General features: G+C 69.3%; 29 protein-coding genes and 2 pseudogenes. 24 read left to right on the top strand and 7 right to left on the bottom strand.

The annotated features are described in order from the left end of the window. The first annotated feature begins 97 nt into the window (after positions 1 to 97). Both AC099J_RS30295 and AC099J_RS30290 read left to right on the top strand, forming a co-directional pair. A complete protein-coding gene (locus AC099J_RS30295) occupies positions 98 to 478 on the top strand; it encodes a DUF1428 domain-containing protein (RefSeq protein WP_479619037.1) in 381 nt (126 codons plus the stop codon). 11 nt (positions 479 to 489) lie between these two features. Beyond that, a complete protein-coding gene (locus AC099J_RS30290; RefSeq protein WP_479619036.1) occupies positions 490 to 1,347 on the top strand; it encodes a phosphotransferase-like protein in 858 nt (285 codons plus the stop codon). Between the two features lie 584 nt (positions 1,348 to 1,931). On the opposite strand, the gene AC099J_RS30285 is transcribed toward AC099J_RS30290, so the two are convergent. Next, positions 1,932 to 2,891: an IS5 family transposase gene (locus AC099J_RS30285; protein WP_479619034.1), complete on the bottom strand. Its 960-nt coding sequence runs from the start codon at positions 2,889 to 2,891 to the stop codon at positions 1,932 to 1,934. 77 nt (positions 2,892 to 2,968) lie between these two features. Between AC099J_RS30285 and AC099J_RS30280 the strand changes: the two genes are divergently transcribed. After that, the gene (locus AC099J_RS30280; protein WP_479619033.1) at positions 2,969 to 4,516 is read left to right on the top strand and encodes a hypothetical protein; all 1,548 of its coding nucleotides are present in this window, start codon (positions 2,969 to 2,971) and stop codon (positions 4,514 to 4,516) included. Positions 4,517 to 4,883: 367 nt separating this feature from the next. Here AC099J_RS30280 and AC099J_RS30275 read toward each other — a convergent pair whose 3' ends face one another. Beyond that, complete coding sequence (locus tag AC099J_RS30275) at positions 4,884 to 10,730, bottom strand: toxin TcdB middle/N-terminal domain-containing protein (RefSeq protein WP_479619032.1); 5,847 nt, start codon at positions 10,728 to 10,730, stop codon at positions 4,884 to 4,886. 1 nt (position 10,731) lies between these two features. After that, on the bottom strand, positions 10,732 to 14,325 hold the full coding sequence (locus AC099J_RS30270) for a Tc toxin subunit A-related protein (RefSeq protein WP_479619031.1): 3,594 nt from the start codon (positions 14,323 to 14,325) through the stop codon (positions 10,732 to 10,734). Positions 14,326 to 14,461: 136 nt separating this feature from the next. On the opposite strand from AC099J_RS30270, the pseudogene AC099J_RS30265 reads away from it, so the two are divergent. Next, positions 14,462 to 14,812: pseudogene (locus AC099J_RS30265) on the top strand (hypothetical protein); the annotation flags it as partial. A 282-nt stretch (positions 14,813 to 15,094) separates the two neighbouring features. Here AC099J_RS30265 and AC099J_RS30260 read toward each other — a convergent pair. From AC099J_RS30260 to AC099J_RS30250, 3 genes are all read right to left on the bottom strand, one after another. Next, positions 15,095 to 16,039, bottom strand: coding sequence for a M14 family metallopeptidase (locus AC099J_RS30260; protein WP_479619030.1), 945 nt, complete (start codon positions 16,037 to 16,039; stop codon positions 15,095 to 15,097). A 70-nt stretch (positions 16,040 to 16,109) separates the two neighbouring features. Next, positions 16,110 to 22,289 (bottom strand): YDG domain-containing protein, encoded by a 6,180-nt coding sequence (locus AC099J_RS30255; protein ID WP_479619029.1) that lies wholly within the window; start codon positions 22,287 to 22,289, stop codon positions 16,110 to 16,112. Positions 22,290 to 22,350: 61 nt separating this feature from the next. Then, positions 22,351 to 24,174, bottom strand: a complete 1,824-nt coding sequence (locus AC099J_RS30250) for a ShlB/FhaC/HecB family hemolysin secretion/activation protein (RefSeq protein WP_479619028.1) — start codon at positions 24,172 to 24,174, stop codon at positions 22,351 to 22,353. Positions 24,175 to 24,475: 301 nt separating this feature from the next. Here AC099J_RS30250 and recC point away from each other — a divergent pair, with 301 nt between their 5' ends. The 3 genes from recC to recD are packed head-to-tail and all read left to right on the top strand — an operon-like array spanning position 24,476 to position 33,779. Beyond that, complete coding sequence (recC, locus tag AC099J_RS30245) at positions 24,476 to 27,994, top strand: exodeoxyribonuclease V subunit gamma (RefSeq protein WP_479619027.1); 3,519 nt, start codon at positions 24,476 to 24,478, stop codon at positions 27,992 to 27,994. Continuing rightward, entirely contained in the window at positions 27,991 to 31,701 is a 3,711-nt protein-coding gene (recB, locus tag AC099J_RS30240) for an exodeoxyribonuclease V subunit beta (protein ID WP_479619026.1), read from the top strand. Before recC ends, recB begins: the two co-directional genes overlap by 4 nt. Then, entirely contained in the window at positions 31,698 to 33,779 is a 2,082-nt protein-coding gene (gene recD, locus AC099J_RS30235) for an exodeoxyribonuclease V subunit alpha (protein ID WP_479619025.1), read from the top strand. The genes recB and recD overlap by 4 nt, the downstream gene beginning before the upstream one ends. A gap of 37 nt (positions 33,780 to 33,816) precedes the next feature. On the opposite strand, the gene AC099J_RS30230 is transcribed toward recD, so the two are convergent. Continuing rightward, a complete protein-coding gene (locus tag AC099J_RS30230) occupies positions 33,817 to 33,993 on the bottom strand; it encodes a hypothetical protein (RefSeq protein WP_479619024.1) in 177 nt (58 codons plus the stop codon). 157 nt (positions 33,994 to 34,150) lie between these two features. Here AC099J_RS30230 and AC099J_RS30225 point away from each other — a divergent pair, with 157 nt between their 5' ends. From AC099J_RS30225 to AC099J_RS30145, 17 genes and pseudogenes are all read left to right on the top strand, one after another. Beyond that, positions 34,151 to 35,650 (top strand): acetyl-CoA acetyltransferase, encoded by a 1,500-nt coding sequence (locus tag AC099J_RS30225; RefSeq protein WP_479619023.1) that lies wholly within the window; start codon positions 34,151 to 34,153, stop codon positions 35,648 to 35,650. A gap of 168 nt (positions 35,651 to 35,818) precedes the next feature. After that, positions 35,819 to 36,916 (top strand): CaiB/BaiF CoA transferase family protein, encoded by a 1,098-nt coding sequence (locus AC099J_RS30220; protein ID WP_479619022.1) that lies wholly within the window; start codon positions 35,819 to 35,821, stop codon positions 36,914 to 36,916. A gap of 40 nt (positions 36,917 to 36,956) precedes the next feature. After that, the gene (locus AC099J_RS30215) at positions 36,957 to 38,105 is read left to right on the top strand and encodes an acyl-CoA dehydrogenase family protein (protein WP_479619021.1); all 1,149 of its coding nucleotides are present in this window, start codon (positions 36,957 to 36,959) and stop codon (positions 38,103 to 38,105) included. Between the two features lie 51 nt (positions 38,106 to 38,156). Continuing rightward, on the top strand, positions 38,157 to 38,984 hold the full coding sequence (locus AC099J_RS30210) for a crotonase/enoyl-CoA hydratase family protein (RefSeq protein WP_479619020.1): 828 nt from the start codon (positions 38,157 to 38,159) through the stop codon (positions 38,982 to 38,984). Positions 38,985 to 39,516: 532 nt separating this feature from the next. Further along, complete coding sequence (locus AC099J_RS30205) at positions 39,517 to 40,845, top strand: glycosyltransferase family 2 protein (protein WP_479619019.1); 1,329 nt, start codon at positions 39,517 to 39,519, stop codon at positions 40,843 to 40,845. Then, positions 40,842 to 41,939, top strand: a complete 1,098-nt coding sequence (locus AC099J_RS30200; RefSeq protein WP_479619018.1) for a bactofilin family protein — start codon at positions 40,842 to 40,844, stop codon at positions 41,937 to 41,939. The genes AC099J_RS30205 and AC099J_RS30200 overlap by 4 nt, the downstream gene beginning before the upstream one ends. Beyond that, positions 41,936 to 43,867: a polysaccharide deacetylase family protein gene (locus AC099J_RS30195; protein ID WP_479619017.1), complete on the top strand. Its 1,932-nt coding sequence runs from the start codon at positions 41,936 to 41,938 to the stop codon at positions 43,865 to 43,867. Before AC099J_RS30200 ends, AC099J_RS30195 begins: the two co-directional genes overlap by 4 nt. Then, positions 43,864 to 45,036, top strand: coding sequence for a non-hydrolyzing UDP-N-acetylglucosamine 2-epimerase (wecB, locus tag AC099J_RS30190; protein WP_479619016.1), 1,173 nt, complete (start codon positions 43,864 to 43,866; stop codon positions 45,034 to 45,036). The genes AC099J_RS30195 and wecB overlap by 4 nt, the downstream gene beginning before the upstream one ends. Positions 45,037 to 45,038: 2 nt before the next feature. Beyond that, complete coding sequence (locus AC099J_RS30185; RefSeq protein ID WP_479619035.1) at positions 45,039 to 45,902, top strand: YaiO family outer membrane beta-barrel protein; 864 nt, start codon at positions 45,039 to 45,041, stop codon at positions 45,900 to 45,902. Beyond that, positions 45,903 to 46,721, top strand: coding sequence for a hypothetical protein (locus AC099J_RS30180; protein ID WP_479619015.1), 819 nt, complete (start codon positions 45,903 to 45,905; stop codon positions 46,719 to 46,721). It begins immediately after the preceding gene. Positions 46,722 to 46,908: 187 nt separating this feature from the next. Beyond that, positions 46,909 to 48,000, top strand: coding sequence for a hypothetical protein (locus AC099J_RS30175; RefSeq protein WP_479619014.1), 1,092 nt, complete (start codon positions 46,909 to 46,911; stop codon positions 47,998 to 48,000). Between the two features lie 53 nt (positions 48,001 to 48,053). Continuing rightward, positions 48,054 to 50,264, top strand: a complete 2,211-nt coding sequence (locus AC099J_RS30170; RefSeq protein WP_479619013.1) for a hypothetical protein — start codon at positions 48,054 to 48,056, stop codon at positions 50,262 to 50,264. Positions 50,265 to 50,447: 183 nt separating this feature from the next. Next, positions 50,448 to 52,100, top strand: a complete 1,653-nt coding sequence (locus tag AC099J_RS30165; protein WP_479619012.1) for an acyl-CoA synthetase — start codon at positions 50,448 to 50,450, stop codon at positions 52,098 to 52,100. A 16-nt stretch (positions 52,101 to 52,116) separates the two neighbouring features. Then, positions 52,117 to 53,493, top strand: coding sequence for an MFS transporter (locus tag AC099J_RS30160; protein ID WP_479619011.1), 1,377 nt, complete (start codon positions 52,117 to 52,119; stop codon positions 53,491 to 53,493). Positions 53,494 to 53,518: 25 nt separating this feature from the next. Continuing rightward, positions 53,519 to 55,300 carry an acyl-CoA dehydrogenase gene (locus AC099J_RS30155; protein ID WP_479619010.1) on the top strand — a complete coding sequence of 594 codons (1,782 nt, stop codon included), beginning with the start codon at positions 53,519 to 53,521 and terminating at the stop codon, positions 55,298 to 55,300. A gap of 66 nt (positions 55,301 to 55,366) precedes the next feature. Then, positions 55,367 to 56,125: an electron transfer flavoprotein subunit beta/FixA family protein gene (locus tag AC099J_RS30150; RefSeq protein WP_479619009.1), complete on the top strand. Its 759-nt coding sequence runs from the start codon at positions 55,367 to 55,369 to the stop codon at positions 56,123 to 56,125. A gap of 139 nt (positions 56,126 to 56,264) precedes the next feature. Next, positions 56,265 to 56,627 (top strand): annotated as a pseudogene (locus AC099J_RS30145) (electron transfer flavoprotein subunit alpha/FixB family protein); the annotation flags it as partial.

The following is a 56,627-nucleotide window of genomic DNA, read 5'->3' as shown; positions in this document are numbered from 1 at the left end:
GCTATTCGTGCAGCGCTACAACGCGGATGCCTCGCCTTTCCAGTGGGTGGCTACGGCGGACTCGATCTTGAAGAAGGTCGAGAAAATCGCGAAGCGTATTTCTGCGACAGGACACTACATCGATGGTTTCGTGATCGCCGTCCCCACCGCCAACAAGCAGAAGTTCATCGAGCACGCCCGTGCGCTCGACCCGATCTTCCTCGAGCTGGGCGCCACCCGTGTGATCGAGGGCTGGGGCGACGACGTCCCCGACGGCAAGCTCACCGATTTCCGCCGCGCCGTCCAGGCGACAGCCGAGGAGACGGTGGCGTTTTCGTGGGTCGAGTGGCCGGACAAGGCCACGCGCGACGCCGGCATGAAGAAGATGATGGAAGACCCGCGCATGGACCCGTCCACACCCGGCAACCCGCCCATGCCCTTCGACGGGAAGCGCATGATTTTTGGCGGGTTCGAGCAGGTGGTGGAAGTGAAGGCTTGAGCGACGGGGCGATGCCGGCCCCTGGACGTCCCACGCCTCGGGGCGCGCATCTGGCGCAAAGTGTCGGGCAGCAGGTAGGTCGCCCCGGCACGTTGCGCGGTGTGATCGTGGGGCAGGCAAACGCCGCGCAACTCACTGCAGCAGTTGGGCGTGTACCGGCTCTTTTGGTCCTGAATGGGTTCAAGCGCGCGGCCAGTTCCTGTTTTCCAGCTTGTCTCGGCGACCGGCAGGCCTGGACTCACTGTCGCCGAGTGGTGCTGGCTATCCGTGTTGGCGCTTGCGGCCAGAAGCAGTCATCCAGTCGCCAAGCAGAATTTCCTCATGACCAGTCGTTCAAGCACTCCATGAAACCGTTCGCCATCGTCCTGCACGGCCCGACCAGCGCAGGAAAATCGACCACTGCGACCGCGCTTCAGGATTGCGCTCCGGCTCCCGCATTTCATGTGACCTTGGACGCGTTTGTGACGATGTCTAGGCGGCGTGATATGCGAAGTGCAGAAGAGCAACGCTTGGCCTATCGCATCCACTGCGAGAACCTTCGCTCCACACTTCGCCGGCTTGTCGACACGGACTTTGAAATCATCCTCGACACGGTGCTTCGTGATCAAGAGGAACTACAGGCCTGCATTGACGTTCTGTCAGACCGTCAGCTTTGCTTGGTCGGTATCACGGCTCCGCTCGAAACCCTCGAGCGTCGGGAAAGTCTCCGTGAGGACCGAGCGACCGGCATGGCGCGGGAGCAACTCGGACATTCAGCGTTCGCTCGACCATATGACGTGGTGATTGACACGTCGACATGCACCGCCAAGGAAGCAGCCAACGTGATTCGGCGCTACTTGGACGCCATTGTCGGAGCGCCATGCCGTTGAACGGCAACCTCCGGCCAGGTGTTGTCGTTCGGTCCTCCGCGGCGAACGACAGGTCACGACGGAAGCGGCCATCGACGTTGCGCGAGCGTTGCACCGTTGCACCTCGAGTCTTCGGGATGGCAACGTGCAGCCCCATGTGGACAGAACTTCGAGCCGGAGATGCAGAGGCTGCGCAAAGCTAAGGACCTGCTGACGGTTGCGGCGACCCTTGTGCTTCGGCACGGCCTGGCCACAAATAGCAGCGACCGCTAACCGCCTCTGTGGCCGCCGGCGTCTTGCAAGAACTCGCCGCTTTCAGCCCGTGTCACTGTTCGCGCCGTAGAAGCGAACTCGGCGGGTGGCTCTCCACGCTGACGCGGCCGTTAATCAGGCGGCCGACGAGCGTGCGCCCCCGCACGCCTGCTCTACACTCGAGCGTGTAACTTAGGGATGGTCTGCACAAAGCACTTGCAGATGTGCTGATGCGGCGCAGTCGAGCCCATTTCGCATTTGGGCCCTTCTCGAGCGCGATTCAGCCCGTCGCCAAGCCCATCGCGTGCCGTTTTCGGCCTGCTTTGCGGCCATTTGGCCGTTTGCAGGCGCACTCATGCCTGCGCTCCCATCAGCGTTCGCCGCACCATCCACAGGTTGGACAGCGCAAACAGCGTGTGCAACTGCGCGGTGTTCTTCGCCAACCCGCGGTAGCGCACCTTGACGTGGCCGAACTGGCGCTTGATCACCCGGAACGGGTGCTCGACCTTGGCCCGGATGCTGGCCTTGATGCGTTCGATCTGATCCGTCAGGTCGTCGACCAGCTTGGTCTTGTCCAGCAGCTTGCGCTTGCCCGGGCGCATGGCGATGTTCCAGCGCACGCCTTCCTTGGCGTCGGGGCGCTTGCCGGCGCCCTGGTAGCCGGCGTCTCCCCATGCTTGGGCTTCTTCGCCGTGCAGCAAGGTGTTGGCCTCAACCACGTCGTTGACGTTGCCCGCTGTACCGCGCACCGTGTGCACCAAGCCCGAGTCGGCGTCCACGCCAATGTGCGCTTTCATGCCAAAGTACCACTGGTTGCCCTTCTTGCTCTGCTTCATCTGCGGGTCGCGCTCGCCCGAGGCGTTCTTGGTCGAACTGGGTGCGGCGATCAGCGTGGCGTCCACCACGGTGCCGGCGCGCAGCAGCAGGCCCTTGGCGCCCAGCAGCTCGTTGACCAGCGCCAGGATCTGCGGGGCTAGCTTGTGTTCTTCCAGCAGCCGGCGGAACCGAAGGATCGTCGTCTCGTCGGGCACGGCCGTACTCCAGTTCAGGCCAGCGAATTCGCGGAACAGCGGCACGTCGTGCAATGCCTCTTCCATCGCCGGGTCGCTCAGCGTGAACCACTGCTGCATGAAGTGCACGCGCAGCATGGTCTCCACCGCGAAGGGCGGGCGACCGCGCTTGCCTTCGGGTGCGTACGGTGTGATCAGGTCGACCAGTGCCGCCCACGGCACCACGCGTTCCATCTCTGCCAGGAACTCGCGCTTGCGCGTGCGCTTGGTCGTCAAGTTCAGGCCCAGTTCGACTTGTTTCATGGCTCAGATTTTCTCAGCGCGACGGTCTGCCGAGCACATCGGGAGCGGATTTATGCAGACCTTCCTTAGGTCTATTTATGAGCGATTGGTATCCCGATGCGGAAGCGTCAATCAATTTGTGCCGAAATTGGGCAATTGAATCCTCTAAGAATGCACGTTTGGTTTCCTGCCGCTTCTATCTATTTGGGAGCGCTATTTACTTGGATGGTGAGCAATTCGATGCGCTTCACAGCGACCTCGACATTGTGTGCGTCCTGCCCGATGACCTCTCTGCAGTCGAGCGTGTCAAAAAACTTCAAGCTTTAAATGTTTGCAAGAAGAAGCTCGAACTTGAAATGATCCCAGCGTTACATCGCGCGGTCTGTGACGAGCCTGGCGTTAGTATTGTTGCCATTACCCCATTTGAAGTTTCCGCGAATATCCACAAAAGTGGTGCGCGCAGCTTCTTTGACAAGAACTTTTTCTTCGATTTAGTCGCCGATCACAGTCGTCTTGGCCTGCCGGGTGCAGGCGATCGTGAGGTCCCGGATGCTCGGCGGCAGGCGCTCGAGTATTGCCAGAAGCAGCGCAACGAATATTTGGCCGTCAGCGCTAACAACACTGGAGGCCTCGCTGAGTATCATGGGGTCGACCCGATGCCAAAGGCGCTAATGCGCTGCGCCGCGCAAATTGCGCCGAACCTTCCCGAAGGGGCGTGGTATGACACTCGCCATGGCCTTGAGTACATGTTTCGGATGCTCAACGAACGCCGGGACGAGGGCGCAGAACTGCGCTCGCTCTACAAGACGATCTCAATTCGGCGCGGTGGAAAGGGGCGGAGGGAAGTTCTATCCGCCGAGCAGCAGCTATTGCTATCCGAACTGCTTTTCGATCAAGCCTGCAGCGGTGGTACTGAAGAAGTCGTGTTGTGGGAAGTGCGGGTCGGCAGCCATGGCGCGACGGTGGACGAGGCTCAGCGTGTCTTTGAGGCGATTCGGCGAATCGTGCCAGACGCTCGCCTTCGAGGAGTGCGAGCAGGCAGTATCGTCTTGACACTCCTTAGCTCTCTGAGGGCGTTTGAACTGTTCAAGTATTTGTTTGACCGTGGAGTGCTCAATGAAGCCTTGGGACTTGAACTGCTGCAGGTCAGACGCATTGAATATGGATCGCCAGATATAACTTCCACTACGGACAGTCGTTTGGGACACGTCCTTAAATTCTTGGAGGGATGGCAACCACAGCAGCTTCTTGCGCGACGCCCAATGGAGAGGGCCTTGGTCGAAGCCTTGGAAGTCGACTTGACTGAACGCTTAGCTAGCGAACCCGCTCTGTCGGGAGGCGCGTTGCTAGGCCGGACGCGATCACTTCAGGTCGAGGAACGTAGACAATTTCGCCTCGACATTGTTCTTACTTGGGGTTCAGATGCTAGATATGGGGAGCACATAGGCATCGAGGTCTCGCTTGCCAGGTCAAGGGATCGACTTCTCAAGGATCTTTCTTTCTTGATGGAGATTCCCTTTCCCGCAGTTCTTGTGGTGTTCGCAACGGATGCCGTCGCAGCCGCGTCTCAGGACGCCATCCAACACATGCGCAGGGTAAATGCGAACGCCCACGTTGTCGTGCACACGGTTCCGTCTTTGGGGTGACTCCGGCGTGAGCTCTCCTCTAGGTCAGTATCGAGCTGCTCCCGCTGGGCCAACCCACGGATCAGCACTTGCGGTAATGTTGAGGGGCTAAGTTGTTGTGGGAGCGTGTCCGCCCTGTTGCTTTCGATGCAGTTCGGGCTTTTAGGTGGCAACTGCGTTAGCTAATTAGTCGTCGCAGCAGGTCAACCAGAGCAGCGACGCACCGCTCACGTATTTCTGCTTGTTGCTTGATTCCAGTCCAACTGAAGCCCTGCCCTGGAGCATCGCTTCCGCTGCACTGCTGACGTTCAGGTCGATGAGGCGGATGACGGCAGAGGGCGCATTGCAGCCACCCAGGCCCAACGTTCCCAGTGCCGCCCGGCTCCCCTCAACACGTCCCCCCACCCGCATGCTCCTCCCCCGACCCCGACGTGCCCGTCCAGGGGCTGTAATGCGTGTACGCATGCTTCTCGAACGGGTTCCCGCACCCCCGGCTGTCCAGCGCATTCCATGGCCCGCCCTGCGCCCAGGCGAACAGTGATCCGAAGGTGACGTAGGTCACGTAGAACCCGAACTCGCCCAGCACCGCCACCGTGCGCGTGTGGTACGCCTCGTGCAGCGCGTACTCGTCGTTCACCTTGCCATCGGCCCCGAAATGGTCGCTCTGCGTGTAGACGATGCCGCCCAGCGTCAGCCCGCCACCACCGGCACCCACTTCCACGAACAGCGCGCCCCGCCGAAAGTCCACGCGCTTGCCCGCGATGGCAAAGCCGGCCACCACGAACAAACCGAGGATGGTCAGGATCGGGGACTTGATGAGCTTGATGGCCCAACTGAAGCCCCAGGCCACGCCGCTGTCGCTCTCGTCCATGAGCGGCGTGAACAGGCCCAGCACCGAGGCGCCCAGCGTGATCGCCGTGGCCGCAATGGCGGCCGCCACGGCCGAGACGCCCAGCCACACCAAAATGCCGTACCAGGCCAGCACCGAGAGCACGCCGCCAATGGCGCCGCCCACGATCCACAGCAGCCATTCGTCCCAGGTCTTCGCACCGTTCACGCCGGCGCCGATGGCCCCGATCACCGCGCCCACGATGGCCGCCACGATCAACGCCACCAGCAGCGGCGCGATCTCGCCCGTGGGGTCGGTGAAATTGACGGGGCTGCAATACGCGTAGACGACCAGATTCAGCGCGGCCCCCAGCGGCGCGATGCGGTCCTGGTCGACCACGAGCGTGGGGTCGCAGGTGAGGAAGCGGCCCAGCGCCGGCCGGTACCAGCGGGCGCCCAGCAGCGTCAGCTCCAGCCCGTCGGTGAAGCGCGCGCCCTGGAACGTGAACGCCGGCTGGATCACCATCGACGCGAACAGCCGGCCATACGGCGTGTATTCGTCGCTGCCGGCATAGGCGCCCGTGGCGCCGTTGCTGATCACGTTCACGTTGCCCAGGCGGTCGAAGTGGTGGATGAGCGTGTCGCCCACGGCCGGCACCACGGCCAGGCGGCGGCCTTCGTCGAACACGACGCGGCTGGCGCCGTCTTCCTCGATCAGGTACAGGCCCTCCACGTCCCAGCGCGTGCGCGGTGCCTCGCCGGGGCGTTCGATGCGCGTCGTGACGCGTCGGTCGTTGTGGTCGTAGGCGTGGTGGATGCTGCTGCCGTCGGGCCGGTCGATGCGCACCAGCCGGTGGCGCCCGTCGTAGTGCAGCTGGCCGATCTCCGGGTCCTGCGTCAGGCTGCCGCAGGCGTCGTAGGCGTATTCGTCGGCGGCCGCGTCGTTGCGGTGCGTCAGCCGGTTCGGCGTCAACGTGGCGCCGGCCTCGTGCGCGTAGTGCAGCGTGGTGCCGGTCTCGCCGTTGAAGGTGAGGTTGCCCAGGTCGTCGTAGCGGTAGACGAAGTCGAAGCCGTCCTGGCTGCCGGTGGCGCGCACCAGGCGGTTGCGGTCGTCGTAGTCGAAGGCCTGGTTCAGCCGCAGCTTGCCGGCCACGCCGGAGAGGTCATCGATGCGGCGCACCTGGCCCACAGCGTCCAGTTCGTAGACCAGGTGCTGGTACGCCGGGCCGCCGGCCAGCGGGGCGGTGCGCAGCTCGCGGACGAGGTAGTCGCCCGGCGTGTAGCCGCGCCGGCCTTCCAGCCCGTTGGCGTAGACGATGCGCTCGCGCAGGCCGGTGGGGCCGTGTTCCACCTGGTCGATGAAACCGGGGATGCTCTCCAGCATGCCCTGCGCGTCGTATTCGTAGCCCACGCTCGCGCCGTCGGGCGTGGTCACGCGGCGCACCTTGCGCTGGGCGTTGTAGGTGAAGCGGGTCACCAGTGCATCAGGCCGGCTGGGGAAGGTGCGGGTGATCTCGGCGGCTTCGCCCTCGGCCGTGTAGCTGTAGGCCGCGGTGCCGAAGCTGCCTTCCACGCGCGCCAGCCGGCCTGCGAGGTTCTCGCCGGGGCCGGCGTCGTAGGTGTAGCGCTCGATGACGGTGCCGGCGTCTTCGCCGTTCGCTTCACGCAGTGTGGTGACGCGGCCGCGCGCGTCGCGCTCGCTGATGAGGCGCTGGCCGTCGGCGTCGATGCGTTCGACCTCGCGGCATTCGGCGTCGAACACGAAGCGCATGTCGCCACCATCGGCTGCGCGCACGCGGATGCGGTTGCCCCACAGGTCGTAGACATTGGCCAGCGCCTCGTGGCCCAGCGGGTCGGTCATCGTCAGCAGACGCTGCAGGCCATCGACCTCGCGCCGCACCTCGCACCAGCGCGCACCATCGCGCTCGAACACCGAGCGCACGATGCCGCCCGCATCCAGCAGGCTGCGCCGGGTCGGCTGCGTGGTCGGGTCACCCGCCAGCGCGTCGGCGGCGTCGGGGCCGTAGAACGCCACCTCGTTGCGCTGGTAGCGGTGCAGCGTCTCGCGGCCGTTGAACAGGCGCTCGCGCAGCACGCGGCCCAGGTGGTCGTAGGTCAATCGCCGCTCGGCCGTGCCAGCAGGCACAGCGGAGAAATCGGGCCCATCGTCGAACCATGCATCGGTCTCGCCCAGCAGCTTGCCGGGCACCGACATGCGCTGCTGCTTGCCCACGGCCCAGCGCCCACCGGCCGCCAGCATGCGCACCTGGGCGATGCGCGCGCACCCGTCCAGGTAGTCGATCTTGCAGTAGCCGGGCTCGGCATCGTCATGCTCCATGCGCACGCGCTGGATGCGTGCGTGCGGCAGCGCGCCGCGCCGGTACTCAAAGCTTTCGGTCGGCTTCTCCCCCGCCGCGCCGCGCTTGAACAGCGCCACCACGTTGCCCAGCGGGTCGAACACGCTGCGCACGGCGTGGCCGTTCAGGTCGGTGTAGAGCGCCACCTGCTGCGCGATCAGGTCGAACGCGATGTCGCGCCAGGGGCCGCCGTCTTCGCGCACGGCCTGTGGATGCAGCAGGTCGGCGTCGAAGCGGAACTCGCGCGTGAGGCCGGAGGCACCGATCACCTCGACCTCGTTGCCGCAGGCGTCCACCCGCGCCCGCGCGATGTCGCGCACCTGCAGCGTGCCGTGCTCGGCATCGGCCTCATTGCGCATGAACGTGGCCACCACGGCCGGCGCATTGCCGTCGTAGGCCAGCGTGATCTCGCGCGCGGTCAGCGCCACCTCGGTCTGGCGCACGCGAAAGCCCTGGTCCACCTCGCCCAGCGGCAGGCCGTCGAAGGGCGCACCGTCGTAGTGCTTGCGCACGTCTTTCAGCAGCGCGCCATCGCCGTCCTGCTTGCGCATGCGGGCCTCGATGCTGGTGATGCCGTGCACCGCGTGGCGCGCGAAGTCGGTGCGGATGCGCAGGGTCTCGCTGCGGGCCGTGCCGTCGCTGTCGCTCCACGTCGTGCGCCGGGTCTCGTCCACCACGTTGCCCACAGCGTCGATCTCGAACTGCACTTCTTCGCGCTCGTATTCGGCGCCGTCCTGCAGGCGCCGGCTGTCACGGCCGGCCTGGTAGGCCAGGTAGGCGGGGTTCGCGTCCGGCGTGCCGGCCACGCGGCGCAGGGCCCAGTCCGATTCCTCCAGCACGCAGACGGCGCTGGTCGCAGGGTCCAGCGTCTCGGTGCGGCGCGGCTGGCCCCGCCCGGCGATGAAGGCCGGGTCGCGCGCCGTGGCATGGCGCGTGTGGAAGGTCGTGCGCTGCACCAGCGGTTGCTCTTCGGGGCCGGTGGTGCGCACGGATTCGACCTCGGCAAAGCCCAGGTACTCGCGCTCGGTGCCGTCGAAATGGCCGTCGTGGTAGCGCATGCGGCTGGTGGACTGCTGCTGCGTCACGCTGTCGGCCAGCGTCATGCGCGTGACGACGGGCACCGAGAACGGCAGGTAGCCGCTCCAGCGCCGGCCGGCCGCCAGGTCGCGCGTGCGCTCGTCGGCCGAGCTGCCGTATTCGATGGTCGTCACCAGGCCGCTGTGGTTGTCGATGCGGTTCAGCAACCCGGCCTTGGCGCTGCCCAGCAGGTCCAGGTAGCGGTACTCGCCACTATCCCTGGGCGTGAACAGCAACCCGGCCGCGCCGCTGCCCTTCATGTCGGCCAGCAGCACGCGGCCGGCCGACAGGCGCGGCGTGCGCGCCAGCACGATGGGCGGCGCGAAGCCCTCGCCGACGCGGTTGAGGTACAGCCGGATCTCGCTGGCGCCGATCAGCACCAGGTCGGCCGCGCCGTCGCCGTTCAGGTCGGCCAGCAGCACGTCGCTGTCGGGGTCGGGCACGTCGAAGTCCGGCGTGCCGGCCATCGTGCATTCCTCGCCCCAGCGGCCGTGGCCCAGGTAGGGCCAGTAGACGATGCGGCGCGCGTGCAGCAGCACCAGGTCACCCAGGCCGTCGCCGTTCATGTCGGCCATGCGCAGCCGGCGCTCCAGCCCCACGAAGCGCGGCAGGCCGCTGCCGGTCAGCGCGACGGGGCCGGCCCAGGTCGCGTCGCCCCGGTTGAAGAAGGCCATGGGCCAGCCGTTGCGAAAGCTCAAGAGGTCGGCCACGCGGTCGCCGTCCAGGTCCAGCAGATAGCTGCCTTCTTCCGTCAGGTCGAAGCTGGGCGCCACGCGCACGGTGCGCTTGCGTTCCAGCCCCTGGCCGGCCCGGTTGGGGTAGTAGCCCGCGCCATGCTCCAGGCCGACGACCAGGTCGGCATTGCCACGGCCTTCCATGTCGGCAAAGCGCACGCCGGCGTCCATCAGCGATACGCCCGAGGGCAGGTCGCGCAACGCACGCGGCGGCCCCCAGGTCAAGTTGCCACGGTTCTCCCAAAAGCTGGCGCCGGTGTCCGACAGGCGCAGCAGGCCGGGCAGGGCGGTGCCGCCGTAGTCCACCAGCGTCACGTCGTCGGCCAGCGGTGGCGGTGGGCTGACGGGCGCGCTGAAGCGCTCGATGCGCCGCGCCGTGGGGTCGAAGCGCGTGTAGCCGAACTCCTGCGACGGCATCGCCACCTGCTCGTCGCCACGGTGGCCGGTGAGCGTGAGGCCGGTCAACAGCGACATGCCGGTGTGTTCGGCCCGCTCGTAGACGAAATCGAGGCTGCGCATCAGCGTCTGCGGCAGGCGCGCGTGGTGCACCTCGATGCGCTTGCAGCGCAGCCGCGTGCGCAGTGTGAAGCCGGCGTCGTACTGCGACCAGGGGTCGGGCCGCTCCTCGTATTGCAACTCCAGCCGCAGCACGCTCCAGCGGATGGTCTGCAGGTACAGCTGGCCGCCATCGCGCAGGTATTCATAGCGGATCTCGCGGCCCCCTGCATGCACGCTCTTCGTGATGCACCAGCGCTGCGTGCGTTGGCGGCCATCGACTTCGGCCTCCACACGCTCGGCCTCGGTCGTGCCGAAGTGCAGCTCCACCAGGTTCAGCGTGCGGCTGGTCCAGCCATCGCTGGCCGGCACGATGCGCTGCAGCGTGCTGCCGATGGCCAGCACCTGGCTGCCATCGTCGCAGGGCACCAGGCGCTGGCCGCCCAGGCTGAACTCGGGTTCGCCCTCGGCCGCGAAGGCGCGTGGCCGGCGGCGTTCGATGCTGGGCACCGACAGCGACCAGCCCAGGCCGAACGGGCCGTTGCCGGCGCCCGTGTCGTACTGCAGTTCCAGCTGCGGCGCCAGGCCCCCGGCGCCTGCCGGCAGCTCGATGGGCACGCGGTAGGTGCCGCCGCCCATGGCCAGGTTGGGCTGGAACGCATCGCCGAGCGAGCGCACGGCGCCGGCACCGCCGAAGCGGGCCTGGCTGCCTTCGCCCACGCCACTGGATCGGGTCGCGGTCATGTCAGTCGGCGCGGTAGTCGAAGCGGTAGCTGTAGATGAGCTGCAGGTCGCCCACCGTGGCTGAGTCCACGCCATCGCCCAGCGCCACGTCCCAGCTGTCGATGGCGCTGGCGCCCAGCCAGGCGTCGAAGGGGGCCATCGTCGCGGCGTCGCCCATGGCGGTGCCGGTGGCGTCCGTGGTCACGTCGATGGCGACACCGTCGGACGCGCGGGTGATGCGCAGCGGCGCGCCCGCCATGCCGGCGCCGGCCTTGTCCAGCAGCCGCACACCGTAGGCCGACAGGGTGGGCGATTCGTGGTGGAAGGCGAACGCCGAGCGCGCCACGCCGAAGCGGATGCGCCGCTCCACGTCGAGCCGGAAGTATTCGTCCGGCACATGGAAGCGCGCCGACAGCACGGTGGAGCGCCCGCCCGTCGTCGGGTAGTGGACCTTCACGTGCGCGGCCAGCGCGTCGTCCACATCCGCATCGAAGTACACGACGAACTTGATGTCGGCAATCGAGGCGTAGTCGATATTGTTGCCAGAGCGCGGGATCTCCAGCGTCCAGTCCGACTGCGGCGCGTTGTTCTCGAACAGGCCCAGCAACTCCTCCGACGGCTGGAACACCGCGATGTCGCGGCGGAACTGGTAGCTGGACAGCACCATGCGCTCCACCGGCATCACGCGCTGCAGCTTGGCCCAGCCGGCGCCGCTGTTGCGCCATTCGCTGCAGATGCCGTGGCAGGTCAGGAAGCCGCTGGCGCCCTCCAGCGGCACCAGGCCTTCGACGAAGATCTCGATCTTCTTGAGCTTGCGCCGGCAGGTGCCGGGGTAGCGCCGGTCGAACAGCTCCAGGTCGGTGCGAAACGGCAGCACGCCGGTCTGCACGAAGGCCGCGAAGCCGCTGGGGAACTCCTCGCGCAGCGACAGCGCCAGGCGCACCGGGTTCTTCTTCTGCGCATGCTGCAGGTAGTCGCTGGTGAACGAGGTCACGTCGCGCTTGAGCATGTCGCCGCCCAAGAGGCCGGCCGGGCCGCCCATGCCGTAGTCCAGGCGGATGCGGTTCAGCCTGCGGTCGAACTCCAGCGCATAGGCATGCTCCATGACGCGGGCGGCGTAGATGGCGGCGTCCAGGTAGTCGCGTGCCAGGTCCTGCAACTGGCCGGCCAGCTGGAACCACAGGTCTTCGTCGAACATGCGCTCGCTGGCGTAGTCCAGCACCTCTTCGGCCGCCTCCACGCGCAACTGCTGCATCTGCACGTTGAGCGCCTGCACCTGCAGCCGCACCTGGGCCTGCGCCTCGCGCACCTGCGACAGGCCGACCTCGGCCGCCACTTCGGCGGCCTGGCGCTCCAGCCGGTTGCGCTGCATCTCCCAGTCCAGCCATTCGCGCTTTTCGCCCACGGTGTCGAAGAACTCTTCCACCGTGCCCTCGTAGTCGTGCCGGCCGCCGTCGTAGCGCACGCCGGTGTAGCGGATCTCCTGGTCGTTGGCGGCCTGCCCGGCCCAGGACAGCGCGGCGTTCATCGAGGTCAGCTCGCGGCCGCTGGTGTCCCACTCGTCGATGGCGGCGTTGGCGTTGTCGCGGCGCAGCTGGGCGTATTCGCGGGTGCGGCGCGCGGCCTCGGCTTCCAGCTGCGCGTCTTCCATGCGCTTGTGCTCGATGGCCAGCGCGGCCTTGTTGATCTCGACCGTGCTTTCCAGCTGCATGTGCTCCATCTTTTGCGATTCGGCATTGGAGCGGTAACCGATGAAGGTGCGCTCGGCCTCGATGGCGTTGTCGGCCAAATAGGTCGCCACCGACTGCAGGTACTTGAAGCGCAGCAGCGGCGCGTGGTCGGCCGACAGGCCCAGGAAATCCAGCCCCTGCGCCAGGTAGCGCTGGCGCAGCGCGACCTGCATCACCAGCGCGCCGACGCGTGGGTTGAAGGCCGCATGCGCCTCGCTGCGGATCTGCTTGGCCACCTCGCCGACCTCGGCCACCAGCGGGGCGAAGGCGCTGCCCTGGTAGAGCGGCGTGGCGGCCGGCACGCTGCCGTCGGCTGCGAGGATGCGTGCGTACTGCGTGGCCGCCGCCGCACGCAGGCCCCGGCGAAACAGCGTGTTGCCGGCCTGCAGCGCCGCCTGCGCGATCTTGAGCCACAGGAAGCGGCCCTCGATGCCCAGGTTCAGAAACGGGTAGGCCAGCACGCTGCGGTATTCGGTGATGGCCTTCTCGTACTGGCCCATCGCGGCGTAGGTGTCGCCGATCGCCACCGGCAGCACGAAGTAATACAGGTGCACGTAGTAGGCGACGAAGTTGACCTCGACCTCTTCGTAGAAGCGCAGCTTCTCCAGCGTCGTGGCGGCCACGCGCGGCTGGTAGAGCTGGGTGCGCGCCTGCTGGCTGAAGTCGGCCTGCGCCAGCGACAGCACCTGCGTGCCCTCGGGCCGGAACATGCCCAGCGTGCGGGCCGTGGTGACGGTGGCGGCGCGCTCGCCCAGCGTGGTGGTGGCGGCCTGCCAGCCCGTGGCGTCGCGCAGCACCAGCACGCGCGCGGTCTGCGTGGCCGGCAGCATGATCTGCGTGCGGTCGATGCGGGCCTCTGCCTTCAGCACGCCGGTCTGGGCCAGGCTCGGGTTCAGGCGGATGGAGGTGGCGGTGGCCGTGTCTGTGGCACCCGGCGCGGTCGGGGCGGTTGGCGCTGGCGGGGCCGTGGGCGCCGTGGCGATCGGCGGCGTCCCGGGTGTCGTCGTGGTGCCGGGGCGCACCGGGATCTTGGTGATCGCGGTCACCTTGTCCGTCTTGCTCAGCTTGGCGCCGGGTGCGCGTATCGGCGTGATGCGCCCAGGTGCCGGCGCGGTGCCCAGCGCGGCGATCTCGGCCTCGATGCCGGCCCGGTTGGCCAGCACCATCTTCTGGCCCTCGGTGTTGCCGGCCTTGGCGTAGAGCTTCTCGGCCTGCTGCGTGGTCGCCAGCGCCTGCTTCAGTGCGGTCTCGCGCGCGGCACCGGGCACATAGCTGGCCAGCATCACGGCCGATTCGTTGGTGATGTCGGCGGCCAGCTCCACGTCGCCAGCGGCCAGCGCGGCCTCGGCGGCGGCGCTGTATTGCGTGACGGCCTCGTCGAATTTGGTGGCGGCCACCAGCTCGCGGGCGCGGTCACGCAGCTTGGGGTCGGCGGCAACCTGGCGCACGTCCACGCCCAGTGTGGTCCAGGGGCGCAGGCGCGCATCGGCCTCGAACTCGCCGACGCGGATCGGCGAGGCATCGCCCAGCCGAGAGCGCATGCGCTCGCCCGGGCTGGTGGTGCCGGCGACGCGGCGCGACAGCTCCAGCACCCGGTCCATGCGCACACCCGCCCATTCGAACGCCCAGCTGCGCCCCATGCCGGGCACGCGCGGCAGTTCGGGGTGGCTTTGCTCGACGATTTTTTGCCGCAGTGCAAAGTAGTTTTGCAGCGCGATCGTGTGTTCGCGGTGGAAGAAGTTGAGGTTGGCTTCAGACAGCAACTCGCGGTAGTCCAGCTCGACCGCATTGGCCGGCGGCGTCACCTCCAGCCGCGAACGGCGCTGCGTGCTGATGCCGGGGTAGACCTGTCGAACGGTCAGAAAATTCTCGAGGTGGAACGCCATGGAAATGCCTCTCGTGGAACGATGTGCGTGCCGGATCAGTCTAGGGAGCGGTGCGCAGTCTTTCCAGGTGCGGCGTCCGCAGGCTTGAGGATGTGCGGGCCGTGCCCGGCAACGAGAGGTACGGGCGTGTGTCGGGATGTTGGCCGACGGGCAACATTGGAAACAGGAGATGTCGTTTGGCATCATCCACCTCGACAAGAAATCATGGAGCGAACCGATGCTGAACCTGCCGACCCAATTCGATGGCCATGACATCCGCCGCGTCTACGACGAGACCACCGACACGTGGTGGTTCTCCGTGGTGGATGTGGTCCAAATCCTGACCGAGCAGGTTGACGACCTGACAGCGCGCAAATACTGGAACCAGCTCAAGCGCCGCCTGAAGACCGAGGGCAGTGAACTGGTGACAGCTTGTCACCAGTTGAAGCTGCCAGCCGCCGACGGCAAACAACGACTCGCGGACGTTGCGACCGCGCAGACGCTGTTGCGTCTCGTGCAGTCGGTGCCCAGCCCCAAGGCCGAACCCATCAAGCTCTGGCTGGCCAAGGTGGGCTATGAACGAATGCAGGAGATGGCCGATCCTGCCCTGTCGCTGGACCGGGCGCGCCAGACCTGGCAGCAGCACGGCCGCAGCGACAAGTGGATCCAGCAGCGCATGACGGGCCAGGAAACGCGCAACAAGCTCACCGACTACTGGCGCGAGCACGACATCCAGAAGGGCCAGGAGTTTGCCATCCTGACCAACATCATTCACCAGGAGTGGTCAGTCCTACACCGCCCGCGTCAAATACACCGCCTCGCGCCCCACGATCGGCTCGCGCGTGGGCATGAACACCGTGCAGCCGTCGCACGGCGAGACGATCTGGTGGTCGCCGTCGGTCGCGATCAGCTCGCCCTCGGCAAACGTCTCCAGCCCCACCAGCGGCCGCTCGAAGCGGAACTCGGTCGTGCGCACCAGGAAGGTTTCGATCAATGCAAACCGCTGCGACGGCTGTGCGGGCGGGCGCGGCGTGGGGGCTTCGATCAGGCCGAAGTGCGCCAGGAAGTCCAGCGTCACGGCCGTCGCCAGATCCGACGCCGCACGGTGAAAGTGCTGACCGCATTCGACCACCAGCGCGACCCCAGGCCCGGGGCCGTCACTGGCGTGCCGGCCGAACTGGATCAGCGGCGTGCCGGTGCCCAGGCCCTGCGGCATCAAGAGATGCAGGGCAGGGCGGCCGATGGCTTGCGCCACAGCGGCGTTGCGCGCGAAATCCGGGTAGACCCAGAACGCGGGGACATCCTGGCTGGTCGAGTGGATGTCCAGGATGTGGTCGGCCGCATCGACCACCTCGCGCAGGGCGCGCGCGCGGGCCAGCTCGGGGCTGTCCTCGGCGCCATCGAGCCACGCGGTGGACCAGATGCGGTTCATGTTGTGCACCAGCTGGCGGCTGTCGAAGGGCTTCTCGATGTCGAAGCTCTCGTAGGCCGCCACATTGGAAAAGCTCACCGTCAGCGTGCCGACCTGGGGCCGCACGCCCGTGTCCAGCAGGTGCGTGGCGGCCACCATGCCGCAGATCTCGTTGCCGTGCGTCAGCGCGTTGATCAGCACATGCGGGCCGGGTCGGCCGGAATCGAACCGGTGCACGTAGTCGACCCCGGTGTTGCCCTCGCGGTAGGCGGACAGGTCGCGGGGCAGGACTTCGAGGGCGGGCAGGGACGCGGGAATGCTCATTGCAGGGCACGGCGCAGGGCCGCTTCAGAAATGGAGCAGCCATCTTACGGGTGCCACCCGGCCCCTCGTGTCAGGGAATTTCGGTGATCTCGACCTCCGCCAGCAAAGCCCCCGTGCGCACCCACGTCGTCAGCGGCAAGCCATCGACAGGCATCTCGCGGGCCGTGAACGCCAGCCTCTGCGCATCGAACTGCAGCCACGCCGGCAGCGCCCGGCCCTCGGGCAAGGTGGCGCCGACCTGGCCCCCGGCGCCGCGCAGCAGCCCGGCCGTGCGCTCGGGCAAGACGATAGCATAGGAGGGTGCGCGCCGCGCCGCCGTGCTCACCCGCGCCTGCACCAGGCCCGTGACCTGGGCGGTGGCGTCGCGGATCGGGGTGACCAGCACAAGCGGGCCTTGGGGCTCCTCGGTGTCCAGCGGGCCCGGGCCTCCGTCTGTCCTGTCGATGCGGCTGCGCTGGCCCGCCACTTGGGCCGTGCTGCCGCCGGCATCGATGATGGCCTGCGGCGCGTTGGCGACCAGCTCGCGCAGAACCCGGTCGCCTTGTGTGTCATTGCCCAGCGGGTCGAAGCCGCCCAGGATGGCGCTGTTGGTGTTGTCGGCATAGCCGACGGTGTAGTTGTTGAAGTTCACACCGTCGCCCACCGCCACACCCGTGGTCGTGACAGTCTTGCCAGTCCCCACGCGCTCGTCGCTGAACGCAAAGCTGCCGCCGCTGAGCGCATCGCCGCCGAACAGCTGGCCTGCCACCACGACCGCCGTGCCCGCAGCGCTGGTGTTGCCGTCATAGATCTTGACCACGTCGGTGGTGGACAGGGTGATGGCGGCCGGCGTGATGATGCCGTCCTGGCCGGTCAGGCTGTTGTTGCCCGCCAGGTAGTAGTTGCGGGCATCGCTGCCGGCCAGGGCCAGGTCGCGCACGACGTAGTCCTGCTGGGTGCCGGCGTTCTTGTGCGCGTACGCGCCGGTGCCGTTGGCCAGCAGGTTGTCGCTCGCTTCCTTGCCCGACAGCGCCAGCGTCAGCCCCTGCATGTCGGTGGTGCCGTTGTAGGTCTTGCTGGGGCCCGTAGTGCCGGCCGTGACGGCTTTTGGCGTGACCGCCAGGTTGCCGACGAACACCGGGCTGCCATCGAAGTTGTTGCCCACCACGGCGGGTGCGGGATCGCCCAGCGCGTAGTTGCCCACGGGGGTCTTGCCGGCGGTGCTGCTGCCGGCCCCCAGGGGGCCGGGGGTGAACGTGATGCTGCCGCCGACGCCGTCGCTGTAGTTCCAGGTGTTGCCTGTAGCGCTGCCGGTCAAGGTGTAGAGCGTGCTGCCGTCGGCTGTGAGGTATTGCACGCTGGTCACGTTGAGCGTGGGCGCGGTGCCGTAGACCGTGCTGGTGTTGGCCACCCGCACCAGCAACTCGTTGGCCGGCACGATGGTGTAGGTGCCGGGGGCAAAGGTGATGCTGTAGTTGCCCGAGGACACGCCGCCAGGCACCAGGGCACCGGGGTAGATGCCGGCGGCCACGTCCGTGGCGGCGCCAGGCCGGGTGATCAGCAGCGTGCCGCTCAGCACGCTGGGGCTTTCACCGCCGACCAGCCCGTCGTAGCGGGCCCCGTTGTAGCCGGCCACATCAGGCTGGGTGACGAAGCGGGCATCGGCATTGGCTGTGACGGTGAGCGGCGCCGGGGTGATGGTGCTGCCGTTGCTGTCCACGTAGGTGATCGCGTAGTTGACCGTGACATCAATGCCCATGTTGTTCACCACGGTCAGGCCTGCGGCGCGCGTGGTCTTGGTGCCCACGCCCACGTTCTTGTCGGTGTAGGCCACGGTGGCGGGCAGCCCCACCTGCTCGCCTGCGCCGCTGCCAGCCAGCGCGCCGACGGTGGCATTGCCCGTGGCATGCGTGGTGCCGTCGTAGGTCTTGCTGACGGTGGGGGCGGTCACCGTCAGCGTGGCCGGGGTGACGCTGCTGCTGGTGTTGGGGGCATAGGTGACGATGTAGTTGGCACCGCCGTTGCCGTCCACCACGGTGATGCCTGAAACGGTGACGGTCTTGCCCGGCCCCACGTTGCCGTCGGTGAAGGTATACGTGCCGCCGCTCACGGTGTCGCCACCAAACAGCGTACCCGTGCTGACCGAGGCCGTGCCTGGCGCACCCGGCGTGCCATCGTAGGGTTTGCTCACCGTGGAACTGGTCAGGGTGATGGGTGCGGCGAAGATGCTGGCGCTGGCGGTGCCGGTAGGGGCGATGGTGTAGTTCAGCGCATCGGCGCCGGACAGACCGAGGCCGGTGACGGCAATGGGTTTGCCCGTGCCGACGTGCTTGTCGGCAAAGTTGGCACCCGTGTAAGTCACCGTGACTGCGTCGCCACCGGACAAGCTGCCGGGGCTGGTGATCACGTTGGCCGTCGTGGTGCCGTTGTAGTTGCGGTCGACACCAACCAGGCTCGGGGACAGCGTCTTCTGGGCCACGTCCAAGGTGCCAGGCGTCACCGTGCCAATGGTGTAGCCCAGGGCCAGGGCGGCGGGGCTGGAGGGGGTCAGGCTGTGGCTGCCCGCGGTGTAGTTCCCCGAGCCCGATTGCGCGCCGCCCACCGCGACGGAGGCACCCGGTGTGTCGCCATTCACCGCGCCGGTCACCGTGCCGCTGAGGCCGGGCACTGCATTGCCATAGGTGGTAGAGGTGCTGCCGGCGGCCAGGTTCACCGTCGGGGCCTCGCGGTAGATGCCGTAGGCACCGCTGCCCAACGGGGTGGTGTAGTTGGTGGTGACTTCGTCGCTGTTGTAGCGAAAGCGCCCGCTGCCCGCCCCCACGAAGTTGGTCAGCCCGGTGCTGCCGCCGACCGACCCCGTCATCAACGTAGTGCGCCCGCCGCTGCCGGTGGTGATGGCAGGGCTGCCGCTGAACACGATGTTGCCGCCGCTGGCGGTACCCGCGGCACTGTCCACCCCTGCGTTGAGCAACATGGCGCTGCTGGTGGAATCAGTTGTGGTCACGCTCTGGGCGATGGTCAGATCGCCACTGGCAGTGCCCAGGTACACCGGCCCGCTGGCGGAGATGCCGTTGACGCCGTCCACGCTGCCGATCTGCAGGGCGCCGCTGTTCTGCAAGCTGACAGCGCCTACGCCTGCAGCGGCGATGTTGTTGACGTCGACCGCAGTGAGGGCGTAGTTGCCCGGCCCGTTGAGCAGCAAGTTGGCAGCGTTGATGTTGCCGCCCACGGTCTGGCTGACGTTGCCCAAGGCGGTGAGCGTCAGGGTGTTGTTGACCGTGATGGGTGCGTCGATGGCGAGGGTGGAGCCGGTCAGCAGCGTCACGTTGGTGGCTAGCAGGGGGGCCACTGCGCTGGACACCGTCATGGCCCCAGGCGCCGTCGCGCCACTGCGGCCCACCACCAGAGATCCTGCGGTGATGCGGGCCAGCTCGGCATCGCTCAGGCCCAGGGTCAGCGGGCCGCCGGTCAGCACATCGGCCCCGCCCAGGTCGATCAGCATGCCTGCCGTGCGGTTGCGGATGTTGACGATGCCGGTGCCTGCCGACACGGACTCGGTGCCGTCGCCGGAGTAGCTGTCGGTCGTGATGGTGATGGGGTTGTTGTTACTGGTGCCGATGCTGGCGCCCGTCCCCAGCAGCACCCCCGCGGCCCCAGCTTGCCCCTGGGTGTCGCCCTCGATGCTGATGGCCCCATTGGCGCTGACGGAGCTGCTGTCGTCGAGGTGCACCGCCTTCGACGTACCTGTCGCACCAAGGCCCAGCGTGCCCAGGATCTGGACTGTGCCTGCCGTGGTGCTGACAGCTGCGCTATTGTCAAACCGGACACCTCCTGCGTCGTTTGCCCCCAAGCCGGTGCCGGTCAGGACGATATTGCCGCCGCCGGTGGCGCGCACCACTGCGCCCCTGATCAAGGCGAGGCCGCGCGAGCCGTCGTTGCCAGACGATGTCCCGGTCAAATCGATGTCGCCACCGGCGGTGGTCTGCAACGTACCGTCTTCCACTGAGATGCCGGTACCGCCGGTACCTCCGGGGCCACCGGTGCCAGTGATGCTGAGGCGGCCCGAGGCCGTTTGCAGCGTGTAGCCGTCGTTGAGCTGCACACCTGACGAACGGCCGGCCGTGTTGCTGGCTCCAGTGCCGACGATGGTCAGATTCCCGGCGCCGCCAGCGCTCACCGTCACCGGGCCTTCAACGTGCACACCGTCGTGGTTGACGTTCCCATTGCCGGTGCCGCCCCCTGTGCCGGTGAAGTTGATGTTGCCACCGGTCGAAGTGATCTGTGCGTTGCCCCCCAGGTTGACGCCGCTTAGATCCTCGCCGGTGCCGGTGCCACCCGTTCCCGTGAGGGTGATGGCCCCGCTGGCGACGCTGATAGTCGACGAATCGACACTGACACCGACCACTACGTCTACGGTACCGCCGCCGCCCGTGCCGCTAAGGGTCACGGTGCCGGTGCCACTGGTGGTGACGATGCTGTTGTCACGCAGCTCGACGCCATCCGCGTCGGTGGAGCCAATGCCGCGCATCGCCACATTGCCGCCACCGGCATCGACGGTGGCAGTGGTCAGCCGCACGCCGTATCGGTTGACAGCATTGCCAGCCGCATTGCCCGAGCCGTCGCCCGCTACACCGCCGCCCAGGGTGACGTTGCCGCCGTTGCTGGTGATGCTGGAGCCCGTGTTCAGCTCAATCGCCCCGGCGCCGTCGCCGTCAAGATCGCTGTTGAAGACCACGTTCAAACGGTTGGCGGTGGAGCCGATGGCCACGTTCGTCGCCACCACGATGTCGTTGTGCGCGCGCAAGGTCAGTGTCGCGTCGACGCCGCCGGTTTTGCTGATGTCGGCGTTGACGGCAATGTCGCCGGCGTCGCCGACATTGCCCGAGCTGCCCAGGCCGGCGATGTCGGCACTGGTGTCCACCGTCACGCTGGTTCCGCCGCTCAGGCTGGCGCTGATGGTGGCCGCCTCGCCGAAACCGATGGTGTAGTCGTAGGGGTCGATCAGCCACAGCCCGGCCTGGGCCTGGCCACCGGCGTCGACCTGGGCGGACCCGAGCACCACCGTGTGGCCCGAGGTCTCCACCCGCCCGCCGCTGCCCACGCCCCGGGCCGTGATGCGGCCGTTGACGGTGGTGCTGCCGGCCGCCTGGTGCACGTCGCTCCACAGCACGACCTTGCCGCCGTCGCCGCTGTGCATGGCGCTGGCGTCGATGCGGGCGCCTGCCTCCATCGCCACCGTCGTGGCCTGCGCCATGGGGCCGCTGCCCTGCCAGTCGCCACCCACCAGCACTGTGCCGCCACCGGTGGCGCCGCTGGCGTTGAGGCTGCTGCCGGCCGCAAGCGCAATGTGGTCGCCCTCCAGCACGATGCGCCCGCCCTTGGCCGTGAGGCTGGTGGCGTCGACATGCCCGGTATTCACCACGCCGGCCTGCAGGCCGCGCAGGGCCCTGGCGCTCAGGATGATCTGCCCGCTGGGGGCCAGCACGGCGCTGCGGTTCTCCACCAAGGTGGCGATTTGGCTGGGCGTGACGGTCAGGCTGGCCAGCCGGCTGAAGGCGTCGAAGTGCAGCTGGATGGCTTCGCCGCCGGCCATCGCGATGGTGCCGGCCGTGGCCACCGTGAGCTGGCCCTCGTTGCGCACCTCGGGCGCCAGCAGGGCGATGTAGTCGCGGGCCTGGATGTTGCCCGCGTTCACCACACGGCCGGTGGCGCCGTCGCGGCTGAAGCGGGCGTTGCCGGCCATGAAATCGGCATCGGTCTGCTGCAGCGTGGTGGCGGTGAGCGCGCCCACATCGAGCACCGCGCCGGGGCTGAAATACACGCCCGCCGGGTTGATCAGCGTGACCTGGCCCGGTGCGGTGATGCGGCCCATGATGTGGCTGGGCTGCATGTCCTGCACGCGGTTCAACGTGGCGGACTGGGCGTTGGGCTGGTTGAAGTTCACCGTGCCGGCCGAGCCGAGGTTGAAGCTGTTCCAGTTCAGCACGGCGCGCTGGCTGCTCTGGTTCACGTTCAACACCGGCGCGGTGGCACTGCCCGCGCCCTGCAGCGTGGCCGCACCCTGGGTCACCACGCCCCCCTGGGGCAGTGTGGTGGGCGCGATGGCCTGGGCCGCTGCCGGGCCGGCCAACGCGAGCAACCAGGCCGCCAGGCCCAGTGCCATGGGACGGATGCGGACAGTGCCACGGCTGCCGATGCCGCTGGCCACTTCCGAGACCGCGACCCAGGCTTGGTGCGCGGCATTCCAGACGAGTTGATAGACGTGGTTCATGTGAGATCCCGTAGGTCAGAAGTCCATGGCGCTGCAGTCGTACCGACTGCAAGGAGTCAGGTCAGAACCCGATGCTGGCTTCCAGCCAGAGGCGGTTCTTGTGCAGGCTGCCGTCGGTGTCGGCGCCGCTGGCGGTGGCCAGTGGGTTGCTGCCGATGCGACGGGCCCAGCTGGCCTTGAGCTTCACGCCGTGGCCGGCGTTCCATGCCAGCGCCAGGCCGGCACCCTGCAACTCGATGCGGTTGCGCAGCACCAGTTGCTGCGTGCCGCCCGCGTAGTGGTTGGGTTTGTACTGGTGGACCTCGCCCCAGTCGTAGAAGGCGCTGGCTTCCCACTGCGGCGCGAAGTTGTGGCGCAGCTCCAGCGTGTACTGCAGACCGGTGTTGCCAGCGGCCTCACCGTTGGGGTAGGCGCGCACGCCGTGCATGCCGCCCAGGTAGAGCTTCTCCGACGCGTCCAGGTTGCCACTGGCAAACTGCCCCAGCACGGAGGCCACCAGCGTGGTGCGCGGGGCCACCGTCTGCAGCCGCGTGGCGCTCCAGCGCAGCTTGGTGTAGCCGCCTTCTGTGGCGGCGTACTGGGCATCGGATCTGAGGAAACTGGCGGGCGAGCCGTCCAGGTTCAGGCGGCCATGCGTCAGGGCCGCGCTGGCGCTGGTCACACCGCCGCCGGCCCAGCGGTCGAACCGGTGACCGGCCAGACCCAGCTGCAGGGTGCGGGTGCGGCCACGGCTGGTGGTCTCGCGCTGGTTCAGCACGACGTTGTCGTCGCGGTTGTGCAAACGGGTCTGCCCCACGCCAGCAGAAAACAGCCAGTGCGACAGGGCCGTGCGCACCAGCGGGTACTGAACGCCGAAGCCCAGGGCGTTGCTGTCGCCTTCAGGCGCCAGGCCGGTGGTGGTATTGCGCGCACTGCGCACCTGGTAGCGCAGCGCGTTGGCATGGGCCACCATGCGCCAGCCCTGCAGCCCCGGCGTGCCGGGCAACGGCGCGCTGGCGCCCAGGCCCAGGTACTGCGCACCGCGGCTGATGCTGGTGCCCAGGCTGAACTGTTCGCCCAGGCCGAGCGGCGACAGCAGGTGCACTTGCGCGTTGAGGCGCTCCGCGCCGGTGGCGCGGTTGCCGCCGTTGTCCACGCTGGCCTCGCCGCGCAAAGCCGGGCCGGGGCTGAGCGTCACCAGCACATCGGTGCTGCCCGGGCTGTCGCCCGCCTGCAGGCTGCCTTGCACGCGCACCCCAGGCAGTTCGTCAGCCAGCAGCAGCGCACGCTCCAGCGCATGCAGGCTCAAAGGTTGGCCTTCGGGCAGCTGGTGCTCCAGCATGGCCTGCACGCGGGCGGTGAGTGCGTCCCGCAGTGCCGGTGTGCCCTGCTGCAGGCGCACACGGCCCATGCGCGATTCGGTGACGGTCATGCGCACCGTGCCGTCGGTGATGTCCTGCGCCGGCAGGGTGACGCGGGCCAGCCAGCCGTTTGCGCGGTAGGCATCCTCCAGGGTGCTGGCCGCCTCACGCAGATCGGGCAGGCCGACGACGCGGTTCAGCCAGGGGGCCAGTGCGGCCTGCACGTCGGCGTCGGTCAGCAGCGTGTTCCCGGCGACATCGAACTGGAGCACCGTCGTTTCCGACAGGCCCGGGTTCGCTGCTGTCGTGTCGAGTGCAGGGCGCGGGGGCGTGGCCGGCAGCACGCCGGCCTCGGGTGCCTGCGGCGGCGCTGTGGGGGGTTGGCGGCGTTGCTGCTCCAGTAGCGAACCTGCGCTGACTGGCGGGCTGGTCTGGCCCCACGCGACGTGGGCTCCGAACAGTCCGATTGCGAGGACGCAGGCGCTGCGGTGCAGCGGGACGTGGCGACTGGCCACGGAGAGGCGAGGTGAGGTCAGGGTGTTCATCTTCTTGTGGCCTGGTTTTCACGGGAAATTCGGTCGCCAGTGCTGTGCGAACGAGACCGCAATGTAGGCGTGGACGATCTGCAGCGCCAGATCAAACGCGCATCAAAATCGTGAGGAAACGCAACGCGAGGCGCTGTTTCATTGGGGGCGCAAGGGGTTGCATTCATTGTGAAAACTTGTACTCGCCCTCTGCGTTTGTGTGCAATGAATCGAAGTCCTGCAGGTGTGTGCTGTGAGTCATCGCTGCGGTGCGCTTCACCTCACCGCGACCACAATGGCCGCACCCTTTTTCGCCAACCTGATGACAGACACCCCCCTCGCCCCTGGCTTCATGGCCGTGCACAGCAACCACCCCGAAGCCCTGCGCGACCTGATGCTGGCGTGGATGGCCCAGCACCCGCTGGCGCCGCTGGAGGACGAATGGGTGCTGGTGCAGAGCAACGGCGTGGCCCAGTGGCTGCGGCTGGCGCTGGCGCAGCCGCCTGCGCAGGGCGGCATGGGCATCGCCGCTTCGCTGCGCACCGAGCTGCCTTCGCGCTTTCAATGGCAGGCCTACCGCGCCGTGCTGGGCCATGACGCCGTGCCCACCGTCTCGCCCTTCGACAAGCCGCTGTTGGTCTGGCGGTTGATGCGATTGCTGCCGGCCTTGCTGGCCGAAGACGTGTTCGCGCCGCTGCGCCGCTTCCTGCTGGACGATGCCGATCTGCGCAAGCGCCACCAGCTGGCCGAGCGCCTGGCCGACCTGTTCGACCAGTACCAGGTCTACCGCGCCGACTGGCTGGGTGACTGGGGCGCGGGGCGCGACGAGACCGTCACCAGCCGCGGCGGCCGCCAGCGCGTGGCCGAGGAATTGCGCTGGCAGCCGCGCCTGTGGCGTGCGCTGCTGGACGACGTGGGACCAGCGGGCGCCGCCGGCAGCCGGGCCGCCGTGCACCAGCGCTTCCTGGCGGCAGCACAGGTCTGGACTGGCGAGCGCCCGGCGGGCTTGCCGCGCCGGCTGGTGGTGTTCGGCATCTCCTCGCTGCCGCAGCAATCGCTGGAGGTGCTGGCCGCTCTGGCGCGCTGGACGCAGGTGCTCATGTGCGTGCACAACCCCTGCGCGCACGACTGGTCGCACATCGTGGCCGACAAGGATTTGCTGCGCGCCGAGCGCATGCGCCAACGCCGCCGCGCCGGCAGCGAGGGCGCCATTGCCGACGGCGACCTGCACCAGCATGCGCAGCCGCTGCTGGCCGCGTGGGGCAAGCAGGGCCGCGACTTCATCCGCCTGCTGGACATGCACGACGCGCACGAGGCCTATGCCGAGCGCATCGCCGCCATCGGCCAGCGCATCGACGTGTTCGACGCGAATGCCGGCGACAGGCTGCTGCGCCAGTTGCAGGACGACATCCGCGACCTGCGGCCGCTGGCCGAGACGCGGGCGCACTGGCCGGCGCTGCACGCAAGCGACGACTCCATCCGCCTGCACATCGCGCATGGCCCGCAGCGCGAGGTCGAGATCCTGCACGACCAACTGCTCGCCGCCTTTGCCGCCGACCCCACCTTGCGCCCGCGCGACGTCATCGTGATGGTGCCCGAGGTCGGCGCCTACGCGCCGCACGTGCAGGCCGTGTTCGGGCTGCGCACGCCGGACGATGCGCGCCACATTCCCTACAGCCTGGCCGACCAGGCGCAGCGCCACCACGACCCGCTGCTGGGCGCGCTGGAGCGGCTGCTGGCGCTGCCGCAGTCGCGCGTGGCCACCAGCGACGTGCTCGACTGGCTGGAGGTCCCGGCCCTGCGCGCGCGGTTCGGCATCGACGCTGCGCAACTGCCGCTGCTGGCGCGCTGGGTGGCCGCGGCCAACGTGCGCTGGGGCCTGCATGCCGAGCAGCGCCGCGCGCTGGACCTGCCGCAGGCCGGCAGCGCCAACAGTTGGGACTTCGGCCTGCAGCGCATGCTGTTGGGCTATGCCGTGGGTGACGGCCAGCACTGGGCCGGCATCGAGCCGCTGGACGAGATCGGCGGGCTGGATGCTGCGTTGCTCGGCCCGCTTGCGCAGTTGCTGGAGACGCTGCAGACGCATTGGCGCGCACTGGCCCAGCCGGCCACGCCGGTGGTGTGGGGCGAACGCCTGCGCGCACTGCTGGCCGACTGCTTCGCGCCCGCGCTGGACGCCGACGTGTTCACGCTGCGCCGTTTGGAAGCGGCGTTGCAGGACTGGCTGGACGCCTGCGCCGCGGCCGCGCTGGCGGATGAATTGCCGCTGTCCGTCGTGCGCGAGCACTGGCTGGCGCAGCTCGACCAGCCGGCGCTGAACCAGCCCTTCTTCGCCGGCGCCGTGACGTTTGCGACGCTGATGCCGATGCGTGCGATCCCGTTCCGCGTGGTGGCCTTGCTGGGCATGAACGACGGCGACTACCCGCGCAGCCGCATCCCCATGGACTTCGACCTCATGGCGCAGGACTGGCGGCCCGGCGACCGCTCGCGGCGCGAGGACGACCGCTACCTGTTCCTCGAAGCGCTGCTGTCCGCGCGCGACCGGCTGCACGTGAGCTGGGTCGGCCGCAGCATCCACGACCAGAGCGAGCGTGCGCCCTCGGTGCTGGTGGCGCAGCTGCGCGACCACCTGGCCGCCGGCTGGCGCCTGGTGGGCGATGAAGCGCTGGCGCAGGACGAGGCTGGCGCGCGGCTGCTGCAGGTGTTGACCGTGGCGCACCGGCTGCAGCCGTTCCACCCCGCGTACTTCACGCTGGGCGGCGACGCGCGGCTGTTCAGCCACGCGCGTGAATGGCGTGCGGGCCTGCTGCCGGCGAGCGCGGCGGCGCCGGCTGCCCCACGCGACGCGCCGCTCGCGCCGTTCAAGTTCGACGGGCCGTTGACGTTGCGCCTGCTGTCGCACTTCCTGAAGGAGCCGGCGCGCACGTTCATGCAGTTGCGTTTGGGCGTGCACTTCGATGCCGACGATGCGCTGGTGCAGGACCAGGAACCGTTCGCGCTCGATGGCCTGCAGAACTGGCAGTTGCAGGACGAGTTGATCCAGGCACAGAAGGCTGCCCTGCAGGCCGACCAGCCGCGTGAGGACGCGCTGGCCGACCAGCTGGCCCGCATGGCGCGACGCGGCGTGTTGCCGGCCGGCCATTTCGGGGCCCTGGTGCACGCCGAGCTGGCCGAACCCATGGACCGGATGTTCGGCGACTACCTGCGCGTGCTGGCCGACTGGCCGCATGCGGTGGCCGACGCGCTGCTGGACCATCTGCCCAAGGGCCAGCCCGACGCCCTGCGCCTGGTGGACTGGCTGGGCGGTCTGCGCACCAACGATGCCGGCGCGCGCTGCCGCGTGCTGCTGGAGAGCACCGGGCTGGTGAAGGACCGGCGCTGGCGGCGCGACAAGCTGTTGCCGTTCTGGGTCGCGCATGTGGCGGGGCACCTGGCAGGCGCGCCACTCACCACGGTGGTGGTCAGCAAGGCCGGCACGGTGACGCTGTCGCCGCTGCCGCTGGAAGATGCGCGCCTGGTGTGGGATGGGCTGCTGGAGGCCTGGCAGCAGGGCCTGCGCATGCCGCTGCCGCTGGCGGTGCGCACCGGCTTTGCGTGGCTCGACGCGAACGGCACGCGGCACGACACGCCGCAGTCGCCGGCCTGGCAGAAGGCGCAGGCGTGCTACGAGGGGGGCGACGGGCCTTTCAGCCGGGCCGAGGTGGCGGGCAGTGCGTACCTGGCGCGGGCCTATCCGCACTTTGCCGATGTGTGGGGCGAGGGGGCGTTTGCGGACTGGGTCACCATCGTGCTGGAGCCGCTGAATGACGCCGTTCAGCGCATGGGAAGTAGCCCGGCATGAGCACTCCAGTGACCGCGCCCGATCTGCTCCAACCCCTGCGCCTGCCCTTGCGCGGCAGCCGCCTGATCGAGGCCAGCGCGGGCACCGGCAAGACCTTCACGATCGCGGCGCTCTACCTGCGTCTGGTGCTGGGCCACGGCGGCGAGGCGGCTTTCGCGCGCCCGCTGGTGCCACCCGAGATCCTGGTCGTCACCTTCACGAAGGCGGCAACCCAGGAACTGCGTGACCGCATCCGCGCGCGGCTGGCCGAAGCGGCAGAGGCGTTCCTTGCCGATCCTGCCGGTGTGCCTGAACGCCCGCCCGGGCACGACCTGCTGCACGACCTGCGAGCCGGCTACGCGCCGACACAGTGGCCGGACTGCGCCCGCACATTGCGCCTGGCCGCCGAGTGGATGGACGAGGCCGCCGTCTCGACCATCGACAGCTGGTGCAACCGCATGTTGAGCGAGCATGCCTTCGACAGCGGCAGCCCCTTCAAGCTCACGCTGGAGGCCGACCAGACCGAGCTGCAGGCCGAGGTGCTGCGTGACTACTGGCGCACCTTCTGCACGCCCCTGGCCGCCGACGACGCGGCCCAGGTGCGGGCCTGGTGGCCGACGCCCGCCAAGCTGCAAGGCACCGTCGACAAGCTGCTCGGCCTGGGCGATGCGCTCGGCGAGGGCGAGGCACCGGCGGATGCGTTGGCCACGGCGCGCGCAGTGGCCAGCCGCGCGCTGGCCGCATTGAAAGCGCCGTGGGCCGGTGACACCGGATGGGCGGCCGAGCTGCTGCGCCGGCTGGAGGACGCGGCCACCGCCAGGCACTGCAAGTTGCCCAAGCGCAAGGACTGGATGCAGGCGTTGCGTGCGTGGGCCGAAGGCGATGCACCCGAGCCGGTGCTGACCAAGACCGCCTGGGAGCGCCTGTGCGCCGACGGCCTGGCCGATGGCTGGGCCGGCGACAGCGCCCAGCTGGCAGCCCTGCTCGACCATGCGGCATGGCCTGCGCTGCAGAGCCTGCGCGCCGCAGTGAAAGCCTTGCCCGACGGCCAGCACGCCCTGCTGCGCCACGCCGCCCACTGGTGCGCGCAGCGCATGGCGCACGAGCAGGCGCGCCGCGCGCAGATGGGCTTCAACGGGTTGCTCACCCGGCTCGATGGCGCGTTGCAAGGCCCGAACGGACCACGGCTGGCGGCGTTGATCCGGCGGCAGTTTCCGGCCGCGCTGATCGACGAGTTCCAGGACACCGACCCGCTGCAGTACCGCATCTTCGACACCGTCTACGGCGTCGCCGCGAACGCGCCCGAAGCAGTGCTGCTGCTGATCGGCGACCCCAAGCAGGCGATCTACGCGTTTCGCGGTGCCGACATCCACACCTACCTGGCCGCACGCCGCGACACGGCCGGCCGCCACGCCACGCTGGGCACCAACTACCGCTCCACCGCGCCCATGGTGGCCGCGGTCAACGCCGTGTTCGACCAGGCCGAGCAGCGGCTGGACGGGCAGGGCGCCTTCGGCTTTCGCATAGCAGACGGCAACCCGCTGCCCTTCGTGCCGGTGCAGGCCCGAGGCCGCGCGCAGCGCTGGTGGCTCGACGGCCGCGCCCCCGCCGCGCTGACCGCGTGGGTGCAGGACGCCGGCACCGACGCCACAGGCCGCATGGCCGCCATGTGCGCCAGTGAGATCGTGCGGCTGCTCAACGCGGGGCAGGACGAGCGCGCCGGCTTTCGCGACGACCAGGGCCGGCTGCGCCCACTGCGCCCGGGCGACATCGCCGTGCTCGTCAACAAGGGCAGCGAGGCGCGCGCCATGCGCCAGGCCCTGGGCGCGCGCGGCGTGCGCAGCGTGTACCTGTCGGAGCAGGATTCCGTGTTCGACAGCCCGGTCGCGGCCGCACTGCAGCATGGGCTGGCCGCCTGCGCCACGCCCGAAGATGAGCGCCTGCTGCGCGCCGCCCTGGGCAGCGCGCTGCTGGGGCTGGACTGGCAGGCGCTCGACGCGCTGGGCCACGATGCGTTGCAGTGGGAAGCCCGTGTGCTGCAGTTCAGCGGCTACCAGCGCATCTGGCAGCGCCAGGGCGTGCTGCCGATGCTGCGCCACCTGCTGCACGATTTCGGCGTGCCGCAGCGCCTGCTGGCAGCCGGCGACGAACGCATGCTGACCGATGCGCTGCATCTGGCCGAGCTGCTGCAGCAGGCCAGTGCCCAGCTCGATGGCGAACATGCGCTGATCCGCTGGCTGGCCGAGCAGCGCGCCGGTGGCGCCGGTGGCGATGCCGATGCGCGCCGGCTGCGGTTGGAGAGCGATGCCGATCTGCTCCAGGTCGTCACCGTGCACAAGTCCAAGGGGCTGGAATACCCGCTCGTGTTTCTGCCGTTCGCGACCGCGCTGCGCGCGGCCAAGGCCGGCGACCTGCCACTCAAGTGGCACGACGACGGCGGCCGCCTCGTGGTGGCGCTGCAGGCCGATGACGTCGAACTGGCGCGCGTGGACGCCGAACGCCTGGGCGAAGACCTGCGCAAGCTCTACGTGGCGCTGACGCGGGCGCGCTACGCGACCTGGGTCGGCGTCACCGCCACCAAAGACGTGGCGCGCAGCGCGCTGGGCTATTTGCTCGGCGGTGGCGCCGCGCTGCCGCCCGGCGTGTTGCGTGCCGCGCTGCAGGCCCTGGCGTCTGACGCCATCGCCGTGCAGGACGCGCCCGCGCCGGATGGCGACCGCTTCGACGACCACGCGCAGGCACTGCGTCTGGCGCCCGAGCCGCCGTTGCCCACCGAGCCCATGGAGCGTTGGTGGATCGCCAGCTACTCCGCCCTGTGCCGCGCCGAGGCCGGGCCGCAAGCGTCGCACACGCCCGAGGGGGTCGATGCGAGCGCGCCGATGCCCACCACCGCGGCCGAGGACATCTACGCCGACAGCCGCACCGACGCGCTGGCCGACGGCGAACCCGCGCCGCTGCCCGCGCCCGATGCGCTGAGCCTGCACGCGTTTGCGCGTGGCGCCGGCCCCGGCACCTTTTTGCATGGCCTGCTGGAGTGGATGGGCCAGCAGGGCTTTGCGCGCGTGCGGGCCGAAGCCGCCGTGCAGGCCGCTTTGGCCGACCAGGTCGCGCGGCGCTGTGCCTCGCAGGGCTACGCCGACTGGGCGCCGGTGCTGCAGGCCTGGCTGCTGCGTTGGGTGGCAACGCCGTTGCCGCTGGGCCTGCACGACGCGGCCCCCGTGGCGCCCGCCGCCCTCGGCCGGGTGCAGATCGAGATGGAGTTCTGGCTGGCCGCGCAGCAGGTGGACACGCGCGCGCTCGACGCGCTGGTGCGCCGCCACACGCTGGCCGCCGCGCCGCGCCCTGCGCTCGCGCCGCAGCAGATGCACGGCATGCTGAAGGGCTACATCGACCTGGTGTTCACGCACGAGGGGCGCTACTACGTGGCCGACTACAAGTCCAACTGGCTCGGCCCGCAGGATGCCCACTACCACCCCGACGCCATGCGCGATGCCGTGCTGGCGCATCGTTACGAGCTGCAGTACGTGCTGTACGTGTTCGCGCTGCACCGGCTGCTGCGCGCGCGTTTGCCGGGCTACGACTATGCGCGGCACATGGGCGGCTCGGTCACCTTGTTCCTGCGCGGCCACGGGGCGCCGGGCGCAGGCGTGCATGCCGAGTGCCCGCCGCAGGCGCTGATCGAGGCGCTGGACGCGCTGTTCAGCGGGCAGCGGGAGGTGTCGGCATGACGGTGTTTCTCGGCCCCGTTCCGCCACAGCACGCGCCCATGCTGGCGGCCCTGCAGCGCTGGGTGGAACAAGGCTGGCTGCGCGCGCTGGACCATGCGTTCGCCGCCTTCCTCGCGCGGCAGGCGCCGCAGGCTGACCCGCTGCTGGTGCTGGCCGCCGCGCTGGCCAGCCACCAGTTGGGCCGTGGCCATGCCTGCCTGGATCTGGCGGCCGCGCTGGCGAATGCCGGCGAAGCCTTGTCGCTGCCGCCCGAGGGCGCGCGCCCGCTGGTCGATGCAGACGAGCCGCCTGAGCCACCCGCGCGATTGCTGGCTGGTGTGCAGATGGTGCGCTGGCAACACGCGCTGGACGAGCCTGCCCTCGTCGGCAACGGCCCGGGCGATCAGCCGCTGGTGTTGGTCGGCACGCGGCTGTACCTGCGGCGCTACTGGCAGTACGAGCAGTCTGTGCGCGCCGCCATCGCGCAGCGGCTGGCGCTGCCTGCGGTGGTCGCCGAACCCGCAACCTTGCGCGGCGCACTCAACGCCTTGTTCCCCACCCGCGACGGCGCCGTGTTCGACTGGCAGAAGGCCGCCTGCGCCCTGGCCGCACGCCAGGGCTTTGCCATCGTCACGGGCGGCCCCGGCACCGGCAAGACCACCACCGTCGTGCGCCTGCTGGCGCTGCTGCAGTCGCAGGCGCTGTCAGGCGGTGCCGGCCCGCTGCGCATCCGCCTGGCCGCGCCCACGGGCAAGGCCGCCGCGCGGCTGAATGCGTCCATTGCCGGCGCCGTGGCCGGCCTGCAGATGCGGCATCTGCCGGGCGGCGAGGCCGTGCGCGCCGCCATCCCGACCGAGGTCACGACGCTGCACCGCCTGCTGGGCAGCCGGCCCGACACGCGGCACTTTCGGCACCACGCGCGCAACCCGCTCGCGCTCGATCTGCTGGTGGTCGACGAAGCCTCGATGCTGGATCTGGAGATGATGGCCAGCGTCTGCGCCGCGCTGCCGCCGCAGGCGCGGCTGATCCTGCTGGGCGACAAGGACCAGCTGGCCTCGGTCGAGGCCGGCGCCGTGCTGGGCGATCTGTGTCAGCGCGCCGACGCGGGCCACTACCTGCCGGAGACGGCGGCCTGGCTGCAGGCGGCCAGCGGGCAAGCGCTCGACGCCGCGCTCATCGACACCGCCGGCCGCCCGCTGGACCAGGCCATCGCCAAACTGCGCGTTAGCCACCGCTTCAGCGCCGCCAGCGGCATCGGCCGGCTGGCGCACGCCGTCAACGAAGGCGATTGGCGCGGCTTGCAGAAGGTGTTCGCCAGCGGCCACGCCGACCTGGCGCAGCAGCCAGCGGGCGACGACGCCGCGCTGCGCCGCCTGGTGGTCGACGGTGCGCCGCAGGGCTTCGCCGGCAGTGGCCAGGCGAGCCTGGCGTTCGATGACGCGCAGCCGCCGCCTGTGGGCTACCGGCACTACCTGGAACTGCTGCGCGCGCGCCAGCCGGATGGCCACGCGCCGCAGGAAGCGTTCGACACCTGGGCGCGCGACGTGCTGGGCGCCCACGGCCGCTTCCAGCTGCTGTGCGCCCTGCGCAATGGACCGCAGGGCGTGCAGGGCCTGAACCAGCGGGTGGCCGAGCTGCTGCGCGCGCAAGGCCTGCTGGACGCAGGGCATGGCGGCTGGTACCTGGGCCGGCCGGTGCTGGTCACGCACAACGACTACGGCCTGGGCCTCATGAACGGCGATGTCGGCGTGACGCTGGCGCTGCCCACGCACGTCGCGGGCGAGCCGCAGCCGCGCTGGACGCTGCGCGTGGCCTTTGCGGCCGGCGACGGCGAGGACGGCATCCGCTGGGTCTTGCCCAGCCGGCTGCGCGCGGTCGAGACCGTGTTCGCGATGACGGTCCACAAGTCCCAGGGCTCGGAATTCAGCCACGCCGCGCTGCTGCTGCCGGCCAGTCTCAGCCCGGTGCTCACGCGCGAACTGGTCTACACCGGCATCACGCGCGCACGGCACTGGCTGACGCTGGTGGCCGATGCGGGCGTGCTGCGCGGGGCGATCGGGCGACGGGTGGAGCGGGTGGGGGGGCTGGTGGGCGGGTAGGGACCGTCGTGCTGCAGGGGTGACCGTCGGCACCGTCTCACCACACACGCAGATCGTCGCACCACAGTCCGTATTGATCGAACCGGGCGTTCTGTTCGCCGATCCACACCTTGTAGGTTTCTTCGAACTGCCGCTGCCGTTGTGCCAGCGTCGTGGGCTGGCTGGCGGCCATCAATGCGTCGGACTGCTGGATCGACATGGTCACCGTGTCCACGCGCCCCACGCTTTTCGATGAAGACGGGCTCGACCTGGGCGTGCGCGCAGATGGCGCCGAAGGGGTTTTTGGTTTGGGTCGCGGTGACCAGCATCTCGGCATCTCCATCGTTGGAATGTGGGCCATTGTGGCCGGCGACACTGCACACATGACCACCTTGAGCGACCGCACCCCCGTCATCGTCGGCATCGGCGAGATCACGCACCGCAGCAAGGCCGCTGACGATGGCCTGGAGCCGATCGAGCTGATGGCCCGCGCCATGCGGCTGGCCGAGCACGACAGCGGCGCCGCGCTGCTGGCCGATCTCGATTCGCTAGACGTGGTCTGCGAATACTCCTGGCCTTACACCGATGCGCCCACGCTGCTGGGTGCGCGCCTGGGCCACCTGCCGGCGCGCTGCGTCTATGGCGAGACGGGCGGTGAGTCGCCGGTGCGCTACCTCCACGAGGCGGCCTTGCGCATCGCGCGGGGCGAGAGCCGTGTGGCCGCGATCACCGGCGCCGAGGCCCGCTACACGGTTGACGCCGCTGCCAAGGCCGGCGTCAACCTGCCCTGGGCGCCGCGTGACGACAGCGTCAAGCTGGTGCGCGGAACCGACCTGTGCCATCCCGTGGCCGTGCAGCTGGGTGCCTACATGCCCACCACCATCTACCCGTTCTACGAGAACGCCACGGCGGCGGCCTGGGGCCAGACGCCGCGCCAGGCGCAGGACGAATCGGCACGGCTGTGGGCCGGCTATTCCGAGGTGGCCGCAGCCAACCCACACGCCTGGCGCGCGCGCCGTTTCACGCCGGCCGAGGTGCTGGACGCGACCGGCGACAACCGCCTGATCGCCTGGCCCTACACCAAGGCCATGGTCGCCAACCCGCTGGTCAACATGGGCGCGGCCGTGCTGCTGACCAGCGCAGGCCACGCGCGGGCGCTGGGCATCCCGCCCGAGCGCTGGGTGTATGTGTGGGACGGCGCCGCCGCGCGCGAGCCGCGCGACTACCTGCAGCGTGACCACTACCAACGCTCGCACGCGCAGGATCTGGTCATGGAAACCGTGCTGGCCCAGGCCGGTGGCGACGCCGCGGCGTTCGCCATGCTGGAGCTGTACAGCTGCTTTCCCGTCGTGCCCAAGATGGCGCGCCGCACGCTGGGCCTGCCGGCCGATGCGCAGATGACGTCCACCGGTGGCCTGAGTTTCTTCGGCGCGCCGCTGAACAACTACATGACCCATGCCGCCTGCGGCCTGGTGCGTGCATTGCGCGGCGCGCCCGGCCAGGCCGCGCTGCTGTACGGCCAGGGCGAGTACGTGACCAAGCACCATGCGCTGGTGCTGGGCGCCGGCCCGTCGCCAGGCGGCCTGCCGCCGGCCGACTACAGCGTGCAGGCGCAGGCCGATGCGCGGCGCGGCCCGGTGCCGGCGTTTGTCACTGCGTACGACGGTGCGGCCGTGCTGGAGACCTTCACCATCGTCTACGACCGGGCCGGCGCGCCGACGCATGGCATCGTCATCGCGCGCACGCCGGGTGGTGCACGGCTGATGGCCCGCGTGCCGGCCGACGACCAGGCCACGCTGGCGCGCCTGACCGATCTGGACCAGAGCCCTGTCGGCACGCGTGGCCAGGTTGGCGCCGCGGCCGACGGCCTGCTGCGCTGGCGGGCCGTGTAGGCGGCGCCGCCGCAGAGCGCGCGCGGCGCTGAACGTCCCCGCATGGTCCTGCACCCCCACACGGCGCAACTTCGTCCGTTCCGACGATGCAGCCGCGCCGGCCCGCGGCCACCATGCACAGCATCGGACAAGCTGGCGCACTCTGCGCGCAGCCACAGGAGGCACACGATGGCAGGACCTTTGCAGGGGCTCAAGGTGGTCGAGATGGCGGGCATCGGCCCCGGGCCGTTTTGCGCGATGCTGTTCGCCGACATGGGGGCCGAGGTGCTGCGCATCGAGCGGCCCGGGGCGCGCCGCTCGCCGCACGACATCCTGGCGCGCGGGCGCAGCCTGCTGCAGGTCGACCTGCGGGCCGAGGGCGCGAGCAGCGCCGTGCTGGACGCCATCGCCTGCGCCGACGTGCTGATCGAGGGCTTTCGCCCGGGCGTCATGGAGCGCCTGGGCCTGGGCCCGGCCGAGTGCCACGCGCGCAACCCGCGACTGGTCTATGGCCGCATGACCGGCTGGGGCCAGCACGGCCCGCTGGCGCACGCGGCGGGGCACGACATCAACTACATCGCCATCAGCGGCGCGCTGCATGCCATCGGCCGATCGGGCGAGGCCCCGGTACCGCCGCTGAACTACGTGGGCGATTTCGGTGGCGGCGCGATGCTGCTGGCCTTCGGCATCCTGGCGGCACTGCACGAGACGCAGCGCAGCGGCCAGGGCCAGGTGATCGACGCCGCCATGACCGACGGCGCGGCGCTGCTGTCGGCCATGATGGTCGGCATGAAGGCCGCCGGCAAATGGAGCAACCAGCGCGGCGAGAACATGCTGGATGGCGGCGCCCACTTCTACGACACCTATGCCTGCGCCGACGGCAAGTACGTGGCCATCGGCGCCATCGAGCCGCAGTTCTACGCGCTGCTGCGCGAACGCTGCGGCCTGGCCGACGACCCGGCCTTCGACGCACAGATGGACCAGGCCCGCTGGCCCCTGCTCAAGCTGCGCATCGCCGACGTCTTTCGAACGCGCACGCGCGACGCCTGGTGCGCACTGCTGGAGGGCACGGACGCCTGCTTCGCCCCGGTGCTCGACTGGGACGAGGCGCCCGCCCACCCGCACAACGTGGCGCGTGGCACGTATGTCCAGGCCCATGGCCTGGTGCAGCCGGCCCCGGCGCCGCGCTTCAGCCGCACGCCGGCTGCGCTGCCGCAGGGCGACGACGCGGCGGCCGTGTTGCAGCGCTGGGGCGTGCAGGCCGCCGCGCGGGCGTACTTCAAGTGAACCTTGAAGAACCTCTCGTCAACCGAACAACGCAGACCCCATGACCATCGACTTTCGCCGCTCCTGGATGGACGAAGACCTGGAGCTGTTCCGCGACAACGTGGTGCGCTTCATCGAGACCGAGATGCTGCCGCACGACGAAGAGGCGCGCCAGGCCGGCAACGTCGGCCATGCCATCTGGCGCAAGGCCGGCGCGCTGGGCCTGTTGTGCGTGGACGTGCCCGAGGAATACGGCGGCGGTGGCGGCGACTTTCGCCACGAGGCCATCATCCACGAGGAGATGGCGCGCCGCGCGCTGTCGGGCATGAGCATCGGCGTGCATTCCATCGTGGCGCACTACTTCATGAACCACGGCACCGATGCGCAAAAGCGCCAGTACCTGCCGCTGCTGGCGCGGGGCGAGATCGTGGGTGCCATCGCCATGACCGAGCCCGGTGCCGGCTCCGATCTGCAGGGCATCCGCACGCGCGCCGACAGGACGCAGGACGGCTGGCGCATCCACGGCTCCAAGACCTTCATCTCCAACGGCTTGCTGGCCGGCGTGGTGCTGGTGGTGGCCAAGACCGACCCGTCGCAGGGCGCCAAGGGCACCTCGATCCTGATCGTCGACACCCAGGACTGCACGGGCTTTCGCGTCGGCCGCGTGCTGGACAAGATGGGCCTGAAGGCGCAGGACACGGCCGAGCTGTTCTTTGACGACGTGCAGGTGCGCGCCGATGCCGTGCTGGGCGGCAAGGAAGGGCAGGGCTTCTTCCAGCTCATGGGCGACCTGCCGTACGAGCGGTTGATCATCGGCGTGGCCTCGCTGGCGGCGATGGAGGGCGCCTACCTCGCCACGCTGGACTACGTGCGCGAGCGCAAGGCCTTCGGCAAGCCGATCGCCGAGTTCCAGAACACCAGGTTCAAGCTGGCCGAGATCGCCACGCAGACCAAGGTCGGCCGTGCCTTCATCGACCGCTGCGTCGAAGATCTGGTGGCCGGCCGGCTGGACACGGCCACGGCGTCGATGGCCAAGCTCTGGGCCTCCGAGGCGCAGGGCCGCGTGGTCGACGAGTGCGTGCAGCTGTTCGGCGGCTACGGCTACATGAACGAGTATCTGGTTGCGCGCATGTACACGGATGCGCGCATCCAGCGCATCTTCGGCGGCACCAATGAGATCATGAAGGAAGTGATTTCGCGGGCGCTGTGACGGCCAAGGTCGTGCGCACATCCCGCGCACGGCAAACCAAGGAGCCATGCCATGGGCGACGAGCAGATCTTTCACGAGCGCGTCGCGCTGCATCTGGACACCTGCGGCGTGGCCACGGTCCGCCTGGCGCGGCCCGACAAGATGAACGCGCTGGACGCCGCCATGTTCGACGGCATCCTGGCCGCCGGCGCCGCGCTGCAGCAGGCCCGCGGCCTGCGCGCCGTGGTGCTGCATGGCGAGGGCCGGGCCTTCTGCGCAGGCCTGGACATGGCCAGCTTCGCCAGCATGGCCGAGGGCGGCGGCGGTGCCGTGTCCGGCCTGGCCGGCTTGCACGAACGCACGCATGGCCTGGCCAACCGCTTCCAGCAGGTCGCCTGGCAGTGGCGTGAACTGGCGGTGCCGGTGATCGCCGCGGTCCACGGCGTGGCCTATGGCGGTGGCCTGCAGATCGCGCTGGGGGCCGACCTGCGCCTGCTGGCCGCCGACGCGCGGCTGGCCGTCATGGAAATGCAGTGGGGCCTGGTGCCGGACATGGCCGGCATGGCGTTGCTGCGCGAGCTGGTGCGCGGCGACATCGCCCGCGATCTGGTCTACAGCGCACGCGTGGTCGCCGCCGAGGAGGCCTGCCGCATCGGCCTGGGCACCCGCATCTGCACCGACCCGCTGGCCGAGGCCCTGGCCACGGCCCGCGCCATCGCCGGCCGCAACCCCCATGCGGTGCGCGCCGCCAAGCGGCTGCTCAACCAGAGCTGCGACGCCGATGCGGCTGGCCTGCTGCTGGCCGAGGCGGTCGAACAGCAGCGCCTGGTCGGCAGCCCGAACCAGCGCGAAGCGGTACGCGCGGGCGTCGACAAACGGCCACCCCGTTTTGTAGACTAAAAACGAATACAGAGGTTTTTCTGTCAAACACCCTCGCGCGAGGTGTGTTGGCAGGCCGATGCGCGCATTTCCTGTGCGAAGTAGCAGCAGCGTGTTCGTTACATTGAGTGCAATAACTGCATTCAAGTTACTTTACAACTTCCTAATTTGTCAACCGCTTCGAGCGGTAGCGCTTCATGTCAACCACAAGACAGGCGATATCCGCGCTGGATTTGTAATTGATGTGCAACAAACATATTTAGGCTCTTCACTGGCTTGTTACTGCATCCATAAAATACCGTACGGTCAATCGCTACTGATTGCATGCAAATGAATTGGTAGCCAGTGGCGCCCACAGAGGCGCTGGTGACATCGGTTGCGGGGAGATGACAGCGCGCACAGCTGGCGCCCGGGGTTTCGGGGACGCCACTTCCGTCTGTTTCCCGTGTTCCCAAACCTCTCGCCAGGCTGCAAATTCATGAAGTTCCGCTGTTTGATCGGCTGTGTTGCGGCTGTGCTCGCTGCACCGTCCTGGGCCCTACCGGGCGCTGACATGCCGCTGCGCATCAGCAGCCCCCTTGGCCCGGTATGGGCCTGGACGCTGGGCATCCTGATGGCGCTGGTGATGGTGCTGCTGACGGTCTACACAGCGCGGCATTACGTCTTCTCGCTGAACCGGCTGTTCGCCCGCCAGCGCAACCCCTACGCCAGCCTGGTGAACGCCGACTGGCCGCGCGTGACGATCTTCGTGGCGGCGCACAACGAGGAAGACGTGATCCGCGACTGCCTGGAAAACCTGATGCGCGTGGACTACCCGGCCGACCGCATGCTCGTGGTGCCGGTCAACGACCGCTCCAGCGACCGCACGCGGGAGATCATCGACGAGGTGGTGGCGCGCTTTCCCGGCCGCATCCGCCCGTTCCACCGCGTGGGCGGCAAGCCCGGCAAAGCTGCCGCACTGAAGGACGCGACGGCGCTGGTCGACACCGACTACATCATCGTCTTCGACGCCGACTACATGCCCTCGCGCGGGCTGATCCGCCGGCTGATGGCACCGTTCTTCGACCCCGAGGTCGGCGCCGTCATGGGCCGCGTCGTGCCGCTCAACGTGGGCGCCAACCTGTTGACCCGGCTGCTCGATCTGGAGCGCGCGGGCGGCTACCAGGTGGACCAGCAGGCGCGCATGAACCTGGGCCTGGTGCCGCAGTACGGCGGCACCGTGGGCGGCATCCGCATCAGCGCGCTGCACGCCGTGGGCGGCTGGCACGACGATGTGCTGGCCGAAGACACCGACCTCACCTACCGGCTGCTGCTGGGCGGCTGGCGCACCGTCTACCACAACCGCGCCGAGTGCTATGAGGAAGTGCCGCAGAGCTGGGCCGTGCGCATGCGCCAGATCAAGCGCTGGTCCAAGGGCCACAACCAGGCCCTGGTGCGCCACTTCGGCGGCCTGCTGCGCCAGCCCGGCCTGCGCTGGGCCGAGCGGCTGGACGGGCTGCTGCTGCTGGGCGTCTACATGATGTCGCCGGTGCTGCTGCTGGGCTGGGTGCTCAGCGTGCTGATGTACTTCACCGTCAGCATCCAGTGGATGGGGCCGGCGATGCTGCTGATGGCCTTCATGGTGCACAGCGCGCTGGGCAACTTCGCGGCGTTCTTCGAGATCGCCACGGCCACGCACCTGGACCGCTCGCACCGGCGCATCCGGCTGCTGGCGTTCTCGTTCCTGGGCTTCATCGTGAGCGCCGTGGCGATCATGCGTTCGGTCTATGAGCAGGTGCTGCTGGACCGTCTGCCCGGCGGCAAGTTCCAGTGGGACAAGACCGTGCGCTACCGCCGTGCCAGCCCGGCCCTGGGCCTGCCGCCTGCAAAGGTCGGATCATGATGCTGGCCCTGCTCGTGGTCCTGACGCTCGGCGCGCTGGTGCTGCCGATGCTGCCCGCGCTGTGGGAATGGCGCCGGCCCAGCGACGTGCAGCCGCTGGGCATCGACGAGGCCGACGCGCTGGACCCGCCGTATCTGGCCCGCAGCTTCGCCACGCATCTGACGGGCGCCGTGGCCAACTGCGCAGCGCAACTGGGCAGCACCGAGATCGTGGCCTGCCCCGCCGCCGGTGCCCCGCTGCCACTGACCGACGCCGAGCGCGCGGCCGGCGCCAGCCACCGCGTCTGGCATGCCGACGGTGACCTGCAGCTGCCGGCCGGCGTCTCCTTCTATGCCGAGGTGGCCGCCAAGGGTTCGCTGCGTGCGGCCGAGCGCAGTGTGCACAAGGCGCTGTGGGCTGGTGGCGCGCTGCGCCTGGGTGCGCACGCGTCGGTGCTGCGCTGGGCGCATGGTGACGAGGTGGTCGTCGGCGAGTCGTGCAACCTGGCCGGCCGCGTGACGGCCGAGCGGCTGCTGGTACTGGCGCCGGGCGCCGGCTTCACGCTGCTGCACGCGCCGCGGCTGCAGTTCCTGCCCTGCCGCGTGCGTCCGCCAACCGTGCGCGCGGTCGGCGATGGCGCTGCACTGACCGGCGTGGACTGGGATGCCGGCGGCCTGCGCGCCACCAGCAGCGGCCCGCTGACCGTGCCCGACGGCACAGCCTGGCAGGGTGACCTGGTGTGCCACGGCGACCTGGCGCTGTTCGCGCGCTGCGTGGTGGAGGGCAGTCTGAAGGTGCGTGGCCGGCTGATGGTCGGCGCCGCCTGCACCATCGGCGGCAGCGTGTTCGCCGACGCCGACATCACACTGGACGAAGACTGCAGCGTGCGCGGCGTGCTGATGTCCGAGACCGCGATTGCGATCGGCGACGGCTGCGTGGTCGGCGCGCCGGCCGTGCCCGCGACCGTGGCGGCACCCAGGATCGCGATCGCCGCTGGCGTCGAGGTACATGGCACGGTGTGGGCGGGCGAGCAGGGGCGCTGCGTGGCGCCGGTGGTTGCGGCGGCTTGGGCACCGGCCCACACGCAACGACCCACGCAGGCGGAGACAGCGTGAGCGCCCGGCCCGTGACACGCCGCATCTGGCTGCTGCGCGCTGCCGTGCTGGCACTGGCCGTCACCGCGCTGGTGCTGGTCGGCCTCATCGGCCGCCCGCAGCCGACTGTGGCGCTGGCGCCGACGCGGCTGGCGCTGGTGATTCCCGACGGTCTGCCCATGGCCGACCGGCACGTGCAGGCCTGGCGCGATGCCGCAGCCGAACTGGGTTTTCCGCTGTCGGTGCTGCGCGCTTCCGGGCTGCTGCGCGCCGGCGCGCCGGCGCAGGATGTGGCGCTGATCCTGCCCGACCAGGTGCACCGCCGCATGAACGACGCACTGGTCGCCGCGCTGGACGCACGGGTGCGCGCCGGGGGCCGGCTGCTGCTGGTGAACGATGCCGGCGTGGAAGGTCTGGATGGCGGCTACCACCCGCAGCGCTCGCGCCTGTCGCGGCTGGCCGGGGTCTCCTATGCGCTGTACGGCGAGCTGCGCGAGCGCATGTCGGCCGAGCATGTGGCCTGGGTCGAGGGCGCCGCCGTGCCGCTGCTGCGCCTGCCGCCCGGCAAGCTGATCCGCGACGGCGAGAACGAGCCGATCAACAGCACCCAGGCGCCGCCGCAGGACGAGGAGCCGCTGGCCGTCGTGGGCTACCACTATGGCCGGCTGACCTACCCCGTGTTCACCACCCGAGGCCAGTACGCCGGCCGGCGCCTGATGCACGCGCAAGACGGCAGCCTTCTGGCCGGCCTGCAGACCGTGGGACTGGGCCAGGTGCTGTTCGTCAACCTGCCGCTGACCTACCTGAAGCTGCGCACGGACGGCCTGTTCCTGCACAGCTTCCTGCGCTACTTCGCCCAGGACATCGCCGGCCTGCCGCAGCTCTCGCAGGTGCCGGACGCGCAGGGCGCCATGATCATGAACTGGCACGTGGATTCCGCTGCCGCCGTGCCCGCCATCGAGACGCTGGAAGCGCTGGGCGCCTTCGAGCAAGGACCCTATTCGATTCACCTGACGACCGGCCCCGACGTGGACGAGGTCGGCGACGGCCAGGGCATGGACCTGGCCCGCAACCCCCGCATGCAGCAGTGGGTGCGCCGCTTCGTCGCGCGCGGAGACGAGGTCGGCAGCCACGGCGGCTGGATCCACAACGCCTTCGGCCGCAGCGTCGACAAGCAGTCGCCTGAGCAGTCCATCGCGCTGATCGAACGCAACATCGCCGACGTGCGCGCGGCCAGCGGTCAGCCCGTGCGCGAGTACTCCGCGCCGCTGGGCAACCACCCCGGGTGGACCACCCCGTGGCTGCGCGAGCAGGGCATCGGTGCCTACTACTTCACCGGCGACATCGGCATGGCGCCCACGCGCAGTTACCAGGACGGCAAGCGCAGCCCATCCGGCATGTGGGCGTTTCCGGTGCTGAGCTATGGCGTGCACGCCAGCTTCGAGGAGACCTGGTTCGCCGGCATTTCCCAGAGCGACATTGGCGCCTGGCTGAGAGACGTGGCCGACTTCTGCGCGCAGTTCCGCACCGTGCGCTTGGTGTATTTCCATCCGCCCGGCGTGGCGCTGGTACCGCAGGCATTTCACAGCTGGCTGCAGCACACCGCGGCGATGGTCAAGGCTGGCCAGCTGCGCTGGATCACCATGGCCCAGTACACCGCTTTCGCCAACGAGCGGCTGGCGGTCGAATGGGAGACACAGGTCGACGACCGCGACCCCGCCTCCGAAGTGCTGCAGGCACGCCACCCGCGCACGCTGGACCACTTCGCCTGGCTGCTGCCGGCGCGCCGTTACGGCCAGCCACGTGTGCTGGACGGCATTGCCGTCGTCACACGCGATGGCGACGACTGGCGCGTCGTCGCCGGCGACACGCGGCAGCTGCGGCTGCAGCTGCCGCGGCGTGCCGACATGCCGCCCCCTTCTTCCTCTTCCGCTTCCTCCGCTCCATGACACCGACCTACACCCCTTTTGATCGACCCATCCTGATCTCCGTCGGCACCCGTCCGGAGATCATCAAGATGGCCCCGGTGTACGCCGAACTGCGCCGCCGTGGCATGCCCGTGGTCTGGGCCCACAGCGGCCAGCACCGCGAGATGGCCGAGACGCTGTACCGCTTCTTCGATATCCAGCCCGAGTACGAGGTGACGCTGGAGCGCCGCAACGGCAGCCTGGCGCACCTGAACGCGCTGTTGTTGGAGCGCCTGAGCGAGATCTACGAACACGCCCGGCCCGCCGCCGTGCTGGTGCACGGCGACACCAGCAGCACGCTGGCCTCGGCGCAGGCGGCGTTCTATCTGGACATCCCGATCGGCCATGTCGAGGCCGGGCTGCGCACCTTCCAGCCGCGTGAGCCCTTTCCCGAGGAGAAGAACCGCGAGCTCACCGCGCGCCTGGCGCAGTGGCACTTTGCGCCCACGGCCGGCGCCGCCGCCAACCTGGCGCGCGAGGGCATCGTGGCCCACGCTGTGCACGTGGTGGGCAATACCGCTGTCGATGCCGCACTGACCGGCGTGGCCCGGCTCGACGGCCTGCTGCAGAGCGGCGCGCTGGCCTTGCCCGAGCCGTTGCAGCGCCTGCAGCCCTACCTGGCGCATGGCCGGCTGATCACCGTCACGGCGCACCGCCGCGAGAACTGGGGCGCCGGCATCCAGAACATCGCGCGCGCGGTGGCCAGGCTGTTGCAGGCCGACCCGCGCCTGGCCGTGGTCTGGCCGGTACATGGCAACCCGGCCGTGGCCGACATCGTGCATGCCGAGCTGGGCGAGCTGGTCCCGCGGCTGGAAGGCCGGCTGTGCCTGTGCCCGCCGCTGGACTACCCGGCGCTGCTGTGGTGCCTGCAGCACAGCGCACTGGCGTTGACCGATTCCGGCGGCATCCAGGAAGAGGGCGCCGCGCTGTCGCGCCCGGTGCTGGTGCTGCGCGACACCACCGAGCGGCCCGAGTTGATCGAGGCCGGCGCCGGCATGATCGTGGGCACCGACATGCAGCGCATCGTCGGCACCGTCACGCGCCTGCTGGGCGAGGGTGACGCGCTGGCCCGCATGCGCGAGGCCGTCAACCCCTTCGGCGACGGGCACACCTCGCAGCGCATCGCCGATGTGCTGGAGCCGGCGCTGTGACCATGCGACACGCCTTGAACCGATACGCGCGGGCGCTGCTGCTCGCGGGTGCGCTGCCCGCTGCGACGGGTCTGGCGCAGACCGTCGACAACCTGCCGCCCGCCACCGAGGCGCTGCCACAGTCTGTCGCGCCGGCACCGTCGGCCACTGCCGCGCCGCCGCGCATGACCTGGGAGCTGGTGACCACGCACAGCGAGCTCAGTGCCGGCCTGTCCGATGGCGCCTCGATCAGCCTGCGCGGTGCCATCGCGCTGCCGCGCGGCGACGTGCTGCAAGTCGAGCTGATGGAGGAGAACAAGTTCGGCGAGCACGGCGGCGTGGCGGTGGGGGCTTACACCCGCGTGCTGTCCGACGACTGGTACCTGGTGCAGACGCTCGTGGTCGGACACGGCGGGCCGGCCTGGTCCAACGTGCGCGTGGACACACAGGTCTCGCGCAAGTGGCTGGCGCAGCGCCAACTGGTCAGCTCCGTGGCGTTGTACCGGGCCTGGCTGGAGGGCAATCGCAGCGACAAGGGCGCGCGGCTGTCGCTGGCCTGGTACCTGCCGGTCGCCGCAGTGGTGGAGGCCGGCATCGTGCTCAACGTCAGCGACCCCGGCAACGTGAACTCGCGCATGCCCTATGTGGCGGTGACCCTGGGGCGCGAGGGCCAGCAGTACGTCAGCCTGCGCGTGGCCAGCGGCTCCGAGGCCTACCAGGCCATCGGCAGCCAAGCCCAGCTGGTCGACTTCGACAGCACCAGCGTGGCGCTGAACTGGCGCAAGTGGCTGGGGCCGCGCTGGGGCCTCTCGGCCCAGGCCGAGTTCTACCGCAACCCGACCTACCGGCGCCGCACGCTGGGCGTCGGCCTGTTCGCGCAGTTCTAGATGCACAAGCCTTTGCATTCCCACGACACCGTCCAGCGGCTGCGTGCGCGCGGCCACCTGGGCGGCACCATCGCGCAGCACCGGGCCATCTGGCGCCAAAGCCTGTCGCTCGGCCGTGTGCTGGAAAGCCTGGGGTTGGCGATGGCCTTCACCGGCCTGCTGCTGTGGCTGCGGCCGTGGATCGGCCAGGCCTGGGGTGGCGAGTTGCTGTGGTGGATCCGCGGGCTCGAACTGCCGGGCTACTTCGCGCCCGGCGATCCGCAGACGGCGGGCGCAGTCGGCATGGTGGTGCCCGTCGTCGCGCCCGAGATGCCGGCCCCCGACGCCTGGTCGCCGATGAAGCACGGCGCCGCGCTGCTGCTGCTGTGGTGGTGCACGGGCTGGGTGTCGGATGCGGCCAAGCCACTGGCTTTCTTCGTGCGGCTGGGGGTGCTGGTGCATGCGGCCTCGGTGGTGTTCTTCATGTTCTGGTCGGGCAGCTTCACGCACACCATGTCCGGCCACGTGGCCAGCGGCCTGCGCCAGGCCTGGTACCTGATGCTGGCCACGCCGTGGATCCACTTGCTGACGTACTACCTGTTCCCGTTCGCCGCCTGGCAGCGCGCACTGATCACGGGGGCGACACTGGCCTACCTGTTCGTGCTGACGCCGCTGCAATACGCGCTGCACGTGGCGCTGGCCTGGCAGGCAGGCCTCATCCTGCTGCCGCTGCTCAGCCTGATGTTCGGCGTGATGCTGCCGGTCATCAGCGTGGTTGCGCTCTACGGATGGGGCATGGGCTGGCGCAAACTTGGCGCGGAGGTTCGCAGTGCCGGATGAACCCGGAGTCTGCAGCGGCGGCTTCGTGGGAGCCCTGGCCGCACTGCTGATGGCTTGCACGGGCGGCGGCGGCGACCCACCGGCCACACCCACCTCGGCGCCGACCCCTGCGCCAGCTTCGGCTTCGGCTACCGCTTCAGTTGCGACGCCCGCGCCCGCAGCAGCGTCTTGCGAACGCGGTGGCTTGGTGGACACCGCTTTGCGCGACGCGGCACTGACCATGCTGTCGCAGCTGGTGGTCCACGCGCCGGGCCAGGCCGCGCATGGCGCCATCAGGTCCAACCTGGCGCCCGGCCACGTCAGCCCCAACGGCGACGCGTGGCATTTCATCTCGGCCTACCAGGTGAACCTGGCCCTGTCCGAAGCACTGCGCGTGGCGCCGGCCCAGGCACCTGCGGCCGCCGCATGGCTGCGCTGGCAATCGCGTCACACCACGCCTACCGGCCCGGGCCAGGCCATCGTGTTCGACCACTGGGTGCGCGCCGGCGACCTGCAGGTGTCCAGTTGCCCGGCGGGTCGCCTGCCTGCCAACTGCCCCGACGTGGACGCCCACGACAGCACGGCCGCCTCGCTGTTGCTGATGGCCGATGCCTACCTGGCAACCACCGGCGACCCGGCGCTGCTGCGCGAGGCCGGCGTACGCGCCGCGCTCGAGGGGGCCGCAGCCGCCGTGACGGCGCTGACCGGCGCCCAGGGCCTGACTTCGGCCAAGCCCGGCTTTCTGGTCGACTACCTGATGGACGCCGCCGAAGTAGCGGCCGGCTGGCGAGCCTGGGCCCGCGTGCAGCAATCGGCCTATGCGGACACCGCCGGCGCCGCTACCAGCCTGGCCGCCGCCGTGCGCACCGAGGGCGCCATACGCACCCATCTGTGGCATGCCCCGCGCGGGGCCTGGCGCGTCAGCCTGCAGGCCGGCGCGCCCGATTTCTCGGTCTGGTACGCCGACACCGTGGCCCAGGCTTGGCCGCTGTTGTGGGGCGTGGCGGGGCCGACCGCCACGGACGCCGCCAGCGCCTGGCGCGCGGCCGCCCGCCATTGGCAGGGCACGGCCGACTGGTCGGTGCGCGATGTCGACCCCGACGGCTTCTGGTGGCCCTCCATCGCCGTGGCCGCGCGTTGCGTCGGCGACGAGGCGCCCGCCCGCGCGTGGGTGGCCCGCGCCCGCAGTGCCTGGCTGCAGCCCGGCCAGCCATTCGCCTGGCCGTTCCAGATCGGCGACCTGCGCTGGCTGCTCTGGCTGGCCGACCCCGTGGCCCCTGTATTCCCCGCGCCGCGTTGACGCGGTGCTTGTGTGCTTGCCTGTTCCAAGAAACTATCTCAAGAGGTGCTTCCATGAAGATGATGCTTCGTCTCCTGCGTCGTTCATCCGCCGCGCGGTGCCGCCATGCGGCTTCGCTGGGGCTGATGCTGCTGGCCCTCGTGGCCGGCCCCGCGCTGGCCGGCGTGCGTGACCAGCTCACGCTGCTGGTGCCCAACAACGCCGTCCTGTCCAGCTGGCAGGTCCAGGTCTGGACCGACACGGCGGCCGAAGAAGGCATCCAGCTGGAGGTGATGACCGACAGCGCCTTCCGGGCCCTGGGCAACAACGCCGCTTCGTCCGTTGCCGGGCTGATCCTTCCCGACAGCGCGCACATCCAGGCCAGCGATGCCCTGGTGGCGGCCGTCAAGCAGTACGTGGCCCGGGGGGGCCGTCTGATGCTGACGTTCGACGCCGGCTCGCTGAACGAGAACGGCTCGTACGATCCGGCGGGCCGGTCGCGCTTCTCCGATCTTGTCGGCGTGGACTACGTGCTGGACCAGAGCCTGCGCGACCGCGTCGTCGGCTTTGGCCCCGTGGTCGGCACCAGGGGCCGGCTGGACAACCTTTCGCTGCCGCCGGGCAAGTACCTGCCCTACGCGGATTCCGGCGTCGCAGGCCGCTCCAGCGTGTCGCTGCCGGCCTATGTGCCGACCAGCCGCTTCGACCCGGGCGGCTCGGGCTACATGCGCAACTGGCTGGCCTCGCGCGCCAACGGCACGCGCTGGGCATGGAATTACTTGGGCGGCCCGGCCCTGCGCTACGACAGCCTGGTGAACAACGCCACCCAGGCCCTGACGCAAATGAGCATGAACGCACCGGCGACCGTGGCCGACAGCCTGCGCCGCGCCGACGACGTCAGCGCCCGCGTCGGCACCGACGGCAGGGGTTGGACCGAGATCTCGCCCAGCCGAACCGCCACCAACCTGGCGGCCGACGACGCCACGCTGCAGACCATCAGCGGCTACGGCTACAGCGAGGTGGGCTACTACCACTTCGTCACCACCGGCACCTTCCCCGGCACGGTGTTCCTGAGCTCGCCCGAGTTCGGCCTGGTGGCCGGTGAGCGCAGCTACGGCAACGGCAAGGTGCTGTTCGTGAACATCCCGCTGGGCCAGTTCAAGGCGCTGGGCACGGACGGCGCGCTGCTGCATGGCTTCCTGACCCATTTCGCGCGCGACCAGGTGGCCATCCCCCGCCTGTCGGCACAGCCCAACGGCATTGGCGGCCTGGTCTACAACTGGCACGTGGACGACGGCGACGATGTCGTGCCCGACTACAAGTACCTGATGCAGCTGGACTGGATGAAGAATGCCGGCCCGTTCTCGGTGCACTTCACGGCCGGCCCGGACGTGGCCGTGCCGGGCGATGGCCTGGGCATGAACCTGCCGTACAACCCCGCCGCGCAGGACGTGGTGCGCCGCGCCGCCAAGGTGGGCCGCTATGTCTTTGGCGACTGGGCGCGCCAGAGCATCGGCTCGCACGGTGGCTGGAACCACAACCTCTACGGCTTCGGCGCCAACGAGGACAACGCCGCCACCTACCAGCCCTGGCTGACGCTGAACTTCGGCGCCATCGAAGATGTCACCGGTTTCAGACTGCGCGAGTACTCCGCCCCTCTGGGCAACAACCCGACCTGGGCCGTGAACTGGATCGAAGCGCGCGGCGTGGTCGGCATGTACTCGGTCAGCAACACCGGATCGGCCGCCACGCGCGAATGGCGCAACGGCGCGCGGCTGACGAACAAGCTGTGGGCCAACCCGATCGCGCCGTTCGGCGTCTCGGCCACGTTCGAAGAGTTCGAGGCCAACGGCCAGACCGATGCGCAATCGGCCCAGTGGCTGGTGGACCTGCAGAGCTTCGTCGTCAACCACCGCACCAACCGCCTGTTCTACAACCACCCGCCCGGCGCGCTGGCCCACCTCGGTGTGGTGGAGACCTTCGTCAAGCGCGCCACGAGCCTGGCCGGCGTGAACAAGTTCCGCTGGTACAGCATGCAGGAGCTGGCGGACTTCAACCAGCGCCGCATCCAGACCACCTGGGAGAGCACCAAGGTGCTGGGCACCAACTACATCACGATGCAAAACCCGCAGTCCCTGGCCGACGTGAGCATGCTGCTGCCGCGCAGCCGCTACGAGCGCCCGTGGATCATGGTGGGCCTGAGCACCGTGACGTATGACGCCACCTACTGGATCGTGACCGCCAAGGCGGGCAGCTGGCTGAAGATGATCGCGCAGGAGCGTTGATCGACGCTTCGGCGCGCACATGAACAGGCCGCGCGGTTGCGCGGCCTTTTGCTTGGTGCGCCTCGCGGGATGTGGCGGGAGGACGCAAACATTCGTCACATTGCGTGAATCCAGCGCAAGCCTTGGACGCGATGCTTCGGGCTCAGCGGGCGGTGCCGTGCCGACCGCAGGACGGAGACAAGCATGCCAACACCCCACCTCTACGACAGCGGCCTGGAGCGCAACCGCGCGAACCATGTCGCCCTGTCGCCCCTGTCGCCCCTGTCTTACCTGCAGCGCGCAGCCGCGGTCTACCCGGAGCGCAGCGCCATCGTCTACGGCGCGCGGCGCCAGAGCTGGGCGCAGACCTTCGAGCGCTGCCGCCGCCTGGCCAGTGCCCTGCAGCGTGCCGGCGTCGGCCCCGGCGACACCGTGGCGCTGATGCTGCCCAACGTGCCCGCCATGCTGGAGGCGCATTTCGGCGTGCCGGCCGCCGGCGCCGTGCTGAACACCCTGAACACCCGGCTCGACGCCGAGGCCATCGCCTTCATGCTGCAGCACGGCGAGGCCAAGGTGCTGCTGACCGACCGCGAATTCGCCAGCGTCATCAGCAAGGCCTTGACGCTGCTGGGCCCGCGCCGCCCGCTGGTGATCGAGGTGGAAGATGACGACGCGCCCGACGGCCCGCGCCTGGGCGAGCTCAGCTACGAGTCCTTCCTGGCCGGTGGCGACCCGGCCTTCGCCTGGCAGCTGCCCGCCGACGAGTGGGATGCCATTGCGCTGAACTACACCTCGGGCACCACCGGCAACCCCAAGGGCGTGGTGACGCACCACCGGGGCGCCTATCTCAACGCGGCCAGCAATGTGATCAGCTGGAGCATGCCGCACCACGCCGTCTACCTGTGGACGCTGCCGATGTTCCACTGCAACGGCTGGTGCTTCCCCTGGACGATGGCGCTGATCGCCGGCACCAGCGTGTGCCTGCGCCGCGTGGAGCCGGCGCACATCTTCTCGCTGGTGCGCGAGCATGGCGTGACGCATCTGTGCGGCGCGCCCATCGTCTACAGCATGCTGATCAATGCGCCGGCTGCCCTGCGCGAAGGCATCACGCACCGGCTGCAAGGGCAGATCGCAGGCGCTGCGCCGCCGGCCGCCGTGATCGAAGGCTGCGAGGCCGCCGGCATCGCGCTGACGCATGTCTACGGCCTCACCGAGGTCTACGGCCCCGCCGCCGTCTGTGCCAAGCAGCAGGAGTGGGATGTGCTGCCCGCGGCCGAGCGCGCGATGCGCAATGGCCGCCAGGGCGTGGCTGCGCCGATGCAGCAGGAGGTGGCGGTGCTGGACCCGCAGACCTTCGCGCCGGTGCCGGCCGATGGCACCACGGTCGGCGAGATCTTCTTTCGCGGCAACGTCGTCATGAAGGGCTATCTGAAGAACCCCGAGGCTACGGCCGAGGCCTTCGCGGGCGGCTGGTTCCACACCGGCGACCTGGCCGTGCTGCACCCGGACGGCTACGTGAAGATCACCGACCGCAGCAAGGACGTGATCATCTCCGGCGGCGAGAACATCAGCTCGCTGGAGGTCGAAGACGCGCTGCACCGCCACCCGTCCGTGCTGCTGGCCGCCGTGGTGGCGCAGCCCGATGCGAAGTGGGGCGAGGTGCCGTGCGCCTTCGTCGAACTGAAGGACGGCGCGCACGCCACCGAGGCCGAGATGGTCGAGTTCTGCCGCGGCCTGCTGGCCCGCTTCAAGGTGCCCAAGCGCGTGGTCTTTGGCGCACTGCCCAAGACATCGACCGGAAAGATCCAGAAGTTCGTGCTGCGCGAGCAGACCCGCGCCGCCAGCGCCATTGAATAAACCCCCGGAGACACCCATGAAAACCATCGACGTCCACAAGCTCGCCGACGAGGCGAAGTTCAACCGATTTCACCTGCGCGTACTGCTCTGGTGCCTGCTCATCATCATCATCGACGGCTACGACATCGCGGTGGCCGGCACGGCCTTGCCGTCCATCATGCAAGAGATGGGCGTGACCGCTTCGACCGCCGGCTTCATGGCCAGCTCGGCACTGTTCGGCATGATGTTCGGCGCCATCTTTTTAGGCACGCTGTCCGACCGCATCGGGCGGCGCTGGACGATTTCGATCTGCGTGTTCCTGTTCAGCGTGTTCACCGCAGCGGCCGGCTTCACCAACGACCCCATCACCTTCAGCGTGATGCGCTTCATCGCCGGCCTGGGCATCGGCGGCGTGATGCCCAACATCGTCGCGCAGATGACCGAGTACGCGCCCAAGAAGATCCGCAGCCTCATGACCACGGCCATGTTTTCCGGCTACGCGCTGGGCGGCATTCTGGCGGCGGTGCTGGGCAAGCAGCTGATCGGCGACTACGGCTGGCAGGCGGTGTTCATCGCCGCCGGCGCGCCGGTGCTGCTGATCCCGTTCATCCTGAAGACCATGCCCGAGTCGCTGCCCTACCTGGTCGCCCACAAGGACGACGCGCACCTGCGCGAGGTGGTGCAAAAGATCGAGCCGAGCCTGCACGTCGCGCCCGGTGACCGCTTCCTCGTGCCCGAGAAAGACCTGGCCAAGGGCGCGCCGCTGGCCCAGCTGTTCCAGGACGGGCGTGGCCTCTCGACGGTGATGTTCTGGATCGCGTTCTTCACCGGCCTGTTCATGATCTACGCGCTGTCCAGCTGGCTGACCAAGCTGATGGCCATGTCCGGCTACAGCCTGGGCTCGGCGCTGTCGTTCGTGATCGCGCTGAACCTGGGCGCCATGGTGGGTGCCATCGCCGGCGGCTGGCTGGCCGACCGCTTCCACATCAAGTGGGTGCTGGTGACCATGTATGCGCTGGGTGGCGTGTTCCTGTACCTCATGACCTACAAGACCTCGACCGAGGTGCTGTACTTCATCATCGCCATGGTGGGCGCCTGCTCCACCGGGGCGCAGATCGTGGCCTATGCGTACTGTGGCCAGTTCTACCCGATGGCAATCCGCTCCACGGGCATCGGCATGGCAGCCGGCGTCGGCCGGCTGGGCGCCATTGCCGCGCCGCTGCTGATCGGCTTGATCGTGTCGCTCAAGCTGCCGCTGGAGCAGAACTTCCTGGTCATCGGCGCAGGCGGCGTGATCGGCGCGCTGGCGCTGGCCTTCATCGACCACCGGCGCTCGGCCTCGGCCATCGTCGACGAGGTGGCACCCGTGCCGGCCCACGCTGGCAAGGGCTCCGCCGCCGGCGCGCGCGCCTGACGTTCTCTCACCGCAAGGAATCCCCATGACCCCCTACCAGGCGCCGCTGCGCGACATGCTGTTCACCATGAAGGAAGTGGCCGGGCTGGACGCCGTCTGCGCCCAACCCGGCCACGAGGACACCACGCCCGATGTGGTCGAGGCGGTGCTCGAAGAATCCGCCAAGTTCGCCGCCGGCGTGCTGGACCCGATCAACGCCACGGGTGACCGCCAGGGCGTGCGCTGGGACCGGGGCCGCGTGCAATCGGCCGACGGCTTTGCCCACGCCTACGCCGCGTTCTGCGAGGCCGGCTGGCACGCCATGCCGGCCGACACGGCGCACGGCGGCCAGGGCATGCCCACGCTGGTCAGCACCGCCGTGCTGGAGATGTGGAAGTCCTCGAACCTGGCGTTCTCGCTGTGCCAGATGCTGACGCTGGGCGCGGTCGCGGCGATTGCGCACCACGGCACGGATGCGCTGAAGGCGCGCTTCCTGCCGAACATGGTGGCCGGCCGCTGGACCGGCACCATGAACCTGACCGAGCCGCAAGCCGGCAGCGACCTGGCCGCACTGCGCAGCCGCGCCGTGCCTGAGGGCGATCACTACCGCGTGAGCGGCAGCAAGATCTTCATCACCTGGGGCGAGCACGATCTGGCCGAGAACATCGTGCACCTGGTGCTGGCCCGCCTGCCCGATGCGCCTGCTGGCGTGAAGGGCATCTCGCTGTTCGCCTGCCCGAAGTTTCTGGTGGGCGACGACGGCCGGCTGGGCGCGCGCAACGACCTGCAGTGCACGTCGGTCGAGCACAAGCTGGGCATCCATGCCAGCCCCACCGCGTCGATGAGCTTTGGCGAGCAGGGCGGCGCCATCGGCTATCTGGTGGGCCAGCCGCACCAGGGCCTGGCCTGCATGTTCACGATGATGAACCACGCGCGGCTGAATGTGGGCCTGGAGGGCGTGGGCATTGCCGAGCGTGCCTACCAGCGGGCCCGCGCCTACGCGCTGGACCGGGTGCAGGGCGCCACGCTGGTGCCGGGCAGCCGCAGCATCATCGGCCACCCCGACGTGCGCCGCATGCTGATGGACATGAAGGCGCGTGTGGAGGCCATGCGCGCACTGGCCTATTTCGCGGCCGGCCAGATGGACCGCGCCGAGGGCCATGCCGACGCCGATCAACGCCGTGCCAGCGCCGCGCTGGTGCAACTGCTGACGCCTGTCGTCAAGGGCTGGTGCACCGACACGGCTTTCGGCGTGGTGACCGACGGCGTGCAGGTGCACGGCGGCATGGGCTATGTGGAGGAGACCGGCTGCGCGCAAGACCTGCGCGATGCACGCATCACCACCATCTATGAGGGCACGACCGGCATCCAGGCCAACGACTTGATCGGCCGCAAGTTGGCGCGCGAGGGCGGCCAGACCATGCAGGCCCTGAGCGCGCGCATGGCGGGCGACGCGCGTCGCCTGGCCGGGGGGCCTGCCGCGCTGGCGGATGTGGGCCACGCGCTGCAGGCCGGCCTGCAGGCGCTGGACGTGGCCACCGATTGGCTCCTGCAGCACAGCGCGGCATCACCGGCCGGCGCTGCGGCAGGCGCCGTGCCCTACCTGCGGCTGACCGGCACCGTCGTCGGCGGCTGGCTGATGGCCTTGTCGGCCGAGGCGGCGGCCACGCTGCTGTCGGCCGGCGACGCCGAGGCCGATTTCCTCAGCGCCAAGGTGCACACCGCGCGCCACTACATGGCGCACCAGATGGCGCAGGCCGGCGGCCTGCGCGACACCGTCACCGGCGGCGCCGCCAGCACGCTGGCGCTGGCCGACCACCAGTTCTGAAAGGGACACCATGAAAGCCTACAACGGCGGGACATCGAAGACCCGCAGCCCCGCAGGAGTTGCCGCATGAAGATCCTCGTGTGCGTCAAACGCGTGGTCGACTACAACGTGAAAGTTCGCGTGAAGTCCGACGGCAGCGGCGTCGACATCGCCAACGTCAAGATGAGCATGAACCCGTTCGACGAGATCGCGATCGAGGAAGCCGTGCGTCTCAAAGAAAAGGGCCTGGCGACCGAAGTCATTGCCGTCTCCTGCGGCGTGCAGCAGTGCCAGGAAACCCTGCGCACCGCCATGGCCATCGGCGCCGACCGCGCCATCCTGGTGCTGACCCCCGCGGATGGTCTCGAGCTGCAGCCGCTGGCCGTGGCCAAGCTCCTGAAGGCCGTGGTCGACAAGGAACAACCCGGCCTCGTCATCCTGGGCAAGCAGGCCATCGACGACGACTGCAACCAGACCGGCCAGATGCTGGCCGCCCTGGCCGACCTGCCGCAAGCCACCTTCGCCAGCAAGATCGAACTGGCCGACGGCAAAGTCAGCGTCACGCGTGAAGTCGACGGTGGCCTGGAGACGCTGAGCCTGTCCACGCCCGCCGTCATCACCACCGACCTGCGCCTGAACGAGCCGCGCTACGTCACGCTGCCCAACATCATGAAGGCCAAGAAGAAGCAGCTGGACACCTTCAAGCCCGAAGACCTGGTTGTGGACGTTGCCAGCAAGCTCAAGACCCTGAAGGTCAGCGAGCCGCCCAAACGCAGCGCCGGCATCAAGGTGCCCGACGTGGCCACCCTGGTCGCCAAGCTCAAGAACGAAGCGAAAGTGATCTGACCCCCAGTCTTCGCGCACTGCGTGTCGCTTCGCCAACCCCCTTGCAGGGGGCAACACCAGCGGCCCGGCAAAGCCGGTTCCGCGGTGTTCCTGGAAGGGGCACGCGTTCAAGCCCTGTCACGCTTCACGGAACCACCACATGAGCATCCTCGTCATCGCAGAACACGACAACGCCTCGATCAAGGGCGCCACGCTGAACACCGTCGCCGCCGCCGTCGCGTGCGGGGGTGACGTGCACGTCCTCATCGCCGGCCACAACGCCGCTGCCGCAGCGCAAGCCGCCAGCCAGATCGCCGGCGTCGCCAAGGTGCTGCACGCAGAAAGCCCCGGCCTTGCGCACGGCCTGGCCGAAAACGTCGCCGCGCAGGTGCTGGCCATCGCCTCGGGCTACAGCCACCTGCTGTTCCCCGCCACCGCCAGCGGCAAGAACATCGCCCCGCGCGTGGCCGCCAAGCTGGACGTGAGCCAGATCAGCGAGATCACCAAGGTGGACAGCCCCGAC

It is taken from the genome of Rhodoferax sp. RT4P68 (assembly GCF_056521305.1).
Note: the sequence above shows the minus strand (reverse complement) of the source record. Positions and strands in the feature narration are given on the sequence as shown.

Bases quoted from the DNA above. Each gene is read 5' to 3' on its own strand.
- AC099J_RS30290 (WP_479619036.1), top strand. From the start codon at position 490: ATGCCGGCCCCTGGACGTCCCACGCCTCGGGGCGCGCATCTGGCGCAA.
- AC099J_RS30285 (WP_479619034.1), bottom strand. From the start codon at position 2,891: ATGAAACAAGTCGAACTGGGCCTGAACTTGACGACCAAGCGCACGCGC.
- AC099J_RS30280 (WP_479619033.1), top strand. From the start codon at position 2,969: ATGAGCGATTGGTATCCCGATGCGGAAGCGTCAATCAATTTGTGCCGA.
- AC099J_RS30275 (WP_479619032.1), bottom strand. From the start codon at position 10,730: ATGACCGCGACCCGATCCAGTGGCGTGGGCGAAGGCAGCCAGGCCCGC.
- AC099J_RS30270 (WP_479619031.1), bottom strand. From the start codon at position 14,325: ATGGCGTTCCACCTCGAGAATTTTCTGACCGTTCGACAGGTCTACCCC.
- AC099J_RS30260 (WP_479619030.1), bottom strand. From the start codon at position 16,039: ATGAGCATTCCCGCGTCCCTGCCCGCCCTCGAAGTCCTGCCCCGCGAC.
- AC099J_RS30255 (WP_479619029.1), bottom strand. From the start codon at position 22,289: ATGAACCACGTCTATCAACTCGTCTGGAATGCCGCGCACCAAGCCTGG.
- AC099J_RS30250 (WP_479619028.1), bottom strand. From the start codon at position 24,174: ATGAACACCCTGACCTCACCTCGCCTCTCCGTGGCCAGTCGCCACGTC.
- recC (WP_479619027.1), top strand. From the start codon at position 24,476: ATGACAGACACCCCCCTCGCCCCTGGCTTCATGGCCGTGCACAGCAAC.
- recB (WP_479619026.1), top strand. From the start codon at position 27,991: ATGAGCACTCCAGTGACCGCGCCCGATCTGCTCCAACCCCTGCGCCTG.
- recD (WP_479619025.1), top strand. From the start codon at position 31,698: ATGACGGTGTTTCTCGGCCCCGTTCCGCCACAGCACGCGCCCATGCTG.
- AC099J_RS30220 (WP_479619022.1), top strand. From the start codon at position 35,819: ATGGCAGGACCTTTGCAGGGGCTCAAGGTGGTCGAGATGGCGGGCATC.
- AC099J_RS30215 (WP_479619021.1), top strand. From the start codon at position 36,957: ATGACCATCGACTTTCGCCGCTCCTGGATGGACGAAGACCTGGAGCTG.
- AC099J_RS30210 (WP_479619020.1), top strand. From the start codon at position 38,157: ATGGGCGACGAGCAGATCTTTCACGAGCGCGTCGCGCTGCATCTGGAC.
- AC099J_RS30205 (WP_479619019.1), top strand. From the start codon at position 39,517: ATGCCGCTGCGCATCAGCAGCCCCCTTGGCCCGGTATGGGCCTGGACG.
- AC099J_RS30200 (WP_479619018.1), top strand. From the start codon at position 40,842: ATGATGCTGGCCCTGCTCGTGGTCCTGACGCTCGGCGCGCTGGTGCTG.
- wecB (WP_479619016.1), top strand. From the start codon at position 43,864: ATGACACCGACCTACACCCCTTTTGATCGACCCATCCTGATCTCCGTC.
- AC099J_RS30185 (WP_479619035.1), top strand. From the start codon at position 45,039: ATGCGACACGCCTTGAACCGATACGCGCGGGCGCTGCTGCTCGCGGGT.
- AC099J_RS30180 (WP_479619015.1), top strand. From the start codon at position 45,903: ATGCACAAGCCTTTGCATTCCCACGACACCGTCCAGCGGCTGCGTGCG.
- AC099J_RS30170 (WP_479619013.1), top strand. From the start codon at position 48,054: ATGAAGATGATGCTTCGTCTCCTGCGTCGTTCATCCGCCGCGCGGTGC.
- AC099J_RS30165 (WP_479619012.1), top strand. From the start codon at position 50,448: ATGCCAACACCCCACCTCTACGACAGCGGCCTGGAGCGCAACCGCGCG.
- AC099J_RS30160 (WP_479619011.1), top strand. From the start codon at position 52,117: ATGAAAACCATCGACGTCCACAAGCTCGCCGACGAGGCGAAGTTCAAC.
- AC099J_RS30155 (WP_479619010.1), top strand. From the start codon at position 53,519: ATGACCCCCTACCAGGCGCCGCTGCGCGACATGCTGTTCACCATGAAG.
- AC099J_RS30150 (WP_479619009.1), top strand. From the start codon at position 55,367: ATGAAGATCCTCGTGTGCGTCAAACGCGTGGTCGACTACAACGTGAAA.